At 72.2% G+C, this 57,091-nt stretch carries 53 protein-coding genes, 1 tRNA gene and 1 pseudogene; 34 read left to right on the top strand and 21 right to left on the bottom strand.

The annotated features are described in order from the left end of the window. Nucleotides 1-117 precede the first annotated feature (117 nt). Entirely contained in the window at nt 118-294 is a 177-nt protein-coding gene (locus ACZ7G3_RS17100) for a hypothetical protein (RefSeq protein ID WP_426596653.1), read from the top strand. A 76-nt stretch (nt 295-370) separates the two neighbouring features. Here the strand turns inward: ACZ7G3_RS17100 and mscL are convergent, their stop codons facing one another. From mscL to ACZ7G3_RS17070, 6 genes are all read right to left on the bottom strand, one after another. Continuing rightward, nucleotides 371-841, bottom strand: a complete 471-nt coding sequence (mscL, locus tag ACZ7G3_RS17095) for a large conductance mechanosensitive channel protein MscL (RefSeq protein ID WP_426596652.1) — start codon at nt 839-841, stop codon at nt 371-373. 147 nt (nt 842-988) lie between these two features. Continuing rightward, on the bottom strand, nt 989-1,537 hold the full coding sequence (locus ACZ7G3_RS17090; RefSeq protein ID WP_470926360.1) for a hypothetical protein: 549 nt from the start codon (nt 1,535-1,537) through the stop codon (nt 989-991). Nucleotides 1,538-1,761: 224 nt separating this feature from the next. After that, nucleotides 1,762-2,604, bottom strand: coding sequence for an S-methyl-5'-thioadenosine phosphorylase (locus ACZ7G3_RS17085; RefSeq protein WP_470926359.1), 843 nt, complete (start codon nt 2,602-2,604; stop codon nt 1,762-1,764). 115 nt (nt 2,605-2,719) lie between these two features. After that, entirely contained in the window at nt 2,720-3,058 is a 339-nt protein-coding gene (locus ACZ7G3_RS17080) for an FmdB family zinc ribbon protein (protein ID WP_426596649.1), read from the bottom strand. Between the two features lie 67 nt (nt 3,059-3,125). Then, nucleotides 3,126-4,442, bottom strand: coding sequence for an MFS transporter (locus ACZ7G3_RS17075; protein ID WP_470926357.1), 1,317 nt, complete (start codon nt 4,440-4,442; stop codon nt 3,126-3,128). A gap of 363 nt (nt 4,443-4,805) precedes the next feature. Then, nucleotides 4,806-6,389, bottom strand: a complete 1,584-nt coding sequence (locus ACZ7G3_RS17070; protein WP_470926463.1) for a potassium/proton antiporter — start codon at nt 6,387-6,389, stop codon at nt 4,806-4,808. A 264-nt stretch (nt 6,390-6,653) separates the two neighbouring features. Here ACZ7G3_RS17070 and ACZ7G3_RS17065 point away from each other — a divergent pair, with 264 nt between their 5' ends. After that, nucleotides 6,654-9,446, top strand: a complete 2,793-nt coding sequence (locus ACZ7G3_RS17065; RefSeq protein ID WP_470926355.1) for a penicillin acylase family protein — start codon at nt 6,654-6,656, stop codon at nt 9,444-9,446. Nucleotides 9,447-9,563: 117 nt separating this feature from the next. Here ACZ7G3_RS17065 and ACZ7G3_RS17060 read toward each other — a convergent pair whose 3' ends face one another. Continuing rightward, nucleotides 9,564-10,178, bottom strand: a complete 615-nt coding sequence (locus tag ACZ7G3_RS17060) for a 5-formyltetrahydrofolate cyclo-ligase (protein WP_470926353.1) — start codon at nt 10,176-10,178, stop codon at nt 9,564-9,566. A 93-nt stretch (nt 10,179-10,271) separates the two neighbouring features. On the opposite strand from ACZ7G3_RS17060, the gene galU reads away from it, so the two are divergent. The 7 genes from galU to ACZ7G3_RS17025 all read left to right on the top strand — a co-directional run bounded on the left by galU (nt 10,272) and on the right by ACZ7G3_RS17025 (nt 16,098). Then, nucleotides 10,272-11,174, top strand: coding sequence for a UTP--glucose-1-phosphate uridylyltransferase GalU (gene galU, locus ACZ7G3_RS17055; RefSeq protein ID WP_398133575.1), 903 nt, complete (start codon nt 10,272-10,274; stop codon nt 11,172-11,174). A gap of 5 nt (nt 11,175-11,179) precedes the next feature. Then, complete coding sequence (glp, locus tag ACZ7G3_RS17050; protein WP_426596645.1) at nt 11,180-12,529, top strand: molybdotransferase-like divisome protein Glp; 1,350 nt, start codon at nt 11,180-11,182, stop codon at nt 12,527-12,529. An 85-nt stretch (nt 12,530-12,614) separates the two neighbouring features. Continuing rightward, complete coding sequence (gene moaC, locus ACZ7G3_RS17045) at nt 12,615-13,136, top strand: cyclic pyranopterin monophosphate synthase MoaC (protein WP_426596644.1); 522 nt, start codon at nt 12,615-12,617, stop codon at nt 13,134-13,136. A 218-nt stretch (nt 13,137-13,354) separates the two neighbouring features. Next, nucleotides 13,355-13,843, top strand: a complete 489-nt coding sequence (locus ACZ7G3_RS17040; RefSeq protein WP_426596904.1) for a MogA/MoaB family molybdenum cofactor biosynthesis protein — start codon at nt 13,355-13,357, stop codon at nt 13,841-13,843. Between the two features lie 26 nt (nt 13,844-13,869). Next, nucleotides 13,870-14,475 (top strand): GNAT family N-acetyltransferase, encoded by a 606-nt coding sequence (locus ACZ7G3_RS17035; RefSeq protein ID WP_426521144.1) that lies wholly within the window; start codon nt 13,870-13,872, stop codon nt 14,473-14,475. 170 nt (nt 14,476-14,645) lie between these two features. Further along, nucleotides 14,646-15,929, top strand: coding sequence for a divisome protein SepX/GlpR (sepX, locus tag ACZ7G3_RS17030; RefSeq protein WP_470926350.1), 1,284 nt, complete (start codon nt 14,646-14,648; stop codon nt 15,927-15,929). Nucleotides 15,930-16,024: 95 nt separating this feature from the next. Continuing rightward, nucleotides 16,025-16,098, top strand: a tRNA-Ala gene (locus ACZ7G3_RS17025). Nucleotides 16,099-16,282: 184 nt separating this feature from the next. Here ACZ7G3_RS17025 and ACZ7G3_RS17020 read toward each other — a convergent pair. Next, on the bottom strand, nt 16,283-16,480 hold the full coding sequence (locus ACZ7G3_RS17020) for a hypothetical protein (RefSeq protein WP_470926348.1): 198 nt from the start codon (nt 16,478-16,480) through the stop codon (nt 16,283-16,285). Nucleotides 16,481-16,599: 119 nt separating this feature from the next. Beyond that, nucleotides 16,600-17,238 carry a TetR/AcrR family transcriptional regulator gene (locus ACZ7G3_RS17015; RefSeq protein ID WP_470926346.1) on the bottom strand — a complete coding sequence of 213 codons (639 nt, stop codon included), beginning with the start codon at nt 17,236-17,238 and terminating at the stop codon, nt 16,600-16,602. A 92-nt stretch (nt 17,239-17,330) separates the two neighbouring features. On the opposite strand from ACZ7G3_RS17015, the gene ACZ7G3_RS17010 reads away from it, so the two are divergent. After that, nucleotides 17,331-18,506 (top strand): FAD-dependent oxidoreductase, encoded by a 1,176-nt coding sequence (locus tag ACZ7G3_RS17010; protein WP_470926344.1) that lies wholly within the window; start codon nt 17,331-17,333, stop codon nt 18,504-18,506. A 26-nt stretch (nt 18,507-18,532) separates the two neighbouring features. Then, complete coding sequence (locus ACZ7G3_RS17005) at nt 18,533-18,781, top strand: hypothetical protein (protein WP_470926342.1); 249 nt, start codon at nt 18,533-18,535, stop codon at nt 18,779-18,781. A gap of 100 nt (nt 18,782-18,881) precedes the next feature. Here the strand turns inward: ACZ7G3_RS17005 and ACZ7G3_RS17000 are convergent, their stop codons facing one another. From ACZ7G3_RS17000 to ACZ7G3_RS16980, 5 genes are all read right to left on the bottom strand, one after another. Next, nucleotides 18,882-19,487, bottom strand: coding sequence for a DUF6461 domain-containing protein (locus tag ACZ7G3_RS17000; protein ID WP_470926340.1), 606 nt, complete (start codon nt 19,485-19,487; stop codon nt 18,882-18,884). 90 nt (nt 19,488-19,577) lie between these two features. After that, nucleotides 19,578-20,063: a GNAT family N-acetyltransferase gene (locus ACZ7G3_RS16995; protein WP_426596637.1), complete on the bottom strand. Its 486-nt coding sequence runs from the start codon at nt 20,061-20,063 to the stop codon at nt 19,578-19,580. A 71-nt stretch (nt 20,064-20,134) separates the two neighbouring features. Beyond that, nucleotides 20,135-20,323: a hypothetical protein gene (locus tag ACZ7G3_RS16990; RefSeq protein WP_426596636.1), complete on the bottom strand. Its 189-nt coding sequence runs from the start codon at nt 20,321-20,323 to the stop codon at nt 20,135-20,137. Next, the gene (locus ACZ7G3_RS16985; protein ID WP_470926337.1) at nt 20,320-20,520 is read right to left on the bottom strand and encodes a hypothetical protein; all 201 of its coding nucleotides are present in this window, start codon (nt 20,518-20,520) and stop codon (nt 20,320-20,322) included. The genes ACZ7G3_RS16990 and ACZ7G3_RS16985 overlap by 4 nt, the downstream gene beginning before the upstream one ends. Then, nucleotides 20,520-20,846: a hypothetical protein gene (locus ACZ7G3_RS16980; protein ID WP_470926335.1), complete on the bottom strand. Its 327-nt coding sequence runs from the start codon at nt 20,844-20,846 to the stop codon at nt 20,520-20,522. Before ACZ7G3_RS16980 ends, ACZ7G3_RS16985 begins: the two co-directional genes overlap by 1 nt. Before the next feature lie 158 nt (nt 20,847-21,004). Between ACZ7G3_RS16980 and ACZ7G3_RS16975 the strand changes: the two genes are divergently transcribed. After that, on the top strand, nt 21,005-21,289 hold the full coding sequence (locus ACZ7G3_RS16975; protein WP_426596633.1) for a GntR family transcriptional regulator: 285 nt from the start codon (nt 21,005-21,007) through the stop codon (nt 21,287-21,289). A 51-nt stretch (nt 21,290-21,340) separates the two neighbouring features. After that, entirely contained in the window at nt 21,341-22,144 is an 804-nt protein-coding gene (locus ACZ7G3_RS16970; protein ID WP_470926333.1) for an exodeoxyribonuclease III, read from the top strand. On the opposite strand, the gene ACZ7G3_RS16965 is transcribed toward ACZ7G3_RS16970, so the two are convergent. Then, complete coding sequence (locus ACZ7G3_RS16965; protein ID WP_470926331.1) at nt 22,132-22,809, bottom strand: MerR family transcriptional regulator; 678 nt, start codon at nt 22,807-22,809, stop codon at nt 22,132-22,134. The genes ACZ7G3_RS16970 and ACZ7G3_RS16965 overlap by 13 nt on opposite strands. Nucleotides 22,810-22,942: 133 nt before the next feature. Between ACZ7G3_RS16965 and ACZ7G3_RS16960 the strand changes: the two genes are divergently transcribed. The 4 genes from ACZ7G3_RS16960 (at nt 22,943) to ACZ7G3_RS16945 (ending at nt 26,722) form a co-directional block, all read left to right on the top strand. Next, nucleotides 22,943-24,529 carry a flavin-containing monooxygenase gene (locus tag ACZ7G3_RS16960; RefSeq protein WP_470926329.1) on the top strand — a complete coding sequence of 529 codons (1,587 nt, stop codon included), beginning with the start codon at nt 22,943-22,945 and terminating at the stop codon, nt 24,527-24,529. After that, nucleotides 24,526-25,470: an alpha/beta fold hydrolase gene (locus ACZ7G3_RS16955; protein WP_470926327.1), complete on the top strand. Its 945-nt coding sequence runs from the start codon at nt 24,526-24,528 to the stop codon at nt 25,468-25,470. The genes ACZ7G3_RS16960 and ACZ7G3_RS16955 overlap by 4 nt, the downstream gene beginning before the upstream one ends. Further along, the gene (locus tag ACZ7G3_RS16950) at nt 25,467-26,420 is read left to right on the top strand and encodes an SDR family oxidoreductase (RefSeq protein WP_470926325.1); all 954 of its coding nucleotides are present in this window, start codon (nt 25,467-25,469) and stop codon (nt 26,418-26,420) included. Before ACZ7G3_RS16955 ends, ACZ7G3_RS16950 begins: the two co-directional genes overlap by 4 nt. Nucleotides 26,421-26,506: 86 nt before the next feature. Next, nucleotides 26,507-26,722, top strand: coding sequence for a hypothetical protein (locus tag ACZ7G3_RS16945; RefSeq protein WP_426596628.1), 216 nt, complete (start codon nt 26,507-26,509; stop codon nt 26,720-26,722). A 51-nt stretch (nt 26,723-26,773) separates the two neighbouring features. Here the strand turns inward: ACZ7G3_RS16945 and ACZ7G3_RS16940 are convergent, their stop codons facing one another. After that, entirely contained in the window at nt 26,774-30,178 is a 3,405-nt protein-coding gene (locus tag ACZ7G3_RS16940) for a S41 family peptidase (RefSeq protein ID WP_470926323.1), read from the bottom strand. 166 nt (nt 30,179-30,344) lie between these two features. Between ACZ7G3_RS16940 and ACZ7G3_RS16935 the strand changes: the two genes are divergently transcribed. The 5 genes and pseudogenes from ACZ7G3_RS16935 to ACZ7G3_RS16915 all read left to right on the top strand — a co-directional run bounded on the left by ACZ7G3_RS16935 (nt 30,345) and on the right by ACZ7G3_RS16915 (nt 34,878). Next, nucleotides 30,345-30,968 carry a TetR/AcrR family transcriptional regulator gene (locus ACZ7G3_RS16935; protein ID WP_470926321.1) on the top strand — a complete coding sequence of 208 codons (624 nt, stop codon included), beginning with the start codon at nt 30,345-30,347 and terminating at the stop codon, nt 30,966-30,968. A 135-nt stretch (nt 30,969-31,103) separates the two neighbouring features. Next, nucleotides 31,104-33,317: an MMPL family transporter gene (locus ACZ7G3_RS16930; protein ID WP_470926319.1), complete on the top strand. Its 2,214-nt coding sequence runs from the start codon at nt 31,104-31,106 to the stop codon at nt 33,315-33,317. 137 nt (nt 33,318-33,454) lie between these two features. Then, nucleotides 33,455-33,967 carry a YbaK/EbsC family protein gene (locus tag ACZ7G3_RS16925; RefSeq protein ID WP_470926317.1) on the top strand — a complete coding sequence of 171 codons (513 nt, stop codon included), beginning with the start codon at nt 33,455-33,457 and terminating at the stop codon, nt 33,965-33,967. Then, nucleotides 33,964-34,086: pseudogene (locus ACZ7G3_RS16920) on the top strand (EamA family transporter); the annotation flags it as partial. The gene ACZ7G3_RS16925 and the pseudogene ACZ7G3_RS16920, both read left to right, overlap by 4 nt. 516 nt (nt 34,087-34,602) lie before the next feature. Continuing rightward, nucleotides 34,603-34,878, top strand: coding sequence for a DUF1876 domain-containing protein (locus ACZ7G3_RS16915; RefSeq protein ID WP_426596623.1), 276 nt, complete (start codon nt 34,603-34,605; stop codon nt 34,876-34,878). A gap of 201 nt (nt 34,879-35,079) precedes the next feature. Here ACZ7G3_RS16915 and ACZ7G3_RS16910 read toward each other — a convergent pair whose 3' ends face one another. Next, nucleotides 35,080-36,279, bottom strand: coding sequence for a serine hydrolase domain-containing protein (locus ACZ7G3_RS16910; RefSeq protein ID WP_470926460.1), 1,200 nt, complete (start codon nt 36,277-36,279; stop codon nt 35,080-35,082). Between the two features lie 252 nt (nt 36,280-36,531). Between ACZ7G3_RS16910 and ACZ7G3_RS16905 the strand changes: the two genes are divergently transcribed. Beyond that, complete coding sequence (locus tag ACZ7G3_RS16905) at nt 36,532-36,909, top strand: SsgA family sporulation/cell division regulator (RefSeq protein WP_470926315.1); 378 nt, start codon at nt 36,532-36,534, stop codon at nt 36,907-36,909. Between the two features lie 30 nt (nt 36,910-36,939). Here the strand turns inward: ACZ7G3_RS16905 and ACZ7G3_RS16900 are convergent, their stop codons facing one another. Continuing rightward, nucleotides 36,940-38,610, bottom strand: a complete 1,671-nt coding sequence (locus tag ACZ7G3_RS16900) for a penicillin-binding transpeptidase domain-containing protein (RefSeq protein ID WP_470926313.1) — start codon at nt 38,608-38,610, stop codon at nt 36,940-36,942. A 120-nt stretch (nt 38,611-38,730) separates the two neighbouring features. After that, complete coding sequence (locus ACZ7G3_RS16895) at nt 38,731-40,350, bottom strand: penicillin-binding transpeptidase domain-containing protein (RefSeq protein WP_426596620.1); 1,620 nt, start codon at nt 40,348-40,350, stop codon at nt 38,731-38,733. A gap of 315 nt (nt 40,351-40,665) precedes the next feature. Here ACZ7G3_RS16895 and ACZ7G3_RS16890 point away from each other — a divergent pair, with 315 nt between their 5' ends. Next, nucleotides 40,666-41,007: a hypothetical protein gene (locus ACZ7G3_RS16890; RefSeq protein ID WP_426596619.1), complete on the top strand. Its 342-nt coding sequence runs from the start codon at nt 40,666-40,668 to the stop codon at nt 41,005-41,007. 157 nt (nt 41,008-41,164) lie between these two features. Here ACZ7G3_RS16890 and ACZ7G3_RS16885 read toward each other — a convergent pair whose 3' ends face one another. Next, a complete protein-coding gene (locus tag ACZ7G3_RS16885) occupies nt 41,165-42,910 on the bottom strand; it encodes a dolichyl-phosphate-mannose--protein mannosyltransferase (RefSeq protein ID WP_470926310.1) in 1,746 nt (581 codons plus the stop codon). A 161-nt stretch (nt 42,911-43,071) separates the two neighbouring features. Here ACZ7G3_RS16885 and rsmI point away from each other — a divergent pair, with 161 nt between their 5' ends. From rsmI to ACZ7G3_RS16855, 6 genes are all read left to right on the top strand, one after another. Beyond that, entirely contained in the window at nt 43,072-43,920 is an 849-nt protein-coding gene (gene rsmI / locus ACZ7G3_RS16880) for a 16S rRNA (cytidine(1402)-2'-O)-methyltransferase (protein ID WP_470926308.1), read from the top strand. A 242-nt stretch (nt 43,921-44,162) separates the two neighbouring features. Then, complete coding sequence (locus tag ACZ7G3_RS16875; protein WP_470926459.1) at nt 44,163-44,615, top strand: hypothetical protein; 453 nt, start codon at nt 44,163-44,165, stop codon at nt 44,613-44,615. Nucleotides 44,616-44,654: 39 nt separating this feature from the next. Continuing rightward, nucleotides 44,655-45,578 (top strand): TatD family hydrolase, encoded by a 924-nt coding sequence (locus tag ACZ7G3_RS16870; RefSeq protein ID WP_470926306.1) that lies wholly within the window; start codon nt 44,655-44,657, stop codon nt 45,576-45,578. A gap of 97 nt (nt 45,579-45,675) precedes the next feature. Beyond that, a complete protein-coding gene (locus ACZ7G3_RS16865) occupies nt 45,676-47,040 on the top strand; it encodes a ubiquitin-like domain-containing protein (RefSeq protein ID WP_470926304.1) in 1,365 nt (454 codons plus the stop codon). A 247-nt stretch (nt 47,041-47,287) separates the two neighbouring features. Further along, complete coding sequence (rsmA, locus tag ACZ7G3_RS16860) at nt 47,288-48,178, top strand: 16S rRNA (adenine(1518)-N(6)/adenine(1519)-N(6))-dimethyltransferase RsmA (RefSeq protein WP_470926302.1); 891 nt, start codon at nt 47,288-47,290, stop codon at nt 48,176-48,178. Nucleotides 48,179-48,185: 7 nt separating this feature from the next. Beyond that, nucleotides 48,186-49,082, top strand: a complete 897-nt coding sequence (locus ACZ7G3_RS16855) for a 4-(cytidine 5'-diphospho)-2-C-methyl-D-erythritol kinase (protein WP_470926300.1) — start codon at nt 48,186-48,188, stop codon at nt 49,080-49,082. A gap of 15 nt (nt 49,083-49,097) precedes the next feature. On the opposite strand, the gene ACZ7G3_RS16850 is transcribed toward ACZ7G3_RS16855, so the two are convergent. Continuing rightward, nucleotides 49,098-49,697, bottom strand: a complete 600-nt coding sequence (locus ACZ7G3_RS16850; RefSeq protein ID WP_470926298.1) for a Uma2 family endonuclease — start codon at nt 49,695-49,697, stop codon at nt 49,098-49,100. Between the two features lie 155 nt (nt 49,698-49,852). Between ACZ7G3_RS16850 and ACZ7G3_RS16845 the strand changes: the two genes are divergently transcribed. The 4 genes from ACZ7G3_RS16845 (at nt 49,853) to ACZ7G3_RS16830 (ending at nt 56,685) form a co-directional block, all read left to right on the top strand. After that, nucleotides 49,853-51,667 carry an ABC-F family ATP-binding cassette domain-containing protein gene (locus ACZ7G3_RS16845; protein ID WP_470926296.1) on the top strand — a complete coding sequence of 605 codons (1,815 nt, stop codon included), beginning with the start codon at nt 49,853-49,855 and terminating at the stop codon, nt 51,665-51,667. Nucleotides 51,668-51,936: 269 nt separating this feature from the next. After that, entirely contained in the window at nt 51,937-53,742 is a 1,806-nt protein-coding gene (locus tag ACZ7G3_RS16840) for an outer membrane protein assembly factor BamB family protein (protein ID WP_470926294.1), read from the top strand. A gap of 115 nt (nt 53,743-53,857) precedes the next feature. Beyond that, complete coding sequence (locus ACZ7G3_RS16835) at nt 53,858-55,759, top strand: outer membrane protein assembly factor BamB family protein (RefSeq protein ID WP_470926292.1); 1,902 nt, start codon at nt 53,858-53,860, stop codon at nt 55,757-55,759. 251 nt (nt 55,760-56,010) lie between these two features. Beyond that, nucleotides 56,011-56,685 (top strand): helix-turn-helix transcriptional regulator, encoded by a 675-nt coding sequence (locus tag ACZ7G3_RS16830; protein WP_470926290.1) that lies wholly within the window; start codon nt 56,011-56,013, stop codon nt 56,683-56,685. Nucleotides 56,686-57,091 lie beyond the last annotated feature (406 nt).

Here is a 57,091-nt window from a genome sequence, read left to right as displayed (position 1 = left end):
CGCGTACCACCACGAGCACCGTCAGGTCACCGAGGGCGGTGCGGTCCGGGGGCCCGGCACCGGGGGTGAGCCGGGCAGGAGGGCCGCCGCCCAGGGGGCGGGCCGTACCCTGGAACCATGAGCACCGCGCCCGAACCCGAGCCCCGCGTACCCAGGCCCGCGCTGGTCTTCGACGACCCCCTGGACCAGCAGACCTCGGACGACACCGACCGCGGCTGGGGCGAGCGGCCCGAGGGCGACGGCGCGGCCGACCTGAAGCGCTTCCTCGACGAGAAGCCGCCCCACCACCTGTGAGCCGCGCGGGCACCCGCCCGCCACCGAGCCGCTGCCGCTGCCGCCGAGCGGCCGACGGACGGTCCCGCGAACGGTCCTACGGGCGGTCGTGGCCCGAACCGCGCTGCGCGACCAGCGCGTCCCGGATCTCCTTGAGCACCTCCAGCTCGGAGACCTCGACGATCTCCTGCGTGCTCTCCTTCGCCTTGCGGCGGGCCTCCTGCCGGGCCAGGTACTTCGCCATGGGCAGGACCATCAGGAAGTAGACGACGGCCGCGGTGATCAGGAACGTGAGGGTGGCTCCCAGCACCGAGCCCCAGAGGATGCGCACGCCCGTCGCACCGTCGCCGGTACCGGTGCACGGGCCCTTGAGGCAGGAGCTGTAGCTGTCCAGGCTCTTGGTGCCGAACGCTCCGATCAGGGGGTTGATGACACCCTTCACCACCGAGTTGACGATGTTGGTGAAGGCGGCGCCGATGACCACCGCCACCGCCAGGTCGATGACGTTTCCGCGCATCAGGAAGGCCTTGAAGCCCTGCCAGACGCTCGGCTCGTTCTTCTCGCTCACCTCGGGGGCTCTCCTCGTCTGCACGGGTCTCGCACGAACAGGGTGTGGAACAAAACGCTCCGCAACCTACGTCAGCGCTGGGCCGTCCTGTCCAATCGGACCCCTCGATCGAGCGACTTGACGCCGGCCGGTGCGTGAGGGCGGTACTCAGCACAGTGTCACCGCCAGCCGCGCCGTGGCACCCGCGCCGGCCAGCCGGTGCGCGGTGGCGCGCGGCACGGAGACCACGACCAGAGCCCCGTCCGCGGTGGTCCCGTCCACCGGCTCCGGTACCTTCGTCACCCGCACTCCGCGCGCGATCACGGAGGCGTCGCCCGTGCCGCCGTCCCCGGCCGCGACGATGTCGACCCGGTCGCCGGGGCTGAGCAGCCGCACCGTGGCCGCGTCGGCGATCCGCACCGGCGCCGCCACCGGCCGTGTGCTCGTGCCGTGCCGCTCGCGTACCGGCTCGGTCGCCGGATGCCCGCGGGTCTGCCGGGTGTCCGAGGCGCCGGCTCCCGGTTGCGGGCCCGCCGCCACCAGCGCCGCCGCGGTGACGGCGAGCCCGGCGGCCACGGCGCGCCGCCGGTGGCGTACGAGCCGGTGGAACTGCCGGTGCGCGCCGCGCACCCGCACCGGGGCGAAGTGCGGTACCTCGCACGCGGGCGGTGCTTCGGTGCCGGGCGGAAGCGGGGAGGGAACGGCGGAACGGGACAAGGTGACCACCACCTGTGACGAGGAGACGAGGGATCGGCCTGCGCTCCCACGATGAGGCTTCTCGCCGTCGCCCGCCGGGGCCCGTGCACCACCGGCCGGTTGTGGAAAACCCACCCACCCGAACGGGAGGTTCCGGCCCACCCGCCCCCGCCCGCCGACCCGCAGCACCGCCCGCCGGCCCGCGGCCTCATCCGCCGGCCCGCCCGCCGTCCCACCCGTCGGCCTTACGGCAGTGCGATCCCCGGGTCCATCCCGCCCAGCGCCGCCCCGCACGGGCAGCACCGTCCCCCGGCCGCCGGCAGCGCCGCCACCGCGTCGAACAGGACGCCCCGCAGCCGGTCCACGTTCGCCGCGAACACCCGCAGGACCTCCTCGTGCGAGACGCCCTCGCCGCTCTCCGCGCCGGCGTCGAGGTCGGTGACGAGAGTCAGCGAGGTGTAGCAGAGCTCCAGTTCACGGGCGAGCGCCGCCTCCGGGTGGCCGGTCATGCCCACCACCGACCAGCCCTGCGCCCGGTGCCACAAGGACTCCGCGCGGGTCCCGAAACGCGGCCCCTCGACCACGACCAGGGTGCCGCCGTCCACCGGCTCCCAGTCGCGGCCCCGGGCCGCCTTCAGCGCGGCGGCCCGTCCGGTGGGGCAGTACGGGTCGGCCAGCGACACGTGCACCACGTTGGGCACCGTGCCGTCGGGCATCGGCATCCCGTCGAAGTACGTCGACGGCCGGGACTTCGTACGGTCGACGAACTGGTCCGGCACCAGCAGGGTGCCCGGCCCGTACTCGGGGCGCAGCCCGCCGACCGCGCACGGGCCGAGGACCTGGCGTACGCCGACCGAGCGCAGCGCCCACAGGTTGGCCCGGTAGTTGATCCGGTGCGGCGGCAGATGGTGGCCGCGTCCGTGCCGGGGGAGGAAGGCGACCCGCCGGCCGGCGACCTCGCCGAGGAACAGGGAGTCGCTGGGCGGCCCGTACGGGGTGTCCACCTGGACCTCGGTCACGTCGTCGAGGAACGAGTAGAAACCGGAGCCGCCGATCACACCGATCTCGGCATTCGCCTTGTTCGCCATGCCCGCACCCTAGTCGCCCCGCCAAACACCGAGGACCCCGTCGTCGGACGACGACAGAGTCCTGTGACAAGCCTTACGTGGCCGCGGCCACGAAGCCTTACGGGGCCGGCAGGCCTTACGCGGCGGTGGTGCTCGACGCGGTGCTGCCGGAGCTCGACGACGAAGACGACGAACCCGAACCCGAGTCCGAGGACGACGAAGAGGAAGAAGACGTCGAGGAGGACGTCGACGAGGAGGACGAGGACGCCGACTTCGCCGGTGAGCTGCTGGACGAGCTGCCGCGGCTGTCGTTGCGGTAGAAGCCGGAGCCCTTGAAGACGATGCCGACCGCAGAGAACACCTTCTTCAGGCGGCCCTGGCAGCTCGGGCACTCCGTGAGTGCGTCGTCGGTGAACTTCTGCACCGCCTCGAGGCCCTCGCCGCATTCGGTGCACTGGTACTGGTACGTCGGCACTGTCTTCCTCCTGGCACTCTCACTCGATGAGTGCTAACGACGGTCCATAGTGACGCATTCCCCGGGATCAGTCCACTGCGGCGTGCTCGCGGTGACCGACGCCACGTGCGACCGTACGCCCCTGGGGGTGGGGTACCAGGCGCGAGCGCAGTGCCACCAGTGTCGCCAGGGCGAGCACCGTGCCGCCCATCGGCACCAGGAACCCGGCGCCGTCCCAGAGCCGGTCCTCCAGCTGTCCCGAGACGGTCACGGCGGCCGCCTGGCCGAGTGCCACGGCGCCGGTCAGCCAGGTGAAGGCCTCGGTGCGGGCGCCGGCCGGGACGAGGCCCTCGACCAGTGTGTAGCCGGTGACGATGGCGGGCGCGATGCACATGCCGACGAGCAGGCCGAGGCCCGCCAGTACGACCACCGAGTGCGCGGCCCACAGGCCGGACGCGGTCAGCGCGAGGGCGGCGTAGCCGACCAGGAGGCGCCGCTGCGGGGCCACCTTCCAGGCGATGGCACCGCAGGCCAGGCCGGAGAGCATGTTGCCCGCGGCGAAGATGCCGTACAGGACGCCGTTCAGCCCCGGCTCGCCGATCGACTCGGTGAACGCGGCCAGCGAGACCTGCATGCCGCCGAAGACGGAACCGATGCCCAGGAAGACCACGATCAGGACCCGCACCCCGGGGACGCGCAGCGCCGGAACGTGCTCCACGCGCGCGTGGCCGTCGTCGGTGCGACCGACCGCCGGCTGGGAGCTCTTCTGCGCGGCGAACAGCAGACCGCCCACCAGGGTGAGCGCCGCCTCCGTGACCAGGCCCGCGGCCGGGTCCACGGCCGTGCACAGGGCGGTCGCCACCAGCGGCCCGAGGACGAAGGTCAGCTCGTCCGTGACGGACTCGAAGGCGGCCGCCGTGGTCAGCAGCGGGGAGTCCTTGAGCTTCACGCCCCAGCGGGCCCGCACCATGGGCCCCACCTGCGGCACCGAGGCGCCGGTGGGCACGGCCGCCGCGAACAGCGCCCACAGGGGTGCGTCCGCGAGGGCGAGGACGGTCAGGGTCAGACCGGACGCCGTGTGGACGAGCACGCCGGGGAGCAGGACGGCGCGCTGCCCGTAGCGGTCGGCGAGCCGGCCGCTGTAGGGGGCGAACAGGGCCATGGCGACGCCGGTGACGGCCGCGACGGCGCCCGCGACGCCGTAGGAGCCGGTGGTGTGCTGCACGAGCAGCACGATGGAGAGCGTCAGCATGGCGAACGGCTGGCGTGCGGCGAAGCCGGGGAGCAGGAACGTCCAGGCACCGCGGGTGTGCAGCAGCTGTCCGTATCCGGGGCGGGCGGAGTCGGGTGCGGTGTGCCGCTTCCCCTCCGGCGACTTCTTCGACGGGGTGACCGTGGATGCCACGGCCCGTGCCTTTCTGCCGCCTGGTAGCGCGGTCCGCCGTACGGCTGTCGCCGTGCGGGAGCGCCGAGAGCTGTCCTCTTGCGCGGACTGCGGTAGATGCCGGGGCCCGGTCGGGGAGGGGGCGTGCCGGCCGCCATACGGTCGCGCCAGCTCTGCGTCAGGCAGAGTTGGTTCGATCAGGTGCCGCGTTCATCGTACAGGGATCAAGACGGGCGCAACCTGTGAAAGCGCGCACCCCACGCGCACTCCACGTGCTCCCTACGCGTGATCACGCGATCACGCGATCACGCGATCACGCGATCACCGCGATCACCGCGATCACCGCGATCACCGCGATCACCGCGATCACCGCGGTGATCACGGTCACCCGCGATGCCCGCCCGTGTTGCCCGTGTTGCCCGTGTGGCCCGTATCGCCCGTGCCCAGCCAGCCGGCCAGCTTGCCGCCGTGGCCGACCGCGCGCAGCCGCGCCTCGGCGGCGTCCCGGACGGGGTCGGTGGCGACCACGAGGAGTTCGTCCCCGCGCCGCAGCCCCGTCGTCGGCAGCGGAACGAACGACGTCCCGTCGCGGACGATCAGCGTGACGGCGGCCCCGGTCGGCAGCCGCAGCTCGCTGACCTCGACGCCGTGCATCTTCGAGCCCTCGGGAACCGTCACGGACAGCAGGTGTCCGCGCAGTCGCTCCAGGGGCGCCGACTCGATGCCGAGGTCGGCGGCCTCGTCGCCCTTGCCCAAGCGCAGCTTGCGGGCCAGCCAGGGCAGTGTCGGGCCCTGGATCAGGGTGTAGACGACGACCAGGACGAAGACGATGTTGAAGATCCGGCGGCTGCCCGCGACGCCCTCCACCATGGGGATCGTCGCCAGGATGATGGGCACCGCGCCGCGCAGCCCGGCCCAGGACATGAGGGTCTGCTCCTGCCACGGCACCCGGAAGGGCACCAGGCACAGCACGACGCTCAGCGGACGCGCGACCATGGTGAGCACCAGGCCGATGACCAGGGCGGGCAGGATGTCGTCGCCCAGTTCGTGCGGGGTGACCAGCAGGCCGAGCAGGACGAACATGCCGATCTGGGCGAGCCAGCCGAGCCCGTCGGCGAACCCGCGGGTGGCGGGCCAGTGCGGCAGCCGGGCGTTGCCCATGACCATCGAGGCGAGGTAGACGGCGAGGAAGCCGCTGCCGTGGACCATGGCACCGGCCGCGTAGGCCGCGACGGCGATCGACATGACGGCGATGGGGTAGAGGCCGGAGGCGGGCAGCGCCACGTGCCGCAGTCCCCACGACCCCAGCCAGCCGACCGTGATTCCGATGGCCGCGCCGATGGCCAGTTCCAGGGCGATCTCGCCCAGCAGCACGTACCAGTGCTCGATCGGGCCGGCCGTGGAGAAGGCGACCACGAGGATGACCACCGGAGCGTCGTTGAAGCCCGACTCGGCCTCCAGGATGCCCGTTATGCGCGAGGGCAGCGGGATCCTGCGCAGCACCGAGAAGACGGCCGCCGCGTCCGTGGAGGAGACCACCGCTCCGACGATCAGTGCCTGCCGCCACTCCAGCCCGGTCAGGTAGTGCGCGCCCGCCGCGGTCACGCCGACGCTCACCGCGACTCCGGCCAGTGCCAGCGCGGAGGCGGCCGGCAGGGCCGGTTTCGCTTCCTTCCACTTCGTGCCGAGACCGCCTTCGGCCAGGATCACGACCAGGGCCGCGTACCCGATGACCTGGACCAGTTCGGCGTTGTCGAAGTGGATGTCGCCGATGCCGTCCTGGCCCATGGCGACGCCGATGGCCAGGTAGACGAGCAGGCTGGGGAGCCCGCTGCGCGAGGAGATCCGGACCGCCGCCACGGCGATGAGCAGGACGAGCGAGCAGACGAGCAGGAGCTGGTTGAGGTGGTGGACAGTCAGCGGCCGTTCCCTTCCCTGGCGCACAGCACGGATCACCGCACGGACCACGGTGCGGACGAACCCGTCCGCACGGCGCACGGGAGCGCACCCCCATGGCACACCGGACCGCAGTGCTCTGCGGACAACTACTTCGTTACCTTACCTAACTCTTGACGCTTTCTTGACGCTCTCCTTGGCAAGATCGAACGCTCGTGCGCGCCGCTACCCGACTCCGCGTCAAGGGGGAGTGGGCCCTGCGCCTACAGTTGCTCCAGCGTTCAGTACAAAGCACAGCCCGCCCCTGCCGCTCGTGTTAGGACAGCAAGGACAGCGATGCCCCCCACCAACACCGCCTCTACGGGTCAGCAGCCCGGCAAGTCCGGCAGGAAGAAGGGGCGCAAAGCGCGCCTGCTCGTCCTCGTGCTGGTCCTGGCCGTCATCGGCGGCCTCGTCTACGGGGCGTACTGGTCCATCAGCACCGTCCGGGCGTCCTTTCCGCAGACCAAGGGCTCCATCACGCTGGAGGGCCTGTCGGGGCCGGTCGACGTCAAGCGCGACGGCTACGGCATCCCGCAGATCTACGCCTCCACCGACGAGGACCTGTTCATGGCGCAGGGATTCGTCCAGGCGCAGGACCGGTTCTACGAGATGGACGTACGCCGGCACATGACCTCGGGCCGCCTGTCGGAGATGTTCGGCAAGGGCCAGGTCGACAACGACGAGTTCCTGCGCACCATGGGCTGGCACCGGGTTGCGCAGGAGGAGTACGACGAGAAGCTGTCGGACTCCACGAAGAAGTACCTCCAGGCCTACGCCAAGGGAGTCAACGCCTACCTCCAGGGCAAGGAGGGCAAGGACATCTCCCTGGAGTACGCCGCCCTCGGGTTCACCAACGACTACAAGCCGCAGGAGTGGACCCCGGTCGACTCGGTCGCCTGGCTGAAGGCGATGGCCTGGGACCTGCGCGGCAACATGCAGGACGAGGTCGACCGCGCCCTGATGACCAGCCGCCTCGGCCCCAAGCAGATCGCCGACCTGTACCCGGCGTACCCGTACGACCGGAACAAGGCGATCGTCCAGGAGGGCCAGTACGACGAGGTCACCGAGACGTTCGACGGCGGCGGCACGTCCGGCGACGACTCCTCGTCCGGATCCGGCACGGGCAGTGACACCGGCACGGGGACCGGCACCGGTTCCGGCACGGGGTCCGGTTCCGGTTCCGGCAACGCCCTGCAGAGCCAGATGGCGAGCCTCCAGGACGCCCTGGACGACCTGCCCACCGCCGTCGGCGTGAACGGCAACGGCATCGGCTCCAACTCCTGGGTCGTCTCCGGCGAGCACACCATCACCGGCAAGCCGCTGCTGGCCAACGACCCGCACCTGTCGCCGTCCCTGCCGTCCGTCTGGTACCAGATGGGCCTGCACTGCCGCACCGTCTCCGCGAAGTGCCAGTACGACGTCGCCGGTTACACCTTCGCGGGCATGCCCGGCGTGATAATCGGCCACAACCAGGAGATCGCCTGGGGCCTGACCAACTCCGGCGCCGACGTCACCGACCTCTACCTGGAGAAGATCACCGGCGCGGGCTACCAGTACGACGGCAAGGTGGTCCCCTTCAAGACGCGCGAGGAGACCATCAAGGTCGCCGGCGGCGACTCGAAGAAGATCGTCGTCCGGGAGACCAACAACGGCCCCCTGCTCTCCGACCGCGACGACGAGCTGGTGAAGACCGGCAAGAAGGCAACCGTCGACACCGCCGCCCCCGACCGCGGCGACGGCTACGGCGTCGCGCTGCGCTGGACCGCGCTGGAGGCGGGCACCACCATGGACGCCGTCTTCGCGATGGACCGGGCGAAGAACTGGGACGAGTTCCGCGAGGCCGCCGCCCTCTTCGACGTGCCCTCGCAGAACCTGGTCTACGCCGACAGCGAGCACATCGGCTACACGCTGCCCGGCAGGATCCCGGTACGCGCCGAGGGCCACGACGGCTCGGTGCCGGCGCCGGGCTGGGACTCCGACTACCGCTGGAGCGGCGAGTACATCGACCCGGACGAGCTGCCGTACGAGTACGACCCGGAGCGCGGGTACATCGTGACCGCCAACCAGGCCGTCGTCGACGAGGACGACTACCCGTACACGCTGACCACGGACTGGGGCTACGGCACCCGCAGCCAGCGGATCACCTCCCTGATCGAGCAGAAGATCAAGGACGGCGGCAAGATCTCCACGGACGACATGCGCCAGATGCAGCTGGACAACAGCAGCGAGATGGCCAAGCTGCTCGTGCCCCAGCTGCTGAAGATCGACGTCGAGGACAAGGACGTCCGCGAGGCGCAGAAGCTGCTGGAGGGCTGGGACTACACCCAGGACGCCGACTCGGCGGCCGCCGCCTACTTCAACGCCGTCTGGCGCAACGTCCTCAAGCTCGCCTTCGGCAACAAGCTGCCCAAGGAGCTGCGGGTCGAGGGACAGTGCCTGTGGGTCGACCCGGTCAACACCACCGGCCCCGCGGACGAGACGAACAAGGTCCGCGAGTGCGGCCAGCGCGACGCCGGCCAGGCGCAGCCGGACGGCGGCGACCGCTGGTTCGAGGTCGTCCGCACCCTGATGGACGACCCCAAGAGCGACTGGTGGAAGACGCCCGCCTCCGGCACCCGCAAGGCCGCCGACAACCGTGACGACCTGTTCAAGCGCGCCATGGTCGACGCCCGCTGGGAGCTGACCGCCAAGCTCGGCAAGGACATCGACACCTGGAACTGGGGCCGGCTGCACCGCCTGTTCCTGAAGAACCAGACCCTGGGCACCGAGGGCCCCGGCTTCCTGAAGTACGCCCTCAACCGCGGCCCGTGGAAGCTCAGCGGCGGCGAGGCGGCGGTCAACGCGGCCGGCTGGAACGCGGCCGGCGGCTACGGGGTGGTGTGGGTGCCGTCCATGCGGATGGTGGTCAACCTCGGCGACCTCGACAAGTCGCGGTGGATCAACCTCACCGGCGCCTCCGGACACGCCTACAGCGCCCACTACACCGACCAGACGGACAAGTGGGCCGACGGAGAGCTGCTGCCCTGGGCCTTCTCGAAGAAGGCGGTCGACGAGAGCACGAGCGACACGCTGGTGCTGAAGCCGTAGCCGCGGCTGATCCGAACTGAGAGCGGCCCTCCACGCGCGCGTAGCGCGTAGGGGGCCGCTCTCACTTCTTCACACGCGTGTGGAGGGCCGCTTCCCACGCGCGTGTGAAGAGCCGTTTCACGTGAACCTGCGCACTCCCGACGGCGTGACCACCGCGTCCACCGGCCGGTCGTGCGGCTCTTCGGGGACGTGCGCGACGACCTCGGAGCCGTACAGCAGCACCAGCAGCGCGGGACGCGCGCCCGCCCGCTCCAGACGGGCGAGCACCCGGTCGTACGATCCGCCGCCGCGCCCCAGCCGCATGCCGCGCCCGTCGACGGCCAGGCCCGGCAACAGCACCACGTCGGCGTCCGTCACCGCGTCCGGCCCCAGGCGCTCACCGGCGGGCTCGGACAGGGCCATCCGCCCGCCGTGCCGCACGCGCACCAGGGAGCCCTCTCCGGCGTACTCGCCCCAGTCCAGGTCGTTGTCCGGCAGCAGAGCCGGCAGCAGGACGCGCACGCCCCGCGCGCGCAGCGCGTCCAGCAGCGCGAGGGTGCCCGGCTCGGCGCCCACGGAGACGTATGCCGCCACGGCGTGCGCCCGCGCGACCTCCGGCATCGCGAGCGCCCGTCCGGCCAGCGCATCCGCCGCTTCCCGCACGTCGTCCGCCGTCAACTGCTTCCTCGCCGCGAGGACCTCCCGGCGCAACGTCCGCTTGTCAGGTCCGGCCGCAGGTCCGATGTGACTCAAGGGTCGCTCCCGTACCGCTCTAGTGTGCTCATATGAGCGCCGATGATCCGGGATCACAGATTCTCCCCATTGGCACCGGATATGGTGGCGCGCATGACTCAGTCCCACCCCAGGATCAGCAAGGCTGTCATCCCCGCGGCCGGGCTTGGTACCCGGTTCCTGCCGGCCACCAAAGCCACTCCCAAGGAGATGCTGCCGGTCGTCGACAAGCCGGCGATCCAGTACGTGGTCGAAGAGGCCGTGACCGCGGGCCTCGGCGACGTCCTCATGGTCACCGGGCGCAACAAGCGCCCCCTGGAGGACCACTTCGACCGCAACTACGAACTGGAGTCCGCCCTCCAGAAGAAGGGGGACGCGAGCCGGCTGGCCAAGGTCCAGGAGTCCAGCGACCTGGCCATGATCCACTACGTCCGCCAGGGCGACCCCAAGGGCCTCGGACACGCCGTGCTGTGCGCCGCGCCGCACGTCGGCGACGAGCCCTTCGCGGTCCTGCTCGGCGACGACCTGATCGACCCGCGCGACCCGCTGCTGCAGCGCATGGTCGAGGTCCAGGAGCAGTACGGCGGCAGCGTCATCGCCCTCATGGAGGTGGCGCCCGAGCAGATCCACCTCTACGGCTGCGCGGCCGTGGAGGCGACCGAGGACGGCGACGTCGTCAAGGTCGGCGGGCTCGTCGAGAAGCCCGACCCGGCCGACGCCCCCTCCAACTACGCCATCATCGGCCGCTATGTCCTCGACCCGCACATCTTCGACATACTCCGCAAGACCGAGCCGGGCCGCGGCGGCGAGATCCAGCTGACCGACGCCCTCCAGCAGCTCGCCGAGGACGAGACGGTCGGCGGTCCGGTGCACGGCGTCGTCTTCAAGGGCCGCCGCTATGACACCGGTGACCGCGGCGACTATTTGCGTGCCATCGTCCGGCTCGCGTGCGAACGTGAGGACCTGGGCCCGGACTTCCGGACCTGGCTTCGCAGTTACGTAGCCGAGGAGATGTAAGGACGTTGAGCAGCGCCGCGCACCGTGACACCGGCCACGACCACGCCGCCGCGGACCTCGGTCCCGACCGGCTGTGGTCGGTGCAGGACCACCTGGACGACATCCTCACCACCGTCCGGCCCCTGGAACCCATCGAGCTGAACCTGCTCGACGCCCAGGGCTGCGTCCTGGTCGACGACATCACGGTGCCGTTGTCCCTGCCGCCGTTCGACAACAGCTCCATGGACGGGTACGCGGTGCGGGTCGCCGATGTCGCGGGCGCGAGCGAGGAGTTCCCCGCCGTCCTCGAGGTCGTCGGAGACGTCGCCGCGGGCCGGGCCGACCCGCCGTCCGTCGGCCCGGGGCAGGCCGCCCGCATCATGACGGGCGCCCCGCTCCCGCCCGGCGCGGAGACCGTCGTCCCCGTCGAGTGGACCGACGGCGGGCTCGGCGAGGGCCCGGTGTCCGGAATGCGGGCCCGCAGCCTGGCGCCCGAGGGGGCGGAGGGCCAGGTGTACGTGTACCGCCCGGCCGGGGCACGCGCGCACGTCCGCGCGGAGGGCAGCGACGTCCGGTCGGGCGACCGCGCCCTGGCGGCCGGCACGGTCCTCGGCCCGCCGCAGATCGCCCTGCTCGCCGCGATCGGCCGGGGCAGGGTCCGCGTACGCCCGCGCCCGCGCGTGGTGGTGCTCTCCACCGGCAGCGAACTCGTCCAGCCCGACGAGGAACTGGCGCACGGTCAGATCTACGACTCCAACAGCTTCGCCCTCACCGCCGCCGCCCGCGACGCCGGCGCCATCGCCTACCGCGTGGGCGCCGTCGCCGACGACGCCGAGACCCTGCGGTCCACGATCGAGGACCAGCTGGTCCGCGCCGACCTGATGGTCACCACCGGCGGGGTGAGCGTCGGAGCGTACGACGTGGTCAAGGAGGCGCTGGCGCACGTGGCCGACGAGGACGAGCCCGGCGGCGGCGTGGACTTCCGCAAGCTCGCCATGCAGCCCGGCAAGCCCCAGGGCTTCGGCTCCATCGGCCCCGACCACACCCCGCTCCTCGCCCTGCCCGGCAACCCGGTGTCGTCGTACGTCTCCTTCGAGCTGTTCGTCCGCCCCGCGATCCGCACCCTCATGGGCCTCACCGACGTCCACCGCCCGACGACCACCGCGTCCCTGGCCGCGGACAAGGCGCTGACCTCGCCGAAGGGGCGCCGGCAGTTCCTGCGCGGTGCGTACTCCGACGGCACGGTCACCCCGGTCGGCGGCTCCGGCTCCCACCTCGTGGCCGCCCTCGCGCAGGCCGACGCGCTGATCGTCGTCCCCGAGGACACCGAGTCCGTCGAGCCCGGCGCCCAGGTCGAGGTGGTCCTGCTCGGCTGACCCCTCCTGGTTGGCGGTACCGTGTCGCGCACAGCAGGCCCACGCGCCGCACCGCGCCGGGCCCGGACCGGGAGCCCACACGAGCATGAGTACGCAGGAGACGTCCCCGCCCAGCGGCCGGGACAGGCACGACCCGCAGGACCGGCTGACGCACATCGACGAGGCGGGCGCCGCCCGCATGGTCGACGTGTCCGGCAAGGACGTGACCGCGCGTACCGCGCGCGCGAGCGGACGCGTCCTCGTCGCGCCCCGTGTGGTCGAGCTGCTGCGGGGCGAGGGAGTCCCCAAGGGCGACGCCCTCGCCACCGCGCGCATCGCGGGCATCATGGGCGCCAAACGCACCCCGGATCTGATTCCGTTGTGTCATCCGTTGTCGGTCTCCGGTGTGAAACTGGACCTGTCGGTCGCGGACGACGCCGTGGAGATCACCGCCACGGTGCGCACGACGGATCGCACGGGCGTCGAGATGGAGGCGCTCACCGCGGTCTCCGTCGCCGCGCTCACCGTGGTCGACATGGTCAAGGCGGTCGACAAGGGAGCGGTCATCACGGACGTGCGTGTGGAGGAGAAGACGGGCGGCAAGTCGGGCGACTGGAGCCGGTCGTGACACCGGACGCACCGGACGCACCGGGCGCACCGGGGGCACCGGGCGCACCGGGGGCACCGGGGGCACCGGGCGCACCGGGCGCACCGGGGGCACCGGGCGCGCCGGACGCACCGGGCGCGCCGGACGCACCGGGCGCGCCGGACGCACCGGGCGCGCCGGACGCACCGGGCGCGCCGGGCGCACAGGCCGGGGAGGCCCTTCGCGCGCCGTACGGCGCCCTGGTGGTCACCGCCTCCAACCGGGCCGCCGCCGGGGTCTACGAGGACAAGGGCGGCCCCCTGGTCGCCGAGGGCCTGCGCCGCTTCGGCTTCGCCGTCGACGGCCCCCTGGTCGTGCCCGACGGCGATCCCGTCGAGGCCGCCCTGCGGGCAGGCGCCGAAGCGGGCTACGACGTGATCGTCACCACCGGCGGCACCGGCGTCTCGCCCACCGACCGCACCCCCGAGGCGACACGGGCGGTGATCGACTACGAGGTCCCGGGCATCGCGGAGGCCGTCCGGGCCCACGGCCGGGACAAGGTGCCGACCGCGGTGCTCTCCCGGGGTCTGGCCGGCGTGGCGGGCGGCACGCTGATCGTCAACCTGCCGGGATCCTCCGGCGGCGTGAAGGACGGCCTCGCCGTGCTGGAGCCGCTGCTGACGCACGCCGTGGACCAGCTCCGCGGCGGTGACCATCCCCGACCCGCCAGTGGTGGGGGTGCGAGCTGAACAGCCCGGCCTGGCCCGTGGAGCTGGTGGACGGCGACATCGTCCTCAGGCCGATAAAGCTGCGCGACCAGCGAGCCTGGCGCGAGGTCAACCGGCGCAACCGCGACTGGCTGCGACCGTGGGAGGCGACCATCCCGCCGCCCGCGCCCGGCGGCCCGCTCGCGCACCGGCCGACCTACCGCCAGATGGTGCGGCACCTCAGGTCGGAGGCGAACGCGGGCCGGATGCTGCCGTTCGTCATCGAGCACCAGGGGCGGCTGGTCGGGCAGTTGACGGTGGCCGGCATCACCTGGGGCTCGATGTGCTCCGGGCACGTCGGCTACTGGGTGGACGAGGCGGTGGCGGGCCGCGGGGTGATGCCGACGGCCGTGGCGATGGTGGTGGACCACTGTTTCCGCACCGTCGGTCTGCATCGCGTCGAGGTCTGCATTCGCCCCGAGAACGCGCCCAGCCGCCGGGTCGTGGAAAAACTCGGATTCCGCGAGGAGGGGCTCCGGCCGCGTTATCTCCACATCGACGGAGCCTGGCGCGACCATCTCGTCTTCGCGCTCACCGCGGAAGAGGTCCCGGAGGGGCTGCTGCGGCGCTGGCGCCGGTCACGGGACCGGAGTACCCCCAACTCCGGGAATTGAATAAACGTTCGAAATGGTCGGGCCGTGACCATCCGGAACGGATAATTTCGCACCCTGACAGTCGGCTGATCGCATCGGTCGCAAAAAAAGTCAGAAATATCAGCCAGATCGTGCGACACACCGGCTCAATTGGCGGATGGCCCCACGCAAACCCCTCTACCGTGTGAGGCGTGAGCAGCAGCGGCCTCATCTACGCAGTCATCGTCGGGGCCTGGGCCGCCTACTTGGTGCCGATGTGGCTCCGTAGGCAGGACGAGCTGAACGAGGCCCGTCCGACGGAACGCTTCAGTACCGCCATCCGGCTGCTGTCCGGACGGGCGGGCATGGAGCGCCGGTACGCCAAGGACCTGCGGTCGCGCTCCGCCGAGGAGGCGGAGCCCGACGCCGACGCCCCGGACGCCGTCACCGACTCGGTGGACGTCCGGGCCTTCGCCGTGGCCAGAACCCGACGGCACACCCGGCCCGACGCGCCGCAGCAGCCCGCGGAGCGGCCCGAACCGGCACCCCAGGAGACGGGCGGACGCCCGAACGGCCCCAGACCCGGACAGCTTCCCGACTCCGGACAGGCCGCCGACTCCGGGCGGTCCCCCGACTCCGGACGGTCCCCCGACTCCGGTGCGGCGGCGCGCAACCGCGTGCCGCGGGCCCGGCGCGCACCCGTCTCACCGGCGGCGGCGGCCCGCGCCCGGCGGACCAAGGTGCTCGCGCGCCGCCGGCGCACGACCGTGGTGCTGTTCCTGGCCTTCACGCTCGGCTCGGTCGTCGCGGCGGTCGGAGGACTCGCCTTCCTGTGGGCGCCAGGAGTGCCCGCCGTGCTGCTCAGCGCCTACATCGCCTATCTGCGCTCGCAGGAACGCCACCGGTTCGCCTTCCAGATGGACCGCCGCCAGGCCGAGGCCGCCGCGCAGCGACTGCGCGACGGCGACCGCAGGCCGCGCCGGCGCACGCCCGCCGACCCCGCCGACACCGTGGGCGAGCCGGACGCCGAGGAGCCGGACGACGGACCCGAGGCGGAACCCGACGCCGGCCTGTCGGCGCTCGCCGCGGACCGGCGTGCGCTGGTGGAGCAGACCGACCACGCCGAGTGGGTCGACCAGCAGCGTGAACGGCAGCGGCGGCCGCAGGGCGACAGCTGGGACCCGGTGCCGGTGCCCCTGCCCACCTACGTGACCGCGCCGGTCGCCCCCCGCGCCACGTCCGACGTGGACCTCGCGGCACCGGACGCGTGGAGCTCGGCACGCTCCAGCGCCGTCGCCGACGAGGAGGAAGCGGAGGCCGGCCCCGGGACGCCGGGACCGGAACGCCCGGCCGCCCACGCCGAGGACCGGCCGGAGACGCCCGTCCGCAGCGACGCCCGCCGCGCCGCGTCCGCCCGCCGGGCCCGGGAACGGGGCCGGACACCGCTCTTCGACCAGTACGAGGACGGGGACCGCCCCCGCGCGGCCAACGAATAGCCCCCGGCGGCCCTCACCGGGGCCGCCTCCTCGCCGGTCCACGGAAGCGATTTTTGAGCAGGCCGGTCGGGGTGCTAAAGTTTCACTCGTTGCAAGGGCCTGTGGCGCAGTCTGGTAGCGCACCTCGTTCGCATCGAGGGGGTCTGGGGTTCAAATCCCCACAGGTCCACGCACAGAGTTGTTCGCGGGTCAGCCCGGGAGCAGTTCGCGAGATCCCGATCAGACGGTCACCGTCGGGTCGGGATCTCGCCGTTTCAGGCGTGGTTGGTACGCGAGTCCGCCCATCTGCCCGCCGGGGCGACACCTTTCGCGCGGCGGGTCGGCCCTCGGTCCGGGGCGGATGCCTGCGCCGCTCATGCGACCGGGTCGAGGATCCTCGCCGGGCGGCTCCACGCCCGGTGGAAGCGGTCGTACAGGGCGTTGACCGCGTCCTGGTCTTCGAAGTCACCAGTGGGTACGCCCAGTTCGGTGCGCGGGAGGGCTGCGAAGGGCTCCTCCACCTCCTGGGCCGGCGGTCGTCCCGCCGGGGCCTCACGGAAGAGTGACTTCACTCACCCACCGGCGAAGCACAACTACGCGACGCGGAACGCGCGAGGCCGCAGTGTCGAGCCTGACCGCGCCGGCGAAGCCTCGTCCTCGGCCGGCGCGGGATCGACGCGCACCTGGTCCTTCAGGGTTCGTCCGCTGATCGTGGCGCCGGTCCGGCCAGCCCGTGCAGCAGCAGGTCCGTGAGGGTGTCGACGACGCGCTGGTCGTCTCCGCCGCCGGGGGGCGTGAGCACGGCGTAGTTGAGGGTGACGAGCATCGCTCCCATCGCCACCGCGATGAACTCGGGGTCGCCGGGCAGCCGGTGTCCGCGCTCGACCAGGTAATCCAGATGCTCCCGAATGGTTTCCGTCTGCTCGCGCAGGTCGCGCCAGACCCGGCCCGTGCCGGGGTCGTCGGCCACCATCGCCTGGAACAGCGCGAGCGTGACCGGGCGGTTCTGCCGCATCACCGTCCACGCGACACCGATGTGGTCGCGCAGCTGGTCGCGGTCGGTCAGGTCGTGATCGCGGGGGTGCTCCAGGCCGACCATGCGCTCGTCGATCGCACCCTCCATCTCGGCGAGGAGCGCCTGGAGCAGCTCGTCCTTGCCGGCGAAGTGCTCGTAGAACGAGCCGGTCGAGCGTCCGGCCGCGGCGGTGATGTCGGTGATCTTCGTATTGAGGTAGCCGCGATCGCTGAACAGCCTCCGCGCCGCGTCCAGCAGCGCGGCGCGGGTCTGAGCCGCCCGGACTTTTCGACTGGCGGTACTCGCCTGAGGCATGTCGTCCTCCATCGACTGTTGACAGACGCCAGCGTATCGGAACACACTTTCACCGAATCACTATTCAGTGAAACTCGATTCAGGGAGGCATCGTGCGGACGATCGTCATCGGTGGCGGCATAGCCGGACCCGCCATCGCCCTCGCACTGCGGCAGATCGGTCACGACGTGACCGTCTACGAGGCGTACGACGTTCCGGTCGAGGACGTCGGCGCCCACTTCAGCCTGGCGGTCAACGGCCTGCGCGCACTGGAGAAGCTGGGCTGCCTGCGCGACGTACAGGAGGTCGGATTCCCCATCGACCGGATGCGGTTCTACACGGGGGGCGGCCACCTCTTGGGCGACGTGCCGCGCCTTCGGCGCGATGCCGACCCGATGCGCAGCATCTCGCTCCAGCGCGGGCGGCTCGTGGCAGTCCTGCGGCGCGCGGCGCTCGACGCGGGCGCGCAGATCGTCACCGGCGAACGCATGGTGGGTGCGACGGAGTCGGCGGACAGCGTGGTGGCCGAATTCGCCTCCGGCCGGCGCGAGACCGCGGAGCTGCTCGTGGGGGCCGACGGCATCTGGTCGACCGTGCGCGGGCTGATCGACTCGTCCGCGCCGCGCGCGGAGTACGCGGGGCTCTACGGGGTCGCCGGAATCTCCGCCATGACGGGTGTCGAGCCCGGCGTCTGGAGCCTCACCTACACGCGCAACGGTGCGTTCGTGTACACCAGCATCGACGAACAAACCCAGTGGTGGACGGCGCAGATCGGGGATCCGGTCAAGCCCGACCTGCGAGGCGTCGACGACGCGCAATGGCTCCGGCGCGTCACCGAGCTGTTTCCGGAGGCGACGCCGAGGGCCCTCCTCGCGGCCACGACATCGGTAGCCGCCTCCGGCTGCCTGAACGTCTGCGACCCGGTCCAGAAGTGGCACAGCGGGCGCATGGTCCTGGTCGGCGACGCCGCCCACCCTGTCGGCGTCGGGCACGGCGCCTCGATGTGCATCGAGGACGCACTGGAGCTCGCGGTGGCGCTGAGCGGCGCCCCGACCGTCCCAGCGGCACTCAAGGCCTACGACGAGGTGCGCCGCCCGCGCATTGACAGGCTGCTCAAGCACGGGCACAACGCCCGTGAGAGCAAGCGGCCCGGAGCCGTGAAGCGACAGGTCAACGCGGCGAAGATGCGCGTACTCCTCCCGTTCTTCGAACGGGCGCAGGGATACCTGTACGACTACGAGCCGCCTTCCCTGGCCGCCGTAGGCGGAGCACGGACCACCACGCGCTAGACGGTCCGCGGGCCCGACGACCCGGTGTGGCGGCGCAGACGACGCGGCGCGCCACACCCATCGAGAAGGAGGAGCAGTTGCTGAAATCGCGGGTGAGGAAGAACCTGGCCATCGGGCTGGTGATCACGGTCGTCATCACGGCGCTGTCGGTGGTTGTCGCGGACGACGGCAGCAAGGCGGAGGAGTTCAGGAAGTCGCTGATAGTGGGCTTATTGGTGACGGCGACGGTGACAGGGGGTACGTGGTTGCTGCAGCGGAGGCGTTCGGCACCGTGACCGGCGTCCGAGCAACGGCCCTGTGGCTGCCGGCGCTGCGACGGCATCGCCTTGTCCGTAAGACGTGCCACCGGTCTTCCGCCGCACCGTGTGCGCGAGGTCATCGGACCTGGACAGTGGCGCAGACGAAGGTCGTGTCCCGGAGCAGCGCCTGAGTGATGGCCACGCCGGTCAGGTGCTCGGCCAGAGCGAACGCCGCGGGTGAGGACAGATCCGTTTCCGGAGACTCGTCCTCGAGGTGGAAGCCGATCCGCACCATGACGTCCAGCAGCTCGTCGGGTGCGGTGCCCCATCGGTCCTCCGGGAACACGGGGTCGAAACAGAGTCGCAGGACCTGATCCTCCGCCCAGAGGAACGTGCCGACGGCGTTGACGTTGACGAAGTGGGAGACCCAGCTCGCCCCCGCCGAGGCCGGCAGGGCCCGGTCCTCGGTGACTCCGACGTACCCGTTGGGCTCGATCAGCAGCGTCCAGGCGCCCACCGTCGTCATGGCGATCAGCTGACGGTCGCCCGCCTCCAGGTCGTACTGGGCGAAGGCGGCGTCGACGACTGCGGCTATGCCCTGGACGGGTGCTTCCGGCCGCCCCTCGAGCCGGGACACCACCTCAGCAGGTGAGAAGCCCCGCACCAGGGTGAAGCAGTACGCCTCGGCAAGGTCGGGAAAGTCGTCTTCGAACCACGCGTAGTCCGCTCCGGTCTTCGTCATGCCGCCCATCCTGGCCGGTGTCACTGACACCGGAGGGGCTCGCGGGCATGCCTTGGACCGGCGCGGCTGCTGTCAGTGGCCTCTGTCTGTCTACGGCAGCTGAAGGGGCTTCGCGTAGCAGAGGCTCTCCTCGTGGAAGCGGTAGTAGCCGAACTTCTCGCACGGCTCGTAGCCGCTGGAGGTGTACAGGGCCACGGCCTCCGGCTGCTTGGTGCCGGTCTCCAGGACCATCCGGGTCCGGCCGGCCAGGCGGGCGTCCTCCTCCAGGGCGGCCAGGATGCGGCGGGCCAGCCCGCGGCCGCGCACCTGCTCGATCACGAACATCCGCTTGAGCTCGGCGTCCCCGTCGAGATTGCCCTCGTCGTTGGTGTCCTGGCTGCGCCAGCCGCCGGAGGCGACCGGGACGTCGTTCTCGTCGTACGCGATCAGGTACAGGCCGTTCGGCGGCGCGAAGTCCGAGGGGTCCAGGTGCGTGGCGTCGCCGCCGTCGCCGTAGCGGGCGTCGTACTCGGCCTGGACCTCGTCGTTGAGCTTCACGGCGTCGGGGTGGTCGAAGGGGACCCGGCGTATGTTCATGCTTCCTACCGTATATAGATGCGCTATCGGGAGTGGGGCATCGTCCAGTGTGCCGGTACCGTGCCCGCCGCTCACCGTCTCCGGCAGAGAGGGCAGCGGCAGGGCGGCCACGTCAGTGAGTCCGGGATCCAGTCGGGGTCGCCGCCGCCGGCGTAGGCGCGTTCCTTGGTCCGGCCGCTCTCGCGCCCCTCGCGGGTGACGCGGTAGGTGCTGATCGTCAGGCGGGACTTGCCCGGTTCGGGCGGGGTTCCGGCGTTCACGCCTCGCCTCCCTCGGGCTGGTGGCAGGGGCAGCAGCAGCGGGGCATCAGCAGCAGCAGCCCCATGGCGTGCGGCAGCGGTACGTCCTTCGTCTGACGGCACTGCGCGTGCAGAACCGCGTACGCGGGGCGCTGGGCGAGGGCGCACTCGGCGGACCGTGCGGTGCCGAGTCCCGTGCGCTCGGACGACGTGCGCATCAGGCGGCCCTCTTCGCGCCGATCACGTGCCGGTCCAGGTCGAGGCCGAAGTCGGCGGCGATGACGAGAGTGAGCCGGCGGCGGCGCCCGCGTGCCCGTTCGCGCGCGTGCTCGCAGGCGGCGACGTAGGGGCGTACGAGGGCTGCCGCCGCGCCGTCGAGAGGGGTGTCCATGCCGTACGGGGAACGGGGGAGCGGGAGTCGGGCTGCGGCGGTACGGGCGTCGTCGGTGTACGGGGTGACGGTTCGGGCGTTCGCCCGTCGTCGCCCGGTACCGGGCAGCAGCAGGTTCAGCGCCCGAAGAAGGAACGCGTGGATAATGCTCACTGTTGTCAGCTCCTGTGTAGCTGGCGGCCGTGCCCCCGGACGTTCGCCGCGTCGCGGGGGTTTTCGTCGCCACAAGAGTAGCGTGACATAGCTTGATGCATCTAGCTGTAGCTAGAGCTAGTGATGCGGAGCTTGGTGCGTCTACATACGTTCGAGGTATGCCCCTTGACCCCAAGTCCGGCCGCCCGCTCTATGCGCAGCTCGCCGACCTGATCGAGTCCAGGATTCGCAGTGGTGAGTACGCGCCTGATCGCATGATCCCGGCGTCCCTGCGGCTCGCTGAGGAATACGGCATCGCGCACATGACCGTGCGCCGAGCCATGAGGGAACTCCGCGAGCGTGGCCTGATCTACACGGTGTCGGGCAAGGGGTCCTACGTCGTACCCGAGCTGCCCGCAGGGCTGACGACAGCTGACGAGGGCGACACGCCTCCCACCCCCTGACCCCGCCTCCGCCAGGGCGGGACCCGGTCCGGTGGCAGGTATCGTGCCTTGGTGCTCACCGTGACCAGTGTCAACGTAAACGGTCTGCGTGCCGCCGCGAAGAAGGGCTTCGTGGAGTGGCTCGCCGACACCTCCGCCGACGTGCTGTGCCTCCAGGAGGTACGGGCCGAGCCCCAGCAGCTGCCCGAACAGGTCCGCACGCCCGACGGCTGGCACGTCACGCACGCCCCCGCCGCCGCCAAGGGCCGCGCCGGGGTCTCCCTCTACACCCGTCGCGAGCCCGACCGCGTCCAGGTCGGTTTCGGCTCGGCGGAGTTCGACACCAGTGGCCGGTACGTCGAGGCCGACCTGCCCGGTGTGACGGTCGCCTCCCTCTACCTGCCCTCCGGCGAGGTCGGCACCGAGCGCCAGGACGAGAAGGTCCGCTTCATGGGCGAGTTCCTCGGCTACCTCAAGGAGCTGCGCGAGCGCGCCGCCGCCGACGGGCGCGAGGTCGTCGTCTGCGGCGACTGGAACATCGCGCACCGCGAAGCCGATCTGAAGAACTGGCGCGCGAACAAGAAGAGCTCCGGCTTCCTCCCGGAGGAACGGGAGTGGCTGAGCCGGGTCCTCGACCCCGCCGAGGGCGGCTACGTCGACGTCGTGCGCGCCCTGCACCCGGACGTCGAGGGGCCGTACTCGTGGTGGTCGTACCGGGGGCGGGCCTTCGACAATGACAGTGGATGGCGGATCGACCTGCACGCCGCCACCCCGGGCCTGGCGGCCAAGGCCGTCAAGGGGCACGTGGAGCGCGCCGCCTCGCATGCCGAGCGCTGGTCCGACCACGCGCCGGTCACGGTGGTCTACGACCGCTGAGGCTCTGGTCCGTCCGCTGGTCCGTCCCGCTTCCGGATCCGCCGGTCCATCGCCAGGGACAGCTCCGCCTCCACCACGCTGCGGGCCAGCGGGCGCAGGCGGTGGAGTTCCCGCTCGGGGGCGTGACGCAGGATCAGGTCGGTGAAGAGGTCGGCGAGGGCGTCGGCGTGTTCGCGGACGCGGGCGCCGGCCTGGAGGACCTCGCCGAGCGGGATGCCCTCGCGGACCAGGGCGGAGGAGACCTCCAGCAGGCGGTGGCTGATGTGGACGAGTTCGTCGCCGTCGGTGCCGACGTAGCCGAGGTCCATCGCGGCGGCGAGGTTCTCCGGGGTGACCTCGCCCTCGAAGCGGGCGGCGAGCTCCTCGGGGGTGAGGCGGACCGGGGTCTCCTCGGTGGGTTCGCCGAGGCCGAGCAGGTCGCCGACGTCGCGGCCGTGGTCGAAGGCGTCGGCGAGTTCCGCGATGCCGTTCAGGGTGTGGCCGCGCTCCAGCAGTGCCGTGATGGTGCGCAGGCGGGCCAGGTGGTGGTCGTCGTACCAGGCGATGCGGCCCTCGCGGCGGGGCGGCGGGATCAGTTTGCGTTCGCGGTAGAAGCGCAGGGTGCGCACCGTGATGCCGGCCAGCCGGGCCAGGTCCTCCATGCGGTATTCACGCTTCTCGGTCACGCCCCGACCATAAGTCGTACCGGCGGTAACTTTCCTCCGTCCGACCCCTACCCATGAGTACGGAGCTGCTCTACTCTCCCCATTGCGCCAGTGTTCACTGGCGGAGTTCCAGGCGATGCGTGGAGGCTTCGGGATGGCCGAGCACGAGCAGGTTCGAGAACACGTACGGGTGGCGGTGGTCGGGTCCGGCTTCGGCGGGCTGGGGGCCGCGGTGCGGCTGCGCCGCGAGGGGATCACCGACTTCGTCGTCCTGGAGAGGTCCGACAGCGTCGGCGGGACCTGGCGGGACAACAGCTACCCCGGGTGCGCCTGCGACGTCCCGTCCCACCTGTACTCCTTCTCCTTCGCGCCCAACCCCGAGTGGCCCCGCACCTTCTCCGGGCAGGAGCACATCCGCGCCTACCTGGAGCACGTGACCGACACCTTCCGGCTGCGCCCCCACATCCGCTTCGGCTCGGAGGTGAGGCGAATGGTGTGGGACGGCGAGCGGGTGCGGTGGGAGATCGAGACCGCGAGCGGCCGGCTGACCGCCGACGTCGTCGTCTCCGCGACCGGGCCGCTGTCCGATCCGAAGGTCCCGGACATCCCGGGGCTGGACACCTTCCCCGGCAAGGTCTTCCACTCGGCCCGCTGGGACCACGGCTACGACCTCACCGGCAAGCGCGTCGCCGTGATCGGCACCGGCGCCTCCGCCATCCAGATCGTGCCGGCCGTCCAGCCCCGGGTCGGCCGCCTCACACTCTTCCAGCGCACCCCGGCCTGGGTGATGCCCCGCATGGACCGGGCGATCAGCGGCGCCGAGCGCGCCCTGCACCGGGCGCTGCCCGTCACGACCAGACTGCGCCGCGGACTGCTGTGGGGCATCCGGGAGCTCCAGGTGCAGGCCTTCACCAAGCACCCGAACGAGCTGGGCTTCGTCGAGCGGATCGCCAAGCGCAACATGGCCGCCGCCATCAAGGACCCGGCCCTGCGCGCCAGGCTCACCCCCGACTACCGCATCGGCTGCAAGCGGATCCTGCTGTCGAGCGAGTACTACCCGGCGCTCGCCCGGCCGAATGTGGACGTGGTCGCGAGCGGGCTGAGCGAGGTGCGCGGCTCGACCCTCGTCGCCGCCGACGGCACCGAGGCCGAGGCCGACGCGATCGTCTTCGGCACCGGCTTCCACGTCACCGACATGCCCATCGCCGAGCGCGTCGTGGGCGCGGACGGGCGCACCCTCGCCGAGACCTGGAAGGGCGGCATGGAGGCCCTGCGCGGTGCCTCGGCGGCCGGCTTCCCCAACTTCATGACGGTCATCGGGCCCAACACCGGCCTCGGGAACTCGTCGATGATCCTGATGATCGAGTCCCAGCTGAACTACCTGGCCGACTACCTGCGCCAGATCGACGTCCTCGGCGGCCGGGTCGCCCTCGACGCCCGCCCCGCCGCCGTGCGCACCTGGAACCAGCGGGTGCAGGAGCGCATGAAGCGCACGGTGTGGAACACCGGCGGCTGCACCAGCTGGTACCTGGACGCGAGCGGCCGCAACACCACCGTCTGGCCCGGCACGACCGCCGACTTCCGGCGCGCGACCCGGCGCGTGGACCTCGCGGAGTACGAGGTGCTGCGCCCGGCCGTCGCCGAGGCGGACGGGGGTACGGCCGAGGGTGCGGCCCCGGGAGCGACCCAGGGTGCGGCCCCGGGCGCCGACGCGGGTGCGGACGCGGAGGTGAGCGCGTGAGCCGCCTCCCGCACATCGCCGCCGGACCGTACGCCCCGCCCGTGCCCGCCCACGAGCTGACCGTCACCGCCGCCGACGGCGCCCGGATACACGTCGAAGTGCACGGCCCCGAGAACGCGCCCGCGGTCGTCCTCGCACACGGCTGGGCCTGCTCGACCGCCTTCTGGGCGGCGCAGATCCGCGCCCTCGCGGCCGACCACCGGGTCATCGCCTACGACCAGCGCGGCCACGGCCGCAGCCCGGCCGACCCGGCATGCGGCACCGAGGCCCTCGCCGACGACCTCGAAGCCGTCCTCACCGCCACGCTGGCGCCGGGCGAACGGGCGGTGATCGCCGGGCACTCCATGGGCGGGATGACGGTGATGGCCGCCGCGACCCGGCCCGCGGTGCGCGCGCACGCGGCGGCCGTCCTGCTGTGCAGCACGGGCAGTTCGCGGCTGGTGGCGTCCGCGACCGTGGTGCCGCTCGGGGAGGGCCGGGTGCGGACCTGGCTGACCCGGCGGATCCTCGGCTCCCGGGCGCCGCTCGGGCCGGTCACGCCCGTCGCCCGGCGGATCCTCAAGTACGGGACCATGGGCCCCGGTCCGGCCCCGCACATGGTCGACGCCTGCGCGCGCATCGTGCACGCCTGCCCGCGCGAGGTGCGCCGTGCCTGGTCCCAGGTGCTCGACCTGCTCGACCTCGACCACGGCGTACGGGAGTTGAGGATGCCGGTCGAGGTCGTCGTCGGCACCGCCGACCGGCTGACCCCGCCCGTGCACGCCCGCTCGCTGGCCGCCGCACTGCCCGACTGCGTGGGTCTGACGGAACTGCCGGCCCTCGGCCACATGACGCCGGTGGAGGCGCCGGACCTGGTCACCGGGAAGATACGGGCCCTCGCCGCCACCTACCTGAACGCCGCACGCGCCGAGCGTGCCGTACCCGCCGAGGAGAGCGCATGAGCAGAGGAAGCAGCCAGGGAAGCGGCAGGGAAAACAGGAGGGAAAGCGGCAGGGGAAGCGGCAGGGTGAGCCTGGAGGGGCGGGTCGCCGTCGTCACCGGAGCCGCGCGCGGCGTCGGGGAACTGCTGGCCCGCAAGCTGTCCGCGCGCGGGGTGAAGGTCGCCCTGGTCGGCCTGGAGCCGGACGCGCTCAAGCAGGTCTCCGCACGGCTGCACAGCGAGAGCGGGCACTGGCACGCCGACGTCACCGACCACGAGGCGATGGCCCAAGTCGCCCGCGAGGTCAAGGAACGGTTCGGCAGGATCGACATCGTCGTCGCCAACGCGGGCGTCGCCACCGGCGGGCCCTTCACCGACTCCGACCCGGACGCCTGGCGGCGCGTGATCGAGGTCAACCTGATCGGGTCGGCGGTCACCGCCCGCGCCTTCCTGCCGGCGCTGCTGGAGAGCCGCGGCTACCTGCTCCAGGTAGCGTCCCTCGCCGCCATCACGCCCGCGCCGATGATGAGCGCCTACTGCGCCTCCAAGTCCGGTGTCGAGGCGTACGCGCACAGCCTGCGCGCCGAGGTCGGCCACCGGGGCGTGAAGGTCGGCGTCGGCTATCTGTCGTGGACCGACACCGACATGGTGCGCGGCGCCGACCAGGACGACGTGATGCGTGAACTGCGGCAGCGGCTGCCCTGGCCGGCCAACAAGACCTACCCGCTGGGCCCGGCGGTCGACCGGCTCGTGGAGGGCGTCGAGCGCCGCTCCGCCCACGTCTACGGGCAGCGGTGGCTGCGCGGCATGCAGGGCGTGCGCGGCTACCTGCCGGCCGTCATCGGCACCGTCGGACAGCGCGAGATGCGGCGCCTCGGGGACCGGCTGAACGGCGTACGCACGGGCCTGGTCGGTGCGGGCGGAGCGGCCGACGAACAGCGCTCCACCCGTGCGGTTACCGTCCGTAAGTGATCGACATGCGCACGGTCACGGCCCATGTGAATCTGATCGGGCCAGGCCGATCCGGCCGGGCCCGAACATCACAGGAGTGAACCCACATGGGTATGAAGGACCAGTTCCAGGACAAGGCCGAGCGCATGCAGCAGCAGGGCAAGCAGCGGGCCGACCAGGCCAGGGAGCAGTTCCAGAACCGCGACCGCCGTCAGGGCGAGGACGAGATGGACCCCTCGCGTCGCCGGGGCGGGGAGGAGCGCGACCCGTCCTCGCGCCGCCGCGACGCGGACGAGCGCTTCGAGGAGAGCTACGACGCCTGACGCGCCGGTGAGTTGAAGGGGCGCCCCCCGTCGCACGGGGGGCGCCCTTCCTCATGCCCGGGGCGGCAGCGGTGGGCGGGACCGGTCCGGTACGTCGTCGTAACCGGGCGGCGTGGCGGGCGGGTTGGTCTCCAGCAGCTCCAGCGCCAGCCGGACCGCCTCGTCCAGCACCGGGTACCGGCCCTCGGCCCAGTCCAACGGGGTGCGCAGCGCCTCGACGTCGGGGTCGACGCCGTAGTTCTCCACGGACCAGCCGTACGCGTCGAACCAGGCCGCGTTCATCGGCACCGTGATCACCGTGCCGTCGCCGAGGCGGTGCCGGCCGGTCATGCCGACCACGCCGCCCCAGGTGCGCTGCCCGACCACCGGGCCGAGCCGCAGCAGCTTGAACGCGGCCGTGATCATGTCGCCGTCGGAGGACGTCGCCTCGTCCGCGACCGCCACGACAGGCCCGCGCGGGGCGTTGGAGGTGTACGACACCGGCTGCGCGTCGCGTGTCAGGTCCCAGCCCAGGATGGTGCGGGTCAGTTTCTCGATGACGAGTTCGCTGATGTGTCCGCCCGCGTTGCCGCGCACGTCCACGATCAGCGCGGGCCGGGACACCTCCATGCGCAGGTCGCGGTTGAACTGCGCCCAGCCGGAGCCGCCCATGTCGGGGATGTGCAGGTAGCCGCACCGCCCGCCGCTCAACTCCCGTACCACTTCGCGGCGTTTGGTCACCCAGTCCTGGTAGCGCAGCGGCCGTTCGTCGACGAGCGGTACGACGGCGACCCGGCGGGCCGGTCCCGTGCCGCCCTCGCCCGGTGCGAAGGTCAGTTCCACCGTCGTACCGCCCGCGCCCGCCAGCAGCGGGTACGGGCCCGTGACCGGATCCACCGGGCGGCCGTCGACATGGGTCAGTACGGCCCCCTCGCGGATGCCCGTGCCGGCCAGCGGCGAGCGGGCCCTGGAGTCGGAGGAGTCGCCGGGCAGGATGCGCCTGACCACCCAGTGGCCGTCCCGGCACACGAAGTTGGCGCCGAGCAGGCCCTGCCAGCGCTGGTAGTGCGCCGGGCCCTCGTTGCGCCGGGCGGCGACGACGTAGGCGTGCGAGGTGCCCAGTTCGCCGAGCACCTCGCGGAGCAGGTCGGCGAACTCGTCCGGGGAGGCGACCCGTTCGAGCAGCGGTCGGTACTGGTCCAGCACCGCGTCCCAGTCGACGCCGCACATGCCGGGGTCCCAGAAGTGGGCGCGGACCAGGCGGCCGGCCTCGTCGTACGCCTGGCGCCACTCGGCGGCCGGGTCGACCTCGTGCAGGATGCGGCGCAGGTCGATCCAGGTGGTCGAGTCGCCGTCGCCGACCTCGGTGGCGGGCACCGCGCGCAGGTCGCCCTCGTCGAGCAGGACCAGGCGGGTGCCGTCGCCGCTGACCCGGAACCGGTCCAGGTGGTCGACGAGTTCGGACTTCTTCGCCTTGGCCAGGTCGAAGTGCTCCAGGGTGGGCCGCTCGCTCGGGTCCGCCGGATTGGCGAAGGTCTCGCCGAGCGCGCCCGAGATCGGCCAGCGCAGCCAGACCAGGCCGCCGCCCGCGACCGGGCACAGCGCCGAGTACTTCGACGCGGTGACCGGGAACGGGGTCACCCGGGCCGCCAGCCCCTCGACCTCGACGGTCACCGCACCGCCCTCGCCGGTCTCGTCCTCCAGCGGGTCCAGGCCCCCGGCGGCGGGGCGGCCCTCCGGGTTCAGGGCGAAGGGCGAGGGGGTCGCGGAGGACAGCGGCACCAGGTAGGGGCGGCAGCCGAGCGGGAAGGACAGGTCGCCGGTGTGCACGTCGTACACCGGGTCGAAGCCGCGCCAGGACAGGAAGGCGAGGTAGCGGCCGTCCCGGGTGAAGACCGGGTTCTCGTCCTCGAAGCGTCCGTCGGTGACGTCGACGACGAGTGGACCCTGGCCCTCCTGCCCGTTCCTCCCGTCGATGCGGGCCATCTTGATCTGCCGCAGCGAGCGCCCGATGCCGGGGTGGGACCAGGTGAGCCAGGCCCCGTCCGGGGAGAAGGCGAGGTCGCTGACGGGACCGTTGACGGACCGGATCAGCTCGGTGGCGCGGCCACCGGCGCCGCCGGCGGGGGGCTCGGCGCCGGCTCCCTCTCCCTCAGTGGTCACGTCCGCCGCTTCGGCCACGTCCGCCGCTTCGGCCACCTCCGTCGCCTCGGCCACGTCCGTCACCCCCGCCACATCCGTCTGGTGGGGGACGTCGAGCAGCAGCAGCCGGCCGTCGTGCGAGGCGATGGCGAGGCGCTCGCCCGCCGGGTCCGAGACCAGCTCCAGGACCCGGCCCAGGTCCCCGGAGTCCGGCCGCCAGGGCGCGCGGCCCCCGGTCGCCCGTGGCAGGTGGGCGATCTCGATCGTGTCCTCGCCCTCCGCGTCCGTCACGTACGCGATCCGCCCGCCGGCCCCGAGCATCTCCGGCAGCCGCACCCGTACCCCTGGCGTGTCGGCGAGGGTGCGGGCCGGTCCGTCGCGGTGGGTGAGCCAGTACAGGCTGCCGCGTACGACGACGGCGCTCGCCCGGCCCGTCTCGTCCACGGAGATGCCTCCCACGTGCTGGGCGGCGGGCACCTGGTACGTACGCCGTCCGGCGCGCGGCCCGCTCAGCCGTACGTCGAGCCGGCGCGGCACCGAACCGGGTGACAGGTCCTCGACGATCCACAGGTCGCCCGCGCACTGGTACACCACGCGGTCGCCGTCGCTCGCGGCGTGCCGGGCGTAGCAGGCGTCGTGGTCGGTGTGGCGGCGCAGGTCGGAGCCGTCGTGGGCGCACGAGTAGAGGTTGCCGACGCCCTCGTGGTCGGAGAGGAAGGCGATCCGGCCGCCCACGAACATGGGGGAGTGCAGATGGCCCCCGAGGCCGGGCAGGAGACGCTGCCCGTGCAGCCAGAGCCGGCCCGTGGCGCCGCCCCGGTAGCGCTTCCAGGCGGCCGGTTCGTGCGGCGGGGTGCCCGTGAGGAGCAGGGTCCGGCGTTCCCCGTCGAGGTCGGCGGCCTGGATGTCGGTGACCGGGCCCCAGGGCAGTTTGCGGCCGGGGTCGCCGTCGGGGGTGATCTTGTAGGCCCAGGTGAGGTGGGAGAAGGGCTCGCCGTGCGAGGCGACGGCGAGGACGGCGGTGGTGCCGTCGGGATCGGGGGGTGACCAGCCGCAGACCCGGGTGTCCGTGCCGCCCCAGTGGGTGAGCTGCCGTCCGGGGCCGCCGTCCACCGGCACGAGGTGGACCTCCGGCACCAGGCTGCGCCAGCTGGTGTACGCGATGTGGCGGCCGTCGGGCGAGAAGCGCGGGTGGCCGGTCTTGGTGCGGTCGACGGTGAGCCGCCAGGCACGGCCCGGGCCGTCGAGGTCGGCGAGCCAGAGGTCGTCCTCGGCCACGAAGCACAGGTGGTCGCCGCTGAGGTGCGGAAGGCGCAGATAACTCACCTGCCCCATGCTTTGCCGGGGGCGGGGCCCCGGCAACTCGGCCCACACTTATGAGTAACCGACAACCGTGACCCAGACCACGAACGAAACCGTTTCGTTTCGTTAGGGCTTCCGGTACCTTCATGGTGTACGAAACGGTGTCGTTCAGACGGAGCGGACGAGAGGAGCGAGCGAGATGACCGAGGTCACCACCGCGCGCCGCAGTCGGATCACTCCCGAGCGCGAGGCCGAGCTGTACGAGGCCGTGCTCGACCTCCTCCGGGAAGTCGGCTACGACGCCCTCACCATGGACGCCGTGGCGGCCCGCACCCGGTCCAGCAAGGCGACGCTCTACCGCCAGTGGGGCGGCAAGCCGGACCTGGTCGTCCAGGCCATCCGGCACAACAAGCCCGGGAAGATCGGCGAGATCGACACCGGCTCCCTCCGTGGCGACCTGCACGCCCTGATGGCCCACGAGGACGACTGCACCATGGCACAGAACTCCGCGCTGATGCGGGGCGTGGCCATGGCGCTCCACCAGAACCCCGACCTGCGTCAGGCGTTCCGGGACCAACTCGTCGGACCGGAGATGGCGGAGTTCCAGCGCCTGCTGCAACGCGCCGTCGACCGGGGTGAGATCAGAGCGGACTGTCCGGCGCTGGACTTCCTCGTGCACATGCTGGTCGGCGGTTTCGCCACCCGCACGCTGCTCGACGACCAGCCGCCGACCCGGGCCTTCCTCACCTCCTACATCGACGCCGTGATCCTCCCCGCACTCGGCGTCCCCACCCCCACCCCCACCCCCACCCCCACCCCCTGACACGTCCCCCTCAGCAGAACCCCCATCTGAGCCCCACCTGAGCCCCACCTGAGCCCCACCTGACGTCACCGCTCACGTCGTCGGGCTGATCACACCTGCCCTGAAGATCCACGACCTGACCGGGAGTACGCCCTCGTGGCCACGTTCCTCTACAAACTCGGCCGGCTCGCGTTCCGCCGACGGCACTTCGTCGCCCTGATATGGGTGGCGCTGCTGACGCTCGCGGGCGTCGGCGCCGCCAGTGCCCCGACCGCCGGCACCACCTCCTTCTCCATCCCCGGCACCGAGGCCCAGAAGGCCTTCGACCTGCTGGAGGAGCGCTTCCCCGGCACCAGCGCCGACGGGGCGACCGCGCGCGTCGTCTTCAAGGCGCCGTCCGGCGAGAAGATGACGGACGCCGACAACAAGGCGACCGTCGAGAAGACCGTCTCCGGCCTGGCCGACGGCTCCGAGGTCGCCTCGGTCGCCGACCCGTACACGGGCAACGCCGTCAGCAAGGACGGCACGATCGCCTACGCGTCCGTGAAGTACGACGTCTCCGGCATGGAGCTGGAGGACACCACCAAGGACGCCCTGGAGGACGCCGCCCAGCAGGCGCGCGACGCCGGGCTGACCGTCGAGATCGGCGGTGACGCGCTGCAGGCCGTCCCGCACACCGGTACCACGGAGATCATCGGAATCGCGGTCGCCGCCGTCGTCCTCGTCATCACCTTCGGCTCGCTGGTCGCGGCCGGCCTGCCCCTCCTCACGGCCCTGATCGGCGTCGGCATCGGCGTCGCCTCGATCACGGCCCTCGCCAGCGCACTCGAGCTGGGCTCCACCACCTCCATCCTGGCGATGATGATCGGCCTCGCGGTCGGCATCGACTACGCCCTGTTCATCGTCTCCCGCTACCGTGCCGAACTCGCCGAGGGACGTGAGCGCGAGGAAGCCGCGGGCCGCGCGGTCGGCACGGCGGGCTCGGCGGTCGTCTTCGCCGGCCTCACCGTCGTCATCGCCCTGGTCGGCCTCGCCGTCGTCAACATCCCGATGCTGACCAAGATGGGCATCGCGGCGGCCGGTACCGTCGCCATCGCGGTGGTGATCGCCCTGACGATGGTCCCCGCGCTGCTCGGTTACGCCGGCCGCAGGGTCAAGCCGGCCGGCGCCAAGAAGGCGAAGAAGGGCGGGCAGACCGAGGCGAAGCCGGCCAAGGACAACCTGGGCACCCGCTGGGCGCGCTTCGTCGTCCGCCGTCCGCTGGCCGTCCTCCTCCTGGGCGTCATCGGCCTCGGAGCCGCCGCGCTCCCCGCGGCCTCCCTGGAACTGGGCCTGCCCGACGACGGCTCCCAGCCGACGTCGACGACCCAGCGCCGGGCGTACGACCTCCTGTCGGAGGGCTTCGGGCCGGGCTTCAACGGTCCGCTGATGGTCGTCGTCGACGCGAAGGGCAGCGACGCTCCCGAGCAGGTGTTCACCGACGTCTCCGACGAGATCAAGGGCCTCGACGACGTCATGGCGGTCACCCCGCCCGCTCCCAACAAGAGCGGCGACACCGCGACGATCACCGTGGTCCCGGACTCCAAGCCGTCCTCCGTCGAGACCGAGGACCTGGTGCACGCCATCCGCGACGCGGGCGCCGGCATCAAGGCGGACACCGGCGCGGAGACCCTGGTGACCGGCTCGACGGCGATGAACATCGACGTCAGCGAGAAGCTGAACGACGCGCTGCTGCCGTACCTGGTCCTGGTCGTCGGCCTGGCCTTCCTCCTCCTGATCGTGGTCTTCCGCTCGATCCTGGTCCCGCTGAAGGCGGCCCTCGGCTTCCTGCTCTCCGTCATGGCGGCCCTCGGCGCGGTCGTCGCGGTCTTCCAGTGGGGCTGGCTGTCCGGCCTGATGGGCGTCGAGGAGACCGGCCCGGTCATGTCGATGATGCCGATCTTCATGGTCGGCGTGGTCTTCGGCCTGGCGATGGACTACGAGGTCTTCCTGGTCACCCGTATGAGGGAGGCCTACGTCCACGGCGAGACGCCCGGCCAGGCGGTCGTCACCGGCTTCAAGCACGGCGCGCGGGTCGTCACGGCCGCGGCGGTCATCATGATGGCGGTCTTCGCGGGCTTCATCGGCTCCAGCGAGTCGATGGTCAAGATGATCGGCTTCGGCCTGGCGATCGCCGTCTTCTTCGACGCGTTCGTCGTCCGCATGGCCATCGTCCCGGCGGTCCTCGCCCTGCTCGGCAAGAAGGCCTGGTGGCTGCCGAAGTGGCTGGACCGCGCGCTGCCCAACGTGGACGTCGAGGGCGAGGGCCTGCGCACGGCCGGGGACGGCAAGGGCGGCCCCGACGAGGACAGGGAGCTGGTACGCACCTGACGCGCCGCCTCTGACAGGACGACAGACCAGCCGGTGAGGGCTCCGTGGGGACGGGGCCGCCCTCACCGGCTTCCTGTCGTGCGGGGACACCGCAACCCGGTCGCCCGCCGGGTACACGTACCGTTACGGTGCCGTCCATGACGACGACCGACGACGCCTCCGCGACCCCCGCCGCCCACCCCCGTTTCGCCGAGGCCCTGCGCGGACTCGGCCTCGGTGAACTGGCCGGACGGGCCCGGCGCTTCCCGGAGGCCACGCGCACCGCGGCCGAGGCCGCCGCCGCGATCGGCTGCGAGCTGAGCCAGATCTGCAAGTCGCTCATCTTCGCAGCGGACGGCGTGCCGGTCCTGGTCCTCATGGACGGCGCCTCCCGGGTCGACCTGGAGCGGGTCCGGGAGGAACTCGGCGCTCAGCAGGTCACGCGGGCCAGGGCCGACGTCGTGCGGGAGACCACCGGGTACGCCATCGGCGGCGTGCCGCCCTTCGGGCACCGGAGCAGGACCCGGGTGCTCGCCGACCGGTCCCTCCTCGCCCACGAGGTCGTCTGGGCCGCCGCCGGCACCCCGTACGCCGTCTTCCCGATGGAGCCCAAGGAACTCGTCGCCACCGCCGGCGCCACCCTCGTGGACGTGCGCGAGCGCTCCGAGTGACCACACTGGTCACCGCCGCCGTCCTCCTCGCCGCGGTGACGCACGCCGGCTGGAACGCCATCGCCCACCGGATCACGGACCAGCTCACCGGCTTCGCCCCGGTATCCGGCGGCGGCATGCGGTGCAGGGGACGGTCCTCCCGGCGTACTTCCTGCTGTCCGCGAGGCTACGCAGCCGTAAGAGATCCAGCCCCGGGGCTGGAAGAACACGCCTCACGGCAAAAAACAGTCCCCGGAGTCTCACCGTTGCCATCTACCTCAGTCGTCGCTGAGGCTCCGGTAGCGAGGGGCTTCGGGGGCCTGGCCAGAGCCGACGGGAATCTCTTGCCGATGAACGTCTCCACCGGCGGTGCGATTCTCCGGTTTTCTGGTGTATTGACCAGTTTCCTCGTCATAGGATCCGTGTCAAGGGGGGCGCCGGGAAAATCGCAGACCGAGGCGAGACCCACAGGTCAGGCCCGCGGTTGACCGGGGACCACCTGTGCACGTGATGTACCCGGAGCGCGGCGGCGGGCCTCGTCGTCGGGATCGCCCTGATGCTCCGCACGGGATGACCGGGCGGCCGGGATGGCCGGGATAGTGCGTACGGCGGCTCTGAGGCGCACCCTGGAAAGAGGTCTTCCGGAGGTGATCGTCATGATGCACACCGCAGTGGGATGGCACGTCGAGCTGGAGTTCATGGAGGACGACCAGCACACCCGGGCGGTCGCGATGGTGCGGCTCCCCGACGGCGGCGAGGTCCGCGCGCACGGCCACGCCACCCGTCACCGCGTCGACGCCAACCAGCCGAGGGTCGGCGAGGAAGTGGCGGGGGCGCGGGCCTTGAACGAGCTCGCGATGCAGCTGCTCACCAAGGCGCACGACGACATCGACGCGGCGTCGGGGAGGGTCTCCCACCCGATCCACGTGTGAGCCGCCGCGCGGCCCAGGGCCTGGTCGACCGGTCCCGCCTGCCCCGCGACGCCGTGCACGCACTCCGGCCCGCACCGGCCCCTGACCCGAGCGGTTCCCCGTACGAGGTGCAGGGCCGGCCCGCCGGCTGCACGCACGGGGCGCCGCACAGCCGCCCACCGGGCGGCGACGCGCACGTGGTCGGGCAGGTCCGGCCCAGCCCTAGCCCGCGTCGAGTGACGCCCGTACCGCCCGTACCAGTGCCTGCGCCCGCGGGTCCGCCGTCACGGTCCTGCGGAAGCCGTTGGTGACGTAGCCGAAGGCGACGCCCGACTCCGGGTCGGCGAAGCCGAGGGCGCCGCCGCGGCCCGGGTGGCCGAAGGAGCCGGGGGACAGGAACGGGGACGCGCTGCCGTGCAGCATGTAGCCGAGGCCGAAGCGGGTGCCCACGACGAGGACCCGGTCCGGGCCGGCCGACTCCTCGGCGCGGGCCCGTTCCGTCGTCACCGGGTCGAAAAGACGAGGGTGCCGTGTCACGCCGTCGTCGGCCTCGCCGATCAGCGCCGCGTAGAAGCGGGCCAGCCCGTCGGCCGTCGCGATGCCGTTGGTCGCCGGGAGGGCCGCTGCCCGGTACGCCGGGTCGTTCTGGTCGGGGAACGGCGTGATCGCGGCGAAGGCCCGGCGGGTGAGGGAGCCGGGGTCGGCGTAGGCGTCGGTGACCGCGCGCTTGGGGCGCAGGCGGGGGCCGTTCCCCGACGGCTCGGGGTCCTCGACGCGCCCGACCCGCCCGGCCCGGCCCGCCGCCTCCTCCGCGGCCGGCAGCCCCAGCCACAGGTCCAGCCCCAGCGGCCGGGCGATCTCGTCCGCGATCCACTCACCGGCGCTCCGCCCGCCCGTCGCCCTGCGGACCAGTTCGTCGAGCAGCCAGCCGTACGTCAGCGCGTGATAGCCGTGGTCCGTGCCCGGTTCCCAGACGGGTGCCTGCGCGGCGACGGCCTCCGGGCCCCGCAGCGGGTCGAGGGCCTGTTCCGGGGTGAGCGGACGGTCGAGGACCGGCAGCCCGGCCCGGTGGTTCAGCACGTGCCTGACCAGCACCCGCTCCTTGCCGTGCGCCTTGAACTGCGGCCAGTACTCGCCCACCGGCGCGTCCAGGTCCAGTTCCCCGCGCTGGTGCAGCAGCAGCGGTACGGCGGCGGCGACGCCCTTGGTCGCCGAGCGCACGACCTGGGCGGTGCCCCGGCGCCACGGCTCGGTCCCGGCTGTGTCATCGACGTTCCTGGTTCCACCCCACAGGTCGACGACCTTGCGCCCGTCCCGGTAGACGGCGACCGCCGCGCCCCGGTCCCCGAGCGCTGCGAAGTTCCGTGCGAACGCGTCCCTGACCGGCTCGAAACCCTCGGCCACCGCGCCGTGCACATCCACGATCGCGTCCACGTCCACGACCGCGTTCACGTCCGCGTTCACGTCCACTTGCCACGTCCCTTCCGACCGCCTGCGACAGTCGGTGCAACCGTCACCGGCCGCCCGCGATTCCAAGGGGGGAGTGCGGGACTGATCTCACATGTGGTGTGCGGCCCGAAGGGCGTGACCCGGGAAATATGGGACATTGGAGTAGGTGGCGTACGGGGTGGGCGCACAGCCTTCGCAGACGTGGTGAGCGTAAGGGGCGATCCGATGTCCGTAGTCGAACAGTACGCACGAGCCCACATCCTGACGGACGCGGACCTCCCGGACGAGGACGGCGCAGGGGCCATACCCGTCGTGCTGCGCTACGACCCGGACCGCGACCCGCGGACCGTCCGCGTCGGGCTGCCCGCGCCGGGCCGCGGTCCCGGCTTCCGCGAGTGGGCCTTCTCCCGGGCACTGCTGGAACAGGGCCTGCGCGCGCCCGCCGGGACCGGCGCGGTGCGGGTGTGGCCGTGCGGGCGGGTGCAGGTCGTCGTCGAGTTCCACACCCCGCAGGGCTGCTCGGTGGTCCAGTTCGAGATGAAGGCGCTCATCCGGTTCCTGCGCCGGACCTACACGGCGGTGGCACAGCCGGTGGCCCACTGAGCCACCGGCCGTACCTGCGGGCGCCGCGCGTCAGCCGGCGTTCTTCAGCAGCGCCGCGACGATCGGTCCCGCGGACTCGCTGCCGTGGCCGCCCTGCTGGACGACGCCCGCCGCCGCCAGGTCGCCCCGGTACGCGGTGAACCAGCCGTTGGGCTGCTCCTGGCCGTCGACCTCCGCCGAGCCGGTCTTCGCCCCCGCGTCACCGCTCACGCCGGCCATCGCCTCCGCCGCGGTGCCGTACGCCGCCGTGTAGGACATCAGCTCGCGCAGCTGCGCCAGAGTGGACGCGGACATCGTGCGGGAGGCGGTGGCGAACTCGCGGCCGTCGACCGACCGGGCGACCAGGTAGGGCTGGTGGAAGCGGCCCGACTTCACGGTCGCCGACACGGACGCCATGTTCAGCGGGTTCATCCGCACCCCGCCCTGGCCGATGAGGGAGGCGGCCATCGGGGCCGCGCTCTGCACCGGCACCGAGCCGTCGAAGGTGGGCACGCCGACGGACCAGTTGTTCATCGACAGGCCGAACACCTCCTTCGCCTGCCTGGTCAGGTCGTCGTTCTCCAGCTTCGGGGCCTGGCTGATGAAGGCCGTGTTGCAGGAGCGGGCGAAGCTCGCCTTGAACGTGCCGTTCCTGATCTCGAACTCGTCGTCGTTCTGGAACTTCCAGCCGCCGTAGGCGAAGTACTTCGGGCAGGGGTGCTGCTTGTCCATCGACGCCAGGTTCTTCTCGATCAGCATCGAGGCGGTGATGACCTTCATCGTGGAGCCGGGGGCCAGCGACCCCTGGAAGGCGGTGTTGAAGCCGTGGCCGCCGTTGGCGACCGCGAGGATCTCACCGGTGGAGGCGCGCAGCAGGACCACCGACGCCCGTGCCTTGCCGGCGACCTGCTTCTCGGCGGCGGCCTGCAGGGCGGGGTCCAGGGTCGTCTTCACGGTGCCGGGAGTTCCCTCGCTCAGCTCCAGCAGCGTCTTGTCCGAGGCCTTGGCCGCCTTCGACTCCTTCCCCCGGACCGCGCGCAGTTCGATGCCGGGGGTGCCGCCGGCCTTCTTGCCGTACTTCTCGCGCAGGCCGTCCAGCACGGTGCCGAGCGACGGGTACTTCGCGGCGGTGATCTCCGCGCCGTCCCGGTCCAGTGCCTTGACCGGCGGGGTGCCGGCCTCCCCGGTGACCAGCTTGTCGCCGTCCCTCAGGTCCGGATGGACGACGGAGGCGTGCCAGTCGACGCGCGGTTCGCCGTCTCCGGCCCGGCGGACGACGGTCAGCGCGCTGTCGTACGCCAGCGGCTCGGCCGTCTGCCCGTGGGCGACGGTGGCCTTCACGGAGAACGGGACCTTCTGCCCGGCCGGGGTGCCCGGGGTGAGCGTGACGTCCTTGGCGCGGGCGTCCTTGGTGTAGCCGGTGAGCAGCGCCTTCGCGGCCTCGGCGTCGTCGGTCGCGGCGGCCGCCCCGGCGACGTCGCCCTGCTGCCAGGCGGTGAGGAACCGCTGGGCCGTCGAGGTGACCTCGGCCGCCGTGAGGGGGCCCGACTTCACCTTCTTCCCGGCCGCCGCGGACGTCGTCCGCGCGGTGTCCTCGGCACCGGCGCCGCCGTACACCGCGTAGGCGCCGAATCCGGCGCCGGCCACGACCACGGCGGCCACACTGCCGATCACGGCGGGTTTCGTCTTCCGCCGCTCGCCGGCGGCCCTTCTGCTGCCCACTGCGTCCTGTTCCTCCGCGCGCTGCCCGTTGTCGACGGGGCCGGCGGTGCCCTCGTTGCTTCACGCTTTCCAACGACGGCGACCACCCTAGGGTCTTCCGACCGGCCCGGCCGACCGGATTCAGCCTCCCGCGCGCAACACGTCCGCCACGATCGGGCCGGCCGCGTCGCCGCCGTGGCCGCCCTCCTCGGTCATGGCCGCCGCCGCGATGTCGCCCCGGAAGCCGGTGAACCAGCTGTTGGACGTGGTCTGCCCGTCGACCTCGGCCGATCCGGTCTTGGCGCCGATGTCGCCGCCGCCGAGCCCGGACATGGCCTCGGCGCCGGTGCCCTGGGTCGCGGTGAGCCGCATCATCTGCTTGAGCTGGGCGGCGGTGCTCTGCGGCAGGCCCTTGGCGGTGGCGAGCTTCCGGCCGTCCAGGTCGGGCGAGACCAGGTAGGGCTGGCGGAACTCGCCGGTGATGGCGGTCGCCGTCACGGACGCCATGTTCAGCGGGTTCATCTGGACCTGGCCCTGGCCGATGGCGTTCGCCGCGCGGTCCGGGCCGCTCACGGCGGGGACCTCGCCGTCGAAGGAGACGATGCCGGTCTGCCAGTCGTCGCGCCCCAGCCCGAAGCGCTCCTCGGCCTCCGTCGTCAGCGAGGCGTCGGTGAGCGGCTTCTCGTCGATGAGCTTGATGAAGCCCGTGTTGCAGGACCGCATGAAGGTGTTGGCGAGGGTGGCGCCCTCGTTGGGCTCCATACCGGTGAGGTTCTTGAAGGTCTGGCCCTGCCAGATCGCCGTGTCCGGGCAGGGTGCCGGGTCGTTCATCGAGGTCACGCCGTTGTCGATGAGCATCGCCGCGGTGATGATCTTCATGGTGGAGCCGGGGGCGACCTTCCCCTGGAAGGCCGCGTTGAAGCCGTCCGCGCGGTTGTTCGCCACGGCCAGCACCTCGCCGGTGCTCGGCTCGACGGCCACCACGGACGACTCGCCGTAGCGCTTCACCGCCTTCTCGGCCGCCGCCTGCACGCTCGCGCTGAGCGTCGTCTCCAGCTTGCCGGGCTTTCCCTCGGTCAGGGTCAGCAGCGGGGTGTCCGGCCCGCCGCCGTTCCCGTGCCGGACCACCAGCTCCACGCCGGGGGTGCCGCCCGCCTTGTCGCCGTACTTCTCCCGGAGCGTGGCGAGGACCGGGCCGAGGGAGGGGTACTTCTCCTTGGTCAGCACGGCGCCGTCGCGGCCGACCGCCTGGATCTGCGGGGTCGTCGACTCCCCGGTGACCAGGGTGTCGCTGTCCTTCAGGTCCGGGTGGACGACGGACGGCCGCCAGTCGACCAGCGCGCGTCCGCTGGTCTCGCCGCGCACCACCGTCAGCTCGCTCTTGTACGTCAGCGGCTTGGACACGCCCTCGTACGACACCTTCGCCGTCACGGTGAACGGCACGGCGGTGCCGGTCGCCGTGCCGGGCGTGATCTCGACGTCCGTGATGTGCGCTTCCTCGCCGTAGGACGTCAGCATCGTCCCGGCGACCGCGGAGTTGTTCGTGTGGGACGCCGCCTCCGTCGCGTCGCCCTTCTCCCAGGCCGTGAAGAACTTCTCCGCCGTCTCCTCGACCTCGTCGCCGCTCGGCGGCCCGCTCTTGGCCGACGTTCCGGAGCCGCCGTCCAGTGCCGACACCACGTTGTAGGTGCCGTACCCGGCCCCGCCCACCATCACGGCGAACACGCCGCCTATGACGGCGGCCTTCACCCCCTTGCGCATCGCGCCTTTCCCTCCCGTGGGTGCCTTTTGTGACGTTTTCTGAACGCGTTCAGAAAACGTGGTCGCCTCCGAAACTGTATGCGGGGCACGGGGCGGGAGGTGCGGGGGTGACGCAATCGTTAGCGTGGCGAACGGCGTACGGCAACGGCGCACGGCAGGGGCGGGGCCCCCGAGCCGTACCGGCGTCCGTGCCGGCCTCCGTCCCGCCGGGTCGCCCACCTCCCCGGCCGGGTGAACCTCACGGCATGCGCTGCCCGAATGCGCGTGCTATGTCTGGGTTGTAAGACTGCACGGCACAAGGGTGCGGAGGACGAAATGGCAGACGCGGCTTTCGCCAAGCTTTTGTTCCTGGAAGCGCAAAGAGTCCAGGACCCGGACGGTGCGGACGAGATCGTCATCAGTAGAGGTGACGGCGGTGTATTCGAGAAAATAAGGCTGCGCAAAGGGGATGTGTTCGAGTTCGACGAGCGGTTCGTTCCGTTCGTCAACCAGGCGCCGATCGACATTCTTCTGCACGAAGTGAACGAGGCGACCGGCCAGGCCGCCTTCGTCGGAGGGGCGAAGATCATCCCCTCCGAGGTGGGCCTCGGAGAACGGAAGCAGGCGATCGGCGCACTGTCCCTGTCTCTGTACGAGCTGACGTACAAGGTCCTGTGACAGCCGGCCACCCCTTGGCGGGTCGTGTCGGCCCGGCAGGGGATGCCGGTCGCGGTAGCGGTGGACGGTACCGGCTACCGGCTACCGGCTACCGGGTACCGGGTCCGACGCCGACCGCGCAGCGCCGTTCGCCGCGCTGTCGGGGGCATCTGACCGGCTAGACCCACGTATCGAGCCACATCCGCGACCGCCAGTCCTCCATCGGGATCGCCGTCCCCGTGTACAGCGGCCAGAAGTAGATGAAGTTCCAGGCGATCAGCAGCACCAGCACGCCCGCGCCCGTCGCCCCCGCGACCCGCCGGGCGTCGCCGCAGCCCGGCCGGCCCACGATCGCCCCCAGCAGCATCGCCACCGCCAGGCACAGGAACGGCAGGAAGACGACGGCGTAGAAGAGGAAGATCGTGCGCTCCTGGTAGAAGAACCAGGGCAGATAGCCGGCCACGATGCCGCAGGCGACGGCGCCCGCGCGCCAGTCGCGGCGGAAGGCCCAGCGCCACAGCACGTACAGCAGGGCGAAGACGCCCACCCACCACAGCAGCGGCGTGCCGAGCGCCAGCACCTCGCGGGCGCACTTCCCGCCCGCGTCGGCCGGGCAGCCGTCCGAACCGGCCGCCGGCGACTCGTAGAAGTAGGAGACCGGACGGCCCAGGACGATCCAGCTCCACGGGTTCGACTGGTAGGTGTGCGGCGAGGTGAGGTGGGTGTGGAACTCGAGGACCTGCGACTCGTAGTGCCACAGGCTGCGCCACCAGTCCGGGAAGAGCCAGGACCAGGCGCTGTCCTTGCCGTCGTTCGCGGCCCAGTCGCGGTAGTAGCCGCCGGTTCCGTCGGCGGGGGAGAGGATCCAGCCCAGCCAGGACAGGACGTACGTGACGAGCGCGACCGGCACCGTCGACAGGAACGCCCAGCCCAGGTCGTACCGCAGCACCGCCAGCCGCGGCCGGTGGGCGCCCGCGACCCGGCGGGTGCCGACGTCCCACAGCACGGCCATCACGCAGAAGGCCGCCATGATGTACAGGCCGTTCCACTTGGTGGCCGCGGCCAGGCCCAGCATCAGCCCCGCCGCCAGCCGCCACGGACGCCACCCGAACCGGAACGTCTCGGCGAGGTGCGCGTCCGGCCGGACCCGGCCGTCGGCGTCCACCGGCAGCGCGGCGGCGAGTCTGCGGCGGGCCCAGTCGCGGTCGGCGACCAGGCAGCCGAAGGCCGCCAGCACGAAGAACATCAGCACGCTGTCCAGCAGCGCGGTGCGGCTCATCACGAAGTGCAGCCCGTCCACCGCCATCAGCGCGCCCGCCAGGCACCCCAGGAACGTGGAGCGGAACAGCCGGCGCCCGATCCGGCACAGCAGCAGCACCGACAGCGTGCCGAGCAGCGCCGTCATGAACCGCCAGCCGAACGGGTCGAACCCGAACAGCAGCTCGCCCAGCCCGATGACGTACTTGCCGACCGGCGGATGCACGACGTACGCCGCGTCCGTCGGGATCGGAACGTCGCCGCCCGAGTTCAGGATCAGGTCGTTGGCGTTCTTGTCCCAGTTGACCTCGAAACCGCGGTGGATCAGCGCCCAGGCGTCCTTGGCGTAGTACGTCTCGTCGAATATCACCGCCTTCGGGCTGCCCAGGTTCCAGAACCGCAGCACACCCGCGAGCAGTGCCACCAGCAGCGGTCCGCCCCAGGCCGACCAGCGCACGATCCGGTCGGCGAGCGGCTTCGACAGGCCGAGGAAGACCCACATGCGCGGACCGGGCCGGGTGTACGGCGGCACCAGCCGGTCGCGGACGTCGTCGGCCGCGGACGGTGCCGTGTAGCCGAAGCGGCGCAGCCGCTGCTGCCAGGCGGGCCGCCGGTCGGGCGGGGCCTGGTCCTGCCGGGTGTCCGTGGAGGACGCGGTACTGGTCACCGCGCCATCGTAGGGAACCGTGCTGTGCACGTCCCGCGCATGCCCCGGACCGGTCGGACGCGTCCCCGTTCGTCCGCCACCGGGAGGGAGTCCGTCCGCCGCCGGAAGGGCCTCCCTCCTCGCCTTGGAGGATGCCCGTCCGCTCCTGGGAGGATGGGGGTGTGACTGGAACCCTTGTACTGGCTGGCACCCCCATCGGCGACGTCCGGGACGCCCCGCCGCGGCTCGCCGAGGAACTGGCCGGCGCCGACGTCGTCGCGGCCGAGGACACCCGGCGGCTGCGCCGGCTCACCCAGGCGCTCGGCGTCACCCCCAAGGGGCGTGTCGTGTCGTACTTCGAGGGCAACGAGTCCGCCCGCACGCCCGAGCTCGTCGAGGAGCTGGCGGGCGGCGCGCGGGTGCTGCTGGTGACCGACGCCGGGATGCCGTCGGTGTCCGACCCCGGCTACCGGCTGGTCGCCGCGGCCGTCGAGCGGGACGTCCGGGTCACCGCCGTGCCCGGCCCGTCCGCCGTGCTCACCGCGCTCGCCCTGTCCGGGCTGCCGGTCGACCGGTTCTGCTTCGAGGGCTTCCTGCCGCGCAAGGCCGGCGAGCGGCTCTTCCGGCTGCGCGAGGTCGCCGGCGAGCGCCGGACCCTCGTCTACTTCGAGGCCCCGCACCGCCTCGACGACACCCTCGCCGCCATGGCCGAGGTCTTCGGCACCGACCGGCGGGCCGCCGTCTGCAGGGAACTGACCAAGACGTACGAGGAGGTCAGGCGCGGCCCCCTCGGGGAACTCGCCGAGTGGGCCGCCGAGGGCGTACGCGGCGAGATCACCGTCGTCGTCGAGGGCGCGCCGGACACCGGGCCCGAGGAGGTCGGCGCCGAGGAACTGGTGCGCAGGGTGCGGGTGCGCGAGGAGGCCGGGGAGCGGCGCAAGGAGGCGATCGCCGCGGTGGCCGCGCAGGTGGGCGTGCCCAAGCGGGAGGTGTTCGACGCGGTGGTGGCGGCGAAGAACGCGGGGGCCTGACGGCCGGGGCTCATCGGAACCGACCGGGATCCGGTCGAGGCCTGGCCGGGGTCTGGTCGGGGCCGGATCAGGAGCCTGATCCGGCCACGTTTGACTCGTTCCTGACCTCCCCGCCTTTGTGTCAAGGGCACCCCAAATCGGCTCAAACACTCGGCAGATCCGGTGCGTTCCCGTCGGCGGAGGAGTCCACTGGAGCAAGGAGCGGGCGGAACGGCCAGCGAACCGAAGGAGCCGGGATGAGCATGAGTGAGAGCGCGGCACGGACCGGACTGCGCGCCGGCGCCACCGCCGTCGTCCACGAGTCGTACTCCTTCGCCTGCATGCGCTGCGGCAACGGCTGGGAGCAGGCCTTCGAGATCGAGCACCACAAGGACGGCGCCGGTCAGGAGTTCGTGCTCTACGTCGTGGACGGCCGTGTCGTGCCCTCCCCGCTGACCCGGCCGACCTGCGCCGGCTGCGACAACCACGTCGTGCGGATCATGCGGCCGGGGCGGGTCGCCTCGGCGCGCGGCACCGGGCCCGGACAGCAGCACCGGGTGCCGCCGGCCGGGCCGCTGGAGGTACCGGTGGTTCCGGGGTCCACGGGGTCCACGGGGTTCACGGGGTCCACCGGGCCCTCGGCGGAGCGTCGGCACCGGCACTGGCACTTCGGCGACGTCCTGCACGCCCTCCACCTCCACCGCCGGGCGGGCTGACCCCGCCGGGGCCCGCGGGGCCTTTCGTAGGATCGGGGTATGCCTTCGAACGCCTCCTCGGGCCGGTCCGACAAGAACGACGCGCCCCCGCTCCCCGAACCCCTGCGGGTGCCGGTCGCCGACTCCCACACCCACCTCGACATGCAGTCGGGCACCGTGGAGGAAGGCCTCGCCAAGGCCGCGTCGGCGGGTGTAACCACGGTCGTCCAGGTCGGCTGCGACCTCGCGGGCTCCCGCTGGGCGGCCGAGACGGCGGCGGCGCACGACGCCGTGCACGCCACCGTCGCCCTGCACCCCAACGAGGCGCCGCGCATCGTGCACGGAGACCCTGGGGGCACCTCCCAGCCCCCTGGGGCTGGGGGAGGATGGTCCCGGCAGGGGGCGCGCGGGCCCGGCGGGGACGCGGCGCTCGACGAGGCGCTGGCCGAGATCGACCGGCTGGCCGCGCTGCCCCAGGTCAAGGGCGTCGGCGAGACGGGCCTCGACTACTTCCGCACCGGCCCGGAGGGCAAGGAGGCCCAGGAGAGGTCCTTCCGCGCCCACATCGAGATCGCCAAGCGGCACGGCAAGGCCCTGGTCATCCACGACCGCGACGCCCACGCCGACGTCCTGCGCGTCCTCAAGGAGGAGGGCGCCCCCGAGCGCACCGTCTTCCACTGCTACTCCGGCGACGCGGAGATGGCCGAGATCTGCGCCCGCGCCGGGTACTACATGTCCTTCGCCGGCAACGTCACCTTCAAGAACGCCCAGAACCTGCGCGACGCCCTCGCCGTGGCCCCGCTGGAACTGGTCCTCGTGGAGACCGACGCGCCGTTCCTGACACCGGTGCCCTACCGGGGGCGGCCCAACGCGCCCTACCTGATCCCGGTCACGGTGCGCGCCATGGCCGGCGTGCGGGGCGTCGACGAGGACACGCTGGCGACCGCCCTGGCGGCGAACACCGCCCGCGCCTTCGATTACTGAGCGGCGACTCGCCACGCAGCGTAGTCGCTCCGCTTTGGATAGTGACGACCGCTCCGCTAGGTTCTGGGGCCCGAGCCGGACCCTGGAGCGTGTCGGTGTGAGCAGAACGCAGTTCTCGGCCTTCGAGGCCCACCAGATCGGCGCGTCGCACGCACCGTACGACGTGCACAGCGCGCCGACCCCGGCGTACGGCGACGGCGGCTACCGGTCCGCCCGCGAGGTGACCGGGTCCCCGCCGCCCCGGCAGGGCGCCGCGCGGGCCCCGGCTCCCGCGCCGACCCCCGCCCCGGCTCCCTCGCCGGGCGCGGCTCCCGCACCCGGCGAGGGGCGGGCCGCGCGCCGGCGCCGGGAGCGGTACGCCGGGCGCGGGGACGGCTCCCTGCGCCGACTGCTGCCGCGCGCGCTGGTCCTGGCGTTCCTCGCGGGCGGCACCACCGCCTTCGTCGCCAAGGACAAGGCCGTCGAGCTGACCGTCGACGGCACACCCCGCACGCTGCACACCTTCGCCGACGACGTGACCGAGCTGCTCGCGGAGGAGGGTGTCGAGGTGGGCACCCACGACGTGATCGTGCCCGCGCCCGCCACCCCGCTGACCAGCGGTGAGGAGGTCGCCGTGCACTACGGGCGGCCCGTCCTGCTCACCCTCGACGGCCGCCGGCGCCAGGTGTGGACGACCGCGGAGACGGTGGAGGGGGCGCTGAGGCGGCTCGGCGTGCGCACGGAGGGCGCGTACCTGTCCACCGAGGGCTCCCGGCGCATCGGACGGGAGGGCCTCACCCTGAACGTGCGGACCGAGCGGGTGGTGACCGTCATGGCGGACGGCCGGGCCCGCACCATCCGCACCAACGCGGCGACCGTGCGCGAGGCCGTCGAGGAGGCCGGGGTCACCCTGCGCGGCCAGGACACCACGTCCGTCCCGGCGACCGGCTTCCCCCGCGACGGGCAGACCGTCACGGTGCTGCGGATCACCGGCTCCGAGGAGGTCCGCGAGGACCCGATCCCGTTCGCCGTGCGCAGGGTCGAGGACTCCTCCCTCTACCGGGGCACCGAGGTCGTCCAGCAGGCGGGCCTGCCCGGGCTGCGGCGGACCACGTACGCGCTGCGCACCGTCAACGGCGTCCGGGGCAAGCCGCGCCGGCTGCGCACCGAGGTGGTGCGTGAACCGAGGACGCAGATCGTGCTGGTCGGCACGCGCGCCCGGCCGAAGTCCGTGCGGGGCGCCGACCACCTGAACTGGGAAGGCCTGGCCGCGTGCGAGTCGGGCGGGCGCCCGGACGCCGTCGACCCCTCGGGGACGTACGGGGGCCTCTACCAGTTCGACACCCACACCTGGCACAGCCTCGGCGGCGAGGGGCGGCCGGAGGACGCGCCGGCCGAGGAGCAGACGTACCGCGCGAAGAAGCTGTACGTACGCGGGGGCGCCGACTCCTGGCCGCACTGCGGGGCACGGCTGCGGGAGTGACCGGCGGTGCCCCCACGGCGGCACCGCGCCCCCCACGGCGGCACCGCGCCCCCCACGGCGGCACCGCGCCCCTCCGCGGCGACACCGCGCCCCTCCGCGGCGGCACCGCGGCACCCCCCCCGGCGGCGACGCCCCGGCACCCCCTGGGGCGTCACCCCGGCCCCCGCCGTGACGCCCCGGCACCCCCCGTCGGCCCCGACGCCTCCGCGCTCCTCGGCGCCTCCGCGCCCCCGGCTACCCTTGCGGGGTGAGCAGCCCCACCCCCGACGCCCTCCTGGGTCCCGCCGACGTCCGCGAACTCGCGGCAGCCCTCGGCGTACGCCCCACCAAGCAGCGCGGCCAGAACTTCGTCATCGACGCGAACACGGTCCGCCGTATCGTCCGCACCGCCGACGTACGCCCCGACGACGTGGTGGTCGAGGTGGGACCGGGTCTCGGCTCGCTCACCCTGGCCCTGCTGGAGGCCGCCGACCGGGTCACCGCCGTCGAGATCGACGACGTGCTCGCCGGCGCCCTCCCCGCCACCGTCGCCGCCCGGATGCCGGAGCGCGCCGGCCGTTTCGCGCTGGTCCACTCCGACGCGATGCACGTGACCGAGCTGCCGGGCCCCGCCCCGACCGCGCTGGTCGCCAACCTGCCGTACAACGTGGCCGTGCCCGTCCTCCTGCACATGCTCGACACCTTCCCGACCATCGAGCGCACCCTCGTCATGGTGCAGGCCGAGGTCGCCGACCGGCTCGCCGCCGGACCCGGCAACAAGGTGTACGGCGTGCCGTCCGTGAAGGCCAACTGGTACGCCGAGGTCAAGCGGGCCGGCTCCATCGGCCGCAACGTCTTCTGGCCCGCGCCCAACGTCGACAGCGGCCTCGTGTCACTCGTCCGGCGGGCCGAGCCGCTGAAGACCACCGCGTCCAGGCGCGAGGTCTTCGCCGTCGTCGACGCCGCGTTCGCCCAGCGCCGCAAGACCCTGCGGGCCGCCCTCGCCGGATGGGCCGGCTCCGCGGCGGCCGCCGAGGCCGCCCTCGTCGCCGCGGGCGTGTCGCCCCAGGCGCGCGGAGAGGCGCTGACCGTGGAAGAGTTCGCGCATATCGCCGAGCGTCGTGACGCCGAGCGTCATGACGCCGAACACGAGGAGTGACGAGCACGTGAGCGTGACGGTCCGCGTCCCCGCCAAGGTCAACGTCCAGCTCGCGGTCGGCGCCGCCCGCCCCGACGGCTTCCACGACCTGGCCAACGTCTTCCTCGCCGTCTCCCTGTACGACGAGATCACCGCGACCCCGGCCGACGGCGGACTCCGCGTCACCTGCGAGGGCCCGGACGCCGACCAGGTCCCCCTCGACCGGACCAACCTCGCCGCCCGCGCCGCACTCGCCCTCGCCGAGCGCTACGGCCGCGAGCCCGACGTGCACCTGCACATCGCCAAGGACATCCCCGTCGCCGGCGGCATGGCGGGCGGCAGCGCGGACTGCGCGGGCGCGCTGGTCGCTTGCGACGCCCTGTGGGGCACCGGCGCCTCGCGCGCCGAGCTGCTCGCGATCTGCGCCGAGCTGGGCAGTGACGTGCCGTTCAGCCTGGTCGGCGGGGCCGCGCTCGGCACCGGGCGGGGCGAGAAGCTGACGGAGCTGGAGGTCGGCGGCGACTTCCACTGGGTGTTCGCGATGGCGTCGCGCGGACTGTCCACGCCGGCCGTCTTCCGCGAGTTCGACCGGCTGGGGGAGGGCCTGGACATTCCGGAGCCGGTCGCCGCGCAGTCCGTGCTCGACGCCCTCGCCAAGGGCGACCCGGCCGCGCTCGCCGTCGCCGTCACCAACGACCTCCAGCCGGCCGCGCTGTCCCTCTTCCCCGAACTGTCCGACACCCTCGCGGCGGGGCGGGCGGCGGGCGCGCTGGCGGCCCTGGTCTCGGGCTCGGGGCCGACGACGGCCTTCCTCGCGGCCGACGCCAGGTCGGCGTCCGACATCGCCGGGGTGCTGCGGGCGTCGGGGACGTGCCGCGACGTGCGTACGGCGGTGGGGGCGGCGGCGGGGGCGACGGTGGTCTGAGGGGCTTGGCCGGGGTCAGAGCTCGTCGATGGCGGTCAGATCGATGTCGATGGAGTAGGGCTTGTCGACCTTGATCCGTTCACGGTGCATGCCCATGTGTACATAGGCGCCGGTCATCGGATCGAGTTCGTATACGTGGATGATGGGCCTGCCGCCTGATCCGCCCTGCTCGACGCGCCAGAAGCTCGCGATTCCCGCAGCCGCGTACTTCTGCGGCTTCGTCGTGCGGTCACGCGATTCCGAATCCGGGGAGACGACCTCAATGGCGAGGAGGACGTCCTTCGCCGCATAGCTCGTCTGGCCCGGTCCGGTGATGGCGTCGGTTCGGATGACGCTCACATCGGGCTCGGGGCCGTTGCGCTGATCGAGGATGATGGTCATCTCTCGTTTGACCCTGAAACCCGGCGGCACGAACTGCCGAAGGCCACTGACCAGAAGGTCGATCGCGTCGGCGTGAAAAGCGCGCTGCGGACTCACGAAAACCAGGCTCCCGTCGATCAACTCGGTGTGCGGCGGGAGATCAGGCAGTGTGAACAGGTCGTCCACGGTGTAACCGTCCACGGGCGGCATCGGCCACTGCTGGCGGCGACGGTGCTCTACGGGCTCGGCGGTCATGGTTCCTCCCATGGACGGGATCCTGCTGCCTGCTCCCCACCGTAGCCGGACGGTCCGACATGCGTCACCACGAAGAGTGACGACCCTCGTCCGCGTCACCCCACCCCCCGAAGGGCCTACGCTTGAAGGCTGATCGTCCCCCAGTCAGGAGAGAAATGGCCGTCAACCTGGTCAATGTCGAGAACGTCAGCAAGGTGTACGGCACCCGTGCACTCCTCGACGGCGTGTCCCTCGGCGTCTCCGAAGGGGACCGCATCGGTGTCGTCGGGCGGAACGGCGACGGCAAGACCACCATGATCCGGATGCTCGCCAGGCTGGAGGAGCCGGACACCGGCCGGGTCACCCACTCCGGCGGGCTGCGCCTCGGCGTCCTCACCCAGCACGACTCCCTCGACCCCGCCGCCACCGTCCGCCACGAGGTCATCGGCGACCTCGCCGACCACGAGTGGGCGGGCAACGCCAAGATCAGGGACGTACTGACGGGGCTGTTCGGCGGGCTCGACATGCCGGGCTTCCCGCAGGGCCTGGACACCGTCATCGGGCCGCTCTCCGGTGGTGAGCGGCGCCGGATCGCGCTCGCCAAGCTGCTCATCGACGAGCAGGACCTGATCGTCCTCGACGAGCCCACCAACCACCTCGACGTCGAGGGCATCGCCTGGCTCGCCCAGCACCTGCGCGAGCGGCGCTCCGCCCTCGTGTGCGTGACCCACGACCGGTGGTTCCTCGACCAGGTCTGCACCCGCATGTGGGACGTGCAGCGCGGCGACGTCTTCGAGTACGAGGGCGGCTACTCCGACTACGTCTTCGCCCGTGCGGAGCGCGAGCGCATCGCCGCCACCGAGGAGACCAAGCGGCAGAACCTCGTCCGCAAGGAACTGGCCTGGCTGCGGCGCGGCGCCCCCGCCCGCACCTCCAAGCCGCGCTTCCGGGTCGAGGCCGCCAACGAGCTGATCGCGGACGTGCCGCCGCCCCGGGACAGCAGCGAGCTGATGAAGTTCGCGTCGTCCCGGCTCGGCAAGACCGTGTTCGACCTGGAGGACGTGACCGTCCAGGCCGGTCCCAAGGTGCTGCTCAAGCACGTCACCTGGCAGCTCGGCCCCGGCGACCGCATCGGCCTCGTCGGCGTCAACGGCGCCGGCAAGACCTCCCTGCTGCGGGACCTCGCGAACGCCGCGTTCAGCGACGGGGAGCAGCAGCCCGCGGGCGGGCACGTCAAGGTCGGCAGGACCGTCAAGCTGGCCTACCTCTCCCAGGAGGTCGCCGAGCTCGACCCCACCTGGCGGGTGCTGGAGGCCGTGCAGCGCGTCCGTGAGCGCGTCGACCTCGGCAAGGGCCGCGAGATGACCGCCGGGCAGCTGTGCGAGACGTTCGGCTTCGGCAAGGAGAAGCAGTGGACGCCGGTCGGTGACCTGTCCGGCGGTGAGCGGCGGCGGCTCCAACTGCTCCGCCTCCTCATGGACGAGCCCAACGTCCTCTTCCTCGACGAGCCCACCAACGACCTCGACATCGAGACCCTGACCCAGCTGGAGGACGTGCTCGACGGCTGGCCCGGGTCGATGATCGTCATCTCCCACGACCGGTTCTTCGTCGAGCGCACCACCGACCGGGTCTTCGCCCTCCTCGGCGACGGCGCCCTGCGGATGCTGCCGCGCGGCATCGACGAGTACCTGGAGCGGCGGAAGCGGATGGAGGAGGCCGCCGCGGCCAACGCCCCGGCCCCGGCGGCGAAGCCGGCCGCGGAGGTGCCCGAGAAGAGCGCCGCCGACGTGCGTGCCGCCAAGAAGGAACTGCAGAAGATCGAACGGCAGCTGGACAAGGTCTCCGAGAAGGAGGCCAAGCTGCACGCGCGGATCGCCGAGAACGCCACCGACTTCGCGAAGGTGGCCGAACTGGACACCGAGCTGCGCGAACTGGCCGGTCAGCGCGAGGAGCTGGAGATGCGTTGGCTGGAACTGGCGGAGGACGCCTGACCCTTCGCAGGCGGGGCGCGCGACGCGTGAAGGGGGCGTGCTGTGCTTTCCGGGGGGATCCCCCCGGGCCCGCCAACGCGTAACAGAGGCATCACGGGCCGGTCCTCCCTTGGGTACAGGGGAGGGCGCGGCCCGGTGTGCCGTCCGGCCCGGGTGATAGAAAGGCCGTCCGAGAACTGTCTGAGTGATTGCCGTTTCGACGACTCCGGGGGCCGGCGCGTACCTCGGATCGTGGCTAGAAATCAGTAGCTATAAGGGGGAACGCGCTGATGAGCCAGCCGCCCAACCAGCCGCCGCAGCCGGGTGGCTTCGGAGCACCGCAGGATCCACCGCCGGGAGGCTTCGGGGCACCGACCCCGCCGCCCCCGCAGGGCCCGCCGTCCGGTCCGCCGCCGCAGCCGGGGTACGGCTACCCGCAGCAGGCGCCGTCGCAGCCGGGGTACGGCTACCCGCAGCAGCCGCAGCCGGGACAGCCCGGTCAGCCGGGACCGTACGCGCAGCCCGGTCCGTACGGCTCAGGGCCGTACGCCCAGCCGCAGCAGCCGGGCCCGTACGGCGGGCAGCCCGGTTACGGCTATCCGCAGCCGCAGTTCCCGGGCGCCCCCGGCACCCCGCCGCCCGGCGGCTCAGGGTCCCGCAACCCCTTCAAGGGCAAGCCCGCCCTCGCCGTGGGCGCCGCCGTCGCGGCCCTGCTCGTCATCGGCGGCGGCGTGTGGGCGGTCACCGCGAACAGCGGCGGCGACAAGGACAAGAAGCCCGTCGCCGGCAAGAGCGACGACCCCAAGCCCTCCGGCTCCGGCGACGCCCCGGTCGACCCCGGTGACGGCCGCGGTGACGGCGGCGAGGACCCCGAGGACCTCAACGAGGGCCGCCAGGCCGGCGAGTCCAAGGTGCTCTGGTACAAGGAGGCGCCCGACGCCCCCGGATCAGGCGCCGACGCCCCCGGCATGTGGATCACCGACAAGACCGTGGTGAAGGCGGCGTACAAGCAGCTCGTCGCGTACAACGTCGGTGACGGCAAGCCCTCTTGGGAGCCGATCACCTTCCCGGAGAGGATCTGCGCCGTCACCCCGGAGAAGACGGCCGCCGACAAGATCGTCGTCGTCCACATGAGCGGCTCCAGCGACCGCGCCAAGTGCAACCAGATGCAGGAGATCGACCTCGCCACCGGAGCGAAGGGCTGGAAGGGGGAGGTCGAGGACGGCGAACTCTTCGACACCACCCTCTCCGTCGAGCTGAACGTCAGCGGCAACATCCTGATGGTCGGCCGCTCCCAGTCCGGCTCCGCCTACGACGTCACCAGCGGCAAGAAGCTCTACGACAAGAAGCGGTACGGCGACGCCTGCTTCCCCGCCGGCTTCGCGACCGGACCGAAGACGATCGTCCAGGTCGCCTCCTGCGGCGCCGGCGGCAACAACGAGCACGACGAGGTACAGGGCCTCGACCCGAAGACCGGCAAGGTCCTGTGGACCTACAAGTACGGGAAGGGCTGGCGGGTCGAGCGCACCTACTCCGTCGACCCGCTCGTCGTCTACGCCACCAACGAGGACAAGAAGGTCTGGAACATCTCCACCTTCACCGCCAAGGGCACGGTCCTCCAACAGGTCGGCGTCGACGAGGACTTCGCCCCCGAGTGCGGCTGGGCCATCCTCGACCGCGACCTCCAGGGCTGTGCGGGCGTCGTCGTCGCCGCGGGCACGCTCTACCTGCCGACCGAGGCGACCGGAGGCGCCAACGAGATCGTCGCGATCGACCTCGCCTCCGGCAAGGAGAAGTGGCGCGCGAAGTCCCCCGCGGACGAGACGATGATTCCGATGAAGACCGAGGGCGACCAGCTCATCGCCTACGTGCAGCCCTCCTACGACGCGGGCGGCCAGATCGTGTCGATCGCGACCGGCGGCAGCAGCCACACGCCGGCCAAGCTGATGCAGAACCCGCAGGGCGTGGCGGACATCGAGGGCGACTTCTACTCCAAGGACATCGACTGGGTCGACGGGCGGTTCTACATCTCCACCACCCGCCTGACCGGAAACGACGAATCGAAGGAGAAGTTGATGCTCGCCTTCGGCAAGTGACCTTCTTCGCCCGCTCCTTCAGCTTCGCCGGCTCCGCCCGTCCGGTGCGCTCCGTCCGCTCCGGCGGGTCCGCCCGGCCGTCCCCGTCGTCCCCGTTCCCCGAGGTACTCACGTCATGACCCAGCCGCCGCCCCCGCCGTCCCACCAGCCCCCGCAGGGGGGAGGGTTCGGCCCGCCGCAGAACGAACCGCCGCAGCCGCCGGCCCCGCCCGCGGGCGGGGCGCCGAGCCCCGGCGGGTCCCCCGCGCCGGGCTACGGGTACCCGCAGACGCCGCCGCAGGCGCCCGCGGTGCCACCGACCCCGCCGACGGGGTCGCCGCAGCCGGGGTACGGATATCCGCAGGCCCCGCCGCAGCCCCAGCCCGGGTACGGCTATCCCGGCCAGCAGCCCGGCCCGTACGGGCAGCCGCAGCCGCAGCAGCCCGGGCCCTACGGGCAGCCGACGCCGCCGTACGGCCAGCCGGGGCAGCCCGGTCACCCGGGGCAGCCCGGCTACGGCTACCCGCAGGCGACCGTGCCGATGCAGGCTCAGGCCGGCGCGCCGGGCGGCGGCCGGAAGATCAACGCGCAGATGGCGATCATCGTGTCGGCCGTCGTGGCGATCGCGCTGATCATCGGCGGCGGTGTCTGGTACGCGGGCTCCGCCGGCAAGGACGACGACAAGAACGACACCGCGAGCTCCTCCGGCGGCAACGGCGGTGAGGGCGGCACCGACGAGAAGGGCGGCGGGGGCGGCACGTCCTCCGGGGGCGAGGAGAAGGTGCCCGCCGACCCCGCCTCCAAGGTGCTCTTCCAGGTCCCCGCGCCCGCGGTGAGCAAGGAGGACGACAGCGTCGACGTCTCCGGCTCGTGGCTCACCGAGAAGGTGTACGCCAAGAGCGGCATCGCCGAGATCGTCGGCTACGACCCCGACAAGGGCAGCAAGAAGTGGACGATCAAGCTCGCCGGCCCCGTCTGCACGGCCGGCCGGCACGTCACCGACGACAACAAGACGGTCATCGTCCACCAGCCCGCCATGCCGACCAAGGCGGAGCGCTCGCACGGCTGCTCCCAGGTCGCGCTGATCGACCTGGACGCGGGCAGGACGCTGTGGACGAAGACCGCCGGTGACCAGCCGATCTCCTTCAACAACGTCACCATCAGCGGAGGCACCGTCGCCGCCGGCAGCAATGACGGCGGCGTCGCCTGGGACATCGCCAAGGGCACCGTCCTGTGGTCCCCGAAGACGACCGACACCTGCCAGGACGCGGGCTACGGCGGCGGCGAGAAGCTGGTCGCGGTGCGCAGGTGCGGCACGTACGACGCCCAGGAGCTGAAGATCCAGACCATCGACCCGAAGAGCGGGAAGGTGATCTCCGAGTACCCGATGGCCAAGGGCATCGAGTACGCGAGCATCGTGTCGACGAACCCGCTGGTCGTCGCCGCCGACGTCGGCAAGTCCGCCGGCGACGGCAGCGGCATCTCGGACTTCTTCTCCATCGACAACAAGACCGGCAAGCTGCGCGCCCGCATCCTGGCGCCGGGCGATCAGTTCGCGGCCGAGTGCGACGGCATCACGGAGGTCGAGCACTGCTCGGGCCTCGCGGTCGGCAACGACCGGCTCTACATCCCGACGGAGGAGCACGAGAGCGGCGGCGAGTCGTACAGCCGTACCAACGAGATCGTTGCCTTCGACCTGGCCACCGGGAAGCAGACCGGGCAGCGCGCCGACGCCGGCGTCGACTACACGATCACCCCGCTCCGCATGGACGGTGCCAACGTGATCGCGTACAAGCGCCCGCCGTACGACAAGGGCGGCCAGATCGTGAGCATCGACGGGGGGACCTTCAAGCAGACCAAGCTGCTGGAGAACCCGGCGACCGAGGCGGTGCGGGACGTGGAGGCCGGCATGTCGCCGGAGTACTCCGAGATCCTCTACTCGCAGGGGCACCTGTACATGGCGGAGGTGTACGCCAGTGAGCCCACCAGCCCCGACGAGAAGGAGTACCTGGTGATCGCGTTCGGTACCAGCGGCTGAAATCGCCGAGTCCGCCGAGTCCGCTCGGCGCTCCGACGGACCCCCGCGGCCCCGTTCCTGTTCAGGGACGGGGCCGTATTGCGGGGGATTTCGGCGATCCGGGGCAGTTATCACCGGTAGGGGCAGCGCGACGTCGGACTAGCGTGTAGCTTCCGGGGGCATGGAGGGCGGGGTCGGGGCGGGACCGCGGGCGGGGAGCAGCGGGCCTTCGCAGGCCGTGCCGGGGGTCTGGGTGACTGGGGGGTTGCTCTATGGGAGTACGGCTCATGGTGGTCGACGATCACCGATTGCTCGCCGAGGCGCTGGCCTCGGCGCTGAAGCTGCGGGGGCACCGGGTGCTCGCCGCGGCGGCGCCGGCCGCGGGTGCGGCGGAGCTGGTGATCAGCCGGGCGCCGGAGGTGTGCCTGCTGGGAACGGCGACACCGGCCGAGCCGGGGATGTTCGATCCGGTGGTGCGGATCAAGCGGGAGCGTCCGCAGGTGGCGGTGCTGGTCCTGGGACCGGTGCCGAACCCTCGCGGGATCGCGGCGGCGTTCGCGGCGGGCGCCTCGGGGTACGTCCGGCACGACGAGCGGATCGAGGGCGTCGAGCGGTCGATCATGAAGGCGCGGGCCGGGGAGGTGGCGGTGGCGCCGTCGCTGTTGCAGGGCGCCTTCGGTGAGCTGCTGAATCCGGCGGCCCAGCCCGACGACGAGGGGCAGCGGCTGCTGCAGATGCTGACGCCCCGGGAGGTGGAGGTCCTGGTCAGGGTCGCCGAGGGGGACGACACGCGCCTGATCGCGGCGGGTATGGGGATCGCCCCGTCCACGGCGCGTACGCACGTCCAGCGCGTGCTGATGAAGCTCGGCGTGGGCTCCCGCCTGGAGGCGGCGGCACTGGCGGCGCGGACGGGGCTGCTGGACCGGGCGGGTGCCTCCGGCGGTTGAGCGGGTGGGGGGCGCCTCCGGCGGTCGAGCGGGTGGGGGCGTGCGGCGGGTTGAGCGGGTGGGGTGCCTGCGGCGGTTGAGGGGGCGGGATGCCTGCGGCGGCCTGTGCGGGTCCGGTGGGGTGCGCGTAGCGCGGTCGGTTGTGTGGGCGGCGGGGCCGCGCCGGGGGGTGTCCGTCCTCCGAACGGCGCGGAATCGGTCACTTGAAGAGGGGTGGGGCGTTGACGCGCCAACCGCTGCGGGCGGACACCTCCGACACGGCCCCTTCCCGCCGTACGCGGCTGTCCGGCCGCGCGGGGTGCGCCGTTCCGCCAAGGGTGTGGGGTGGGGCCGGCGGTATCCCGGCGGCCCCACCCCACGTCCCCGGCGCCGGTCCCGGGGCCCGCGTCCCTCCGTCGGCCTCCCC

This window comes from Streptomyces sp. NPDC037271, from assembly GCF_055603605.1.
Note: the sequence above shows the minus strand (reverse complement) of the source record. Positions and strands in the feature narration are given on the sequence as shown.

Bases quoted from the DNA above. Each gene is read 5' to 3' on its own strand.
- ACZ7G3_RS17100 (WP_426596653.1), top strand. From the start codon at position 118: ATGAGCACCGCGCCCGAACCCGAGCCCCGCGTACCCAGGCCCGCGCTG.
- ACZ7G3_RS17085 (WP_470926359.1), bottom strand. From the start codon at position 2,604: ATGGCGAACAAGGCGAATGCCGAGATCGGTGTGATCGGCGGCTCCGGT.
- ACZ7G3_RS17065 (WP_470926355.1), top strand. From the start codon at position 6,654: ATGCCCCCCACCAACACCGCCTCTACGGGTCAGCAGCCCGGCAAGTCC.
- galU (WP_398133575.1), top strand. From the start codon at position 10,272: ATGACTCAGTCCCACCCCAGGATCAGCAAGGCTGTCATCCCCGCGGCC.
- moaC (WP_426596644.1), top strand. From the start codon at position 12,615: ATGAGTACGCAGGAGACGTCCCCGCCCAGCGGCCGGGACAGGCACGAC.
- ACZ7G3_RS17015 (WP_470926346.1), bottom strand. From the start codon at position 17,238: ATGCCTCAGGCGAGTACCGCCAGTCGAAAAGTCCGGGCGGCTCAGACC.
- ACZ7G3_RS17000 (WP_470926340.1), bottom strand. From the start codon at position 19,487: ATGACGAAGACCGGAGCGGACTACGCGTGGTTCGAAGACGACTTTCCC.
- ACZ7G3_RS16995 (WP_426596637.1), bottom strand. From the start codon at position 20,063: ATGAACATACGCCGGGTCCCCTTCGACCACCCCGACGCCGTGAAGCTC.
- ACZ7G3_RS16985 (WP_470926337.1), bottom strand. From the start codon at position 20,520: ATGCGCACGTCGTCCGAGCGCACGGGACTCGGCACCGCACGGTCCGCC.
- ACZ7G3_RS16975 (WP_426596633.1), top strand. From the start codon at position 21,005: ATGCCCCTTGACCCCAAGTCCGGCCGCCCGCTCTATGCGCAGCTCGCC.
- ACZ7G3_RS16960 (WP_470926329.1), top strand. From the start codon at position 22,943: ATGGCCGAGCACGAGCAGGTTCGAGAACACGTACGGGTGGCGGTGGTC.
- ACZ7G3_RS16950 (WP_470926325.1), top strand. From the start codon at position 25,467: ATGAGCAGAGGAAGCAGCCAGGGAAGCGGCAGGGAAAACAGGAGGGAA.
- ACZ7G3_RS16945 (WP_426596628.1), top strand. From the start codon at position 26,507: ATGGGTATGAAGGACCAGTTCCAGGACAAGGCCGAGCGCATGCAGCAG.
- ACZ7G3_RS16940 (WP_470926323.1), bottom strand. From the start codon at position 30,178: ATGGGGCAGGTGAGTTATCTGCGCCTTCCGCACCTCAGCGGCGACCAC.
- ACZ7G3_RS16935 (WP_470926321.1), top strand. From the start codon at position 30,345: ATGACCGAGGTCACCACCGCGCGCCGCAGTCGGATCACTCCCGAGCGC.
- ACZ7G3_RS16925 (WP_470926317.1), top strand. From the start codon at position 33,455: ATGACGACGACCGACGACGCCTCCGCGACCCCCGCCGCCCACCCCCGT.
- ACZ7G3_RS16915 (WP_426596623.1), top strand. From the start codon at position 34,603: ATGATGCACACCGCAGTGGGATGGCACGTCGAGCTGGAGTTCATGGAG.
- ACZ7G3_RS16905 (WP_470926315.1), top strand. From the start codon at position 36,532: ATGTCCGTAGTCGAACAGTACGCACGAGCCCACATCCTGACGGACGCG.
- ACZ7G3_RS16895 (WP_426596620.1), bottom strand. From the start codon at position 40,350: ATGCGCAAGGGGGTGAAGGCCGCCGTCATAGGCGGCGTGTTCGCCGTG.
- ACZ7G3_RS16890 (WP_426596619.1), top strand. From the start codon at position 40,666: ATGGCAGACGCGGCTTTCGCCAAGCTTTTGTTCCTGGAAGCGCAAAGA.
- ACZ7G3_RS16875 (WP_470926459.1), top strand. From the start codon at position 44,163: ATGAGTGAGAGCGCGGCACGGACCGGACTGCGCGCCGGCGCCACCGCC.
- ACZ7G3_RS16870 (WP_470926306.1), top strand. From the start codon at position 44,655: ATGCCTTCGAACGCCTCCTCGGGCCGGTCCGACAAGAACGACGCGCCC.
- ACZ7G3_RS16850 (WP_470926298.1), bottom strand. From the start codon at position 49,697: ATGACCGCCGAGCCCGTAGAGCACCGTCGCCGCCAGCAGTGGCCGATG.
- ACZ7G3_RS16845 (WP_470926296.1), top strand. From the start codon at position 49,853: ATGGCCGTCAACCTGGTCAATGTCGAGAACGTCAGCAAGGTGTACGGC.
- ACZ7G3_RS16840 (WP_470926294.1), top strand. From the start codon at position 51,937: ATGAGCCAGCCGCCCAACCAGCCGCCGCAGCCGGGTGGCTTCGGAGCA.
- ACZ7G3_RS16835 (WP_470926292.1), top strand. From the start codon at position 53,858: ATGACCCAGCCGCCGCCCCCGCCGTCCCACCAGCCCCCGCAGGGGGGA.
- ACZ7G3_RS16830 (WP_470926290.1), top strand. From the start codon at position 56,011: ATGGGAGTACGGCTCATGGTGGTCGACGATCACCGATTGCTCGCCGAG.